This is a genomic window from Azospirillum sp. P4_B5 (assembly GCF_056402275.1).
Genome location: NZ_JBFUHT010000010.1, coordinates 57098 through 111452, shown reverse-complemented (window position 1 = coordinate 111452; position 54355 = coordinate 57098). Strand labels below are relative to the sequence as shown.

Annotated in this window: 54 protein-coding genes, 1 pseudogene and 1 riboswitch (1 of these 56 only partly in view); of the genes and pseudogenes, 30 read left to right on the top strand and 25 right to left on the bottom strand. The window is 68.6% G+C overall.

Features of this window, described 5'->3' with window-relative positions; genetic code table 11:
• The first annotated feature begins 99 nt into the window (after positions 1 to 99).
• Complete coding sequence (locus tag AC1DVI_RS10585) at positions 100 to 936, top strand: putative bifunctional diguanylate cyclase/phosphodiesterase (RefSeq protein ID WP_476957927.1); 837 nt, start codon at positions 100 to 102, stop codon at positions 934 to 936.
• On the opposite strand, the gene AC1DVI_RS10580 is transcribed toward AC1DVI_RS10585, so the two are convergent.
• Entirely contained in the window at positions 899 to 1375 is a 477-nt protein-coding gene (locus tag AC1DVI_RS10580) for an NUDIX hydrolase (protein ID WP_476957926.1), read from the bottom strand. The two genes, AC1DVI_RS10585 and AC1DVI_RS10580, sit on opposite strands and share 38 nt — an antisense overlap.
• 98 nt (positions 1376 to 1473) lie before the next feature.
• Between AC1DVI_RS10580 and AC1DVI_RS10575 the strand changes: the two genes are divergently transcribed.
• From AC1DVI_RS10575 to AC1DVI_RS10565, 3 genes are all read left to right on the top strand, one after another.
• Entirely contained in the window at positions 1474 to 2409 is a 936-nt protein-coding gene (locus tag AC1DVI_RS10575; RefSeq protein ID WP_454020586.1) for a LysR family transcriptional regulator, read from the top strand.
• Positions 2410 to 2524: 115 nt separating this feature from the next.
• Positions 2525 to 3778, top strand: coding sequence for an MFS transporter (locus AC1DVI_RS10570; protein WP_476957925.1), 1254 nt, complete (start codon positions 2525 to 2527; stop codon positions 3776 to 3778).
• 4 nt (positions 3779 to 3782) lie between these two features.
• Entirely contained in the window at positions 3783 to 4184 is a 402-nt protein-coding gene (locus AC1DVI_RS10565; RefSeq protein ID WP_476957924.1) for a hypothetical protein, read from the top strand.
• Positions 4185 to 4650: 466 nt separating this feature from the next.
• On the opposite strand, the gene phbB is transcribed toward AC1DVI_RS10565, so the two are convergent.
• The 3 genes from phbB to AC1DVI_RS10550 all read right to left on the bottom strand — a co-directional run bounded on the left by phbB (position 4651) and on the right by AC1DVI_RS10550 (position 8025).
• Positions 4651 to 5373, bottom strand: a complete 723-nt coding sequence (gene phbB / locus AC1DVI_RS10560) for an acetoacetyl-CoA reductase (protein ID WP_119510469.1) — start codon at positions 5371 to 5373, stop codon at positions 4651 to 4653.
• 98 nt (positions 5374 to 5471) lie between these two features.
• Positions 5472 to 6647, bottom strand: a complete 1176-nt coding sequence (locus tag AC1DVI_RS10555) for an acetyl-CoA C-acetyltransferase (protein ID WP_454020589.1) — start codon at positions 6645 to 6647, stop codon at positions 5472 to 5474.
• A 112-nt stretch (positions 6648 to 6759) separates the two neighbouring features.
• Positions 6760 to 8025: an alpha/beta fold hydrolase gene (locus AC1DVI_RS10550; protein WP_476957923.1), complete on the bottom strand. Its 1266-nt coding sequence runs from the start codon at positions 8023 to 8025 to the stop codon at positions 6760 to 6762.
• 485 nt (positions 8026 to 8510) lie between these two features.
• Here AC1DVI_RS10550 and phaR point away from each other — a divergent pair, with 485 nt between their 5' ends.
• Together phaR and AC1DVI_RS10540 are read left to right on the top strand one after the other, a co-directional pair.
• Positions 8511 to 9173 (top strand): polyhydroxyalkanoate synthesis repressor PhaR, encoded by a 663-nt coding sequence (gene phaR / locus AC1DVI_RS10545; protein ID WP_476957922.1) that lies wholly within the window; start codon positions 8511 to 8513, stop codon positions 9171 to 9173.
• 147 nt (positions 9174 to 9320) lie between these two features.
• Complete coding sequence (locus AC1DVI_RS10540; RefSeq protein WP_149166283.1) at positions 9321 to 9545, top strand: hypothetical protein; 225 nt, start codon at positions 9321 to 9323, stop codon at positions 9543 to 9545.
• An 82-nt stretch (positions 9546 to 9627) separates the two neighbouring features.
• On the opposite strand, the gene AC1DVI_RS10535 is transcribed toward AC1DVI_RS10540, so the two are convergent.
• Both AC1DVI_RS10535 and AC1DVI_RS10530 read right to left on the bottom strand, forming a co-directional pair.
• The gene (locus AC1DVI_RS10535) at positions 9628 to 10779 is read right to left on the bottom strand and encodes a glutathionylspermidine synthase family protein (RefSeq protein WP_476957921.1); all 1152 of its coding nucleotides are present in this window, start codon (positions 10777 to 10779) and stop codon (positions 9628 to 9630) included.
• 207 nt (positions 10780 to 10986) lie between these two features.
• Entirely contained in the window at positions 10987 to 12915 is a 1929-nt protein-coding gene (locus AC1DVI_RS10530) for a hypothetical protein (RefSeq protein WP_476957920.1), read from the bottom strand.
• A gap of 144 nt (positions 12916 to 13059) precedes the next feature.
• A riboswitch (cobalamin riboswitch) is annotated at positions 13060 to 13298 on the top strand.
• Positions 13299 to 13472: 174 nt separating this feature from the next.
• Here AC1DVI_RS10530 and AC1DVI_RS10525 point away from each other — a divergent pair.
• Positions 13473 to 14075: pseudogene (locus AC1DVI_RS10525) on the top strand (energy-coupling factor ABC transporter permease); the annotation flags it as partial.
• Positions 14076 to 14132: 57 nt separating this feature from the next.
• Here AC1DVI_RS10525 and AC1DVI_RS10520 read toward each other — a convergent pair.
• From AC1DVI_RS10520 to AC1DVI_RS10495, 6 genes are all read right to left on the bottom strand, one after another.
• Positions 14133 to 14870 (bottom strand): superoxide dismutase, encoded by a 738-nt coding sequence (locus AC1DVI_RS10520; RefSeq protein WP_476957919.1) that lies wholly within the window; start codon positions 14868 to 14870, stop codon positions 14133 to 14135.
• Between the two features lie 127 nt (positions 14871 to 14997).
• Positions 14998 to 15372: a hypothetical protein gene (locus AC1DVI_RS10515; protein ID WP_476957918.1), complete on the bottom strand. Its 375-nt coding sequence runs from the start codon at positions 15370 to 15372 to the stop codon at positions 14998 to 15000.
• A gap of 161 nt (positions 15373 to 15533) precedes the next feature.
• Positions 15534 to 16562 carry a histidine kinase dimerization/phosphoacceptor domain -containing protein gene (locus AC1DVI_RS10510; protein WP_476957917.1) on the bottom strand — a complete coding sequence of 343 codons (1029 nt, stop codon included), beginning with the start codon at positions 16560 to 16562 and terminating at the stop codon, positions 15534 to 15536.
• Entirely contained in the window at positions 16562 to 16978 is a 417-nt protein-coding gene (locus tag AC1DVI_RS10505; protein ID WP_476957916.1) for a response regulator, read from the bottom strand. Before AC1DVI_RS10505 ends, AC1DVI_RS10510 begins: the two co-directional genes overlap by 1 nt.
• Before the next feature lie 22 nt (positions 16979 to 17000).
• Positions 17001 to 17252, bottom strand: a complete 252-nt coding sequence (locus tag AC1DVI_RS10500; RefSeq protein WP_476958009.1) for an ATP-binding protein — start codon at positions 17250 to 17252, stop codon at positions 17001 to 17003.
• A 162-nt stretch (positions 17253 to 17414) separates the two neighbouring features.
• Positions 17415 to 18518 carry a CHASE3 domain-containing protein gene (locus tag AC1DVI_RS10495; RefSeq protein ID WP_476957915.1) on the bottom strand — a complete coding sequence of 368 codons (1104 nt, stop codon included), beginning with the start codon at positions 18516 to 18518 and terminating at the stop codon, positions 17415 to 17417.
• Between the two features lie 442 nt (positions 18519 to 18960).
• On the opposite strand from AC1DVI_RS10495, the gene AC1DVI_RS10490 reads away from it, so the two are divergent.
• On the top strand, positions 18961 to 19884 hold the full coding sequence (locus tag AC1DVI_RS10490) for a hypothetical protein (RefSeq protein ID WP_476957914.1): 924 nt from the start codon (positions 18961 to 18963) through the stop codon (positions 19882 to 19884).
• A 193-nt stretch (positions 19885 to 20077) separates the two neighbouring features.
• Positions 20078 to 20962 carry a serine O-acetyltransferase gene (gene cysE / locus AC1DVI_RS10485; RefSeq protein ID WP_476957913.1) on the top strand — a complete coding sequence of 295 codons (885 nt, stop codon included), beginning with the start codon at positions 20078 to 20080 and terminating at the stop codon, positions 20960 to 20962.
• Between the two features lie 30 nt (positions 20963 to 20992).
• On the opposite strand, the gene AC1DVI_RS10480 is transcribed toward cysE, so the two are convergent.
• The 3 genes from AC1DVI_RS10480 to AC1DVI_RS10470 all read right to left on the bottom strand — a co-directional run bounded on the left by AC1DVI_RS10480 (position 20993) and on the right by AC1DVI_RS10470 (position 22595).
• Positions 20993 to 21181, bottom strand: a complete 189-nt coding sequence (locus tag AC1DVI_RS10480) for a helix-turn-helix transcriptional regulator (protein WP_476957912.1) — start codon at positions 21179 to 21181, stop codon at positions 20993 to 20995.
• On the bottom strand, positions 21178 to 21558 hold the full coding sequence (locus AC1DVI_RS10475) for a hypothetical protein (protein ID WP_476957911.1): 381 nt from the start codon (positions 21556 to 21558) through the stop codon (positions 21178 to 21180). The genes AC1DVI_RS10480 and AC1DVI_RS10475 overlap by 4 nt, the downstream gene beginning before the upstream one ends.
• A gap of 104 nt (positions 21559 to 21662) precedes the next feature.
• On the bottom strand, positions 21663 to 22595 hold the full coding sequence (locus AC1DVI_RS10470; RefSeq protein WP_476958008.1) for a LysR family transcriptional regulator: 933 nt from the start codon (positions 22593 to 22595) through the stop codon (positions 21663 to 21665).
• A gap of 185 nt (positions 22596 to 22780) precedes the next feature.
• On the opposite strand from AC1DVI_RS10470, the gene AC1DVI_RS10465 reads away from it, so the two are divergent.
• From AC1DVI_RS10465 to AC1DVI_RS10430, 8 genes are all read left to right on the top strand, one after another.
• On the top strand, positions 22781 to 23902 hold the full coding sequence (locus AC1DVI_RS10465) for an ABC transporter substrate-binding protein (RefSeq protein ID WP_476957910.1): 1122 nt from the start codon (positions 22781 to 22783) through the stop codon (positions 23900 to 23902).
• A 171-nt stretch (positions 23903 to 24073) separates the two neighbouring features.
• Positions 24074 to 25135, top strand: coding sequence for an ABC transporter ATP-binding protein (locus tag AC1DVI_RS10460; RefSeq protein ID WP_476957909.1), 1062 nt, complete (start codon positions 24074 to 24076; stop codon positions 25133 to 25135).
• Complete coding sequence (locus AC1DVI_RS10455; RefSeq protein ID WP_035682465.1) at positions 25132 to 25986, top strand: ABC transporter permease; 855 nt, start codon at positions 25132 to 25134, stop codon at positions 25984 to 25986. The genes AC1DVI_RS10460 and AC1DVI_RS10455 overlap by 4 nt, the downstream gene beginning before the upstream one ends.
• Positions 25986 to 26786: an ABC transporter permease gene (locus AC1DVI_RS10450; protein WP_456530689.1), complete on the top strand. Its 801-nt coding sequence runs from the start codon at positions 25986 to 25988 to the stop codon at positions 26784 to 26786. The genes AC1DVI_RS10455 and AC1DVI_RS10450 overlap by 1 nt, the downstream gene beginning before the upstream one ends.
• A gap of 33 nt (positions 26787 to 26819) precedes the next feature.
• Complete coding sequence (gene speB, locus AC1DVI_RS10445) at positions 26820 to 27875, top strand: agmatinase (protein ID WP_476957908.1); 1056 nt, start codon at positions 26820 to 26822, stop codon at positions 27873 to 27875.
• A 4-nt stretch (positions 27876 to 27879) separates the two neighbouring features.
• On the top strand, positions 27880 to 28686 hold the full coding sequence (locus AC1DVI_RS10440; RefSeq protein WP_476957907.1) for a carbon-nitrogen hydrolase family protein: 807 nt from the start codon (positions 27880 to 27882) through the stop codon (positions 28684 to 28686).
• A 16-nt stretch (positions 28687 to 28702) separates the two neighbouring features.
• On the top strand, positions 28703 to 29947 hold the full coding sequence (locus tag AC1DVI_RS10435; RefSeq protein ID WP_476957906.1) for a threonine ammonia-lyase: 1245 nt from the start codon (positions 28703 to 28705) through the stop codon (positions 29945 to 29947).
• Between the two features lie 298 nt (positions 29948 to 30245).
• Positions 30246 to 31607 (top strand): nucleobase:cation symporter-2 family protein, encoded by a 1362-nt coding sequence (locus tag AC1DVI_RS10430; RefSeq protein ID WP_476957905.1) that lies wholly within the window; start codon positions 30246 to 30248, stop codon positions 31605 to 31607.
• A gap of 159 nt (positions 31608 to 31766) precedes the next feature.
• On the opposite strand, the gene AC1DVI_RS10425 is transcribed toward AC1DVI_RS10430, so the two are convergent.
• Positions 31767 to 33206 carry an aldehyde dehydrogenase family protein gene (locus tag AC1DVI_RS10425; RefSeq protein WP_476957904.1) on the bottom strand — a complete coding sequence of 480 codons (1440 nt, stop codon included), beginning with the start codon at positions 33204 to 33206 and terminating at the stop codon, positions 31767 to 31769.
• A 327-nt stretch (positions 33207 to 33533) separates the two neighbouring features.
• Between AC1DVI_RS10425 and AC1DVI_RS10420 the strand changes: the two genes are divergently transcribed.
• From AC1DVI_RS10420 to argE, 6 genes are all read left to right on the top strand, one after another.
• Positions 33534 to 35150, top strand: a complete 1617-nt coding sequence (locus AC1DVI_RS10420) for an ABC transporter substrate-binding protein (RefSeq protein WP_476957903.1) — start codon at positions 33534 to 33536, stop codon at positions 35148 to 35150.
• Between the two features lie 68 nt (positions 35151 to 35218).
• The gene (locus AC1DVI_RS10415) at positions 35219 to 36196 is read left to right on the top strand and encodes an ABC transporter permease (RefSeq protein ID WP_476957902.1); all 978 of its coding nucleotides are present in this window, start codon (positions 35219 to 35221) and stop codon (positions 36194 to 36196) included.
• Positions 36193 to 37095, top strand: a complete 903-nt coding sequence (locus tag AC1DVI_RS10410) for an ABC transporter permease (RefSeq protein WP_476957901.1) — start codon at positions 36193 to 36195, stop codon at positions 37093 to 37095. The genes AC1DVI_RS10415 and AC1DVI_RS10410 overlap by 4 nt, the downstream gene beginning before the upstream one ends.
• 14 nt (positions 37096 to 37109) lie before the next feature.
• Positions 37110 to 38099, top strand: a complete 990-nt coding sequence (locus AC1DVI_RS10405; protein WP_476957900.1) for an ABC transporter ATP-binding protein — start codon at positions 37110 to 37112, stop codon at positions 38097 to 38099.
• A complete protein-coding gene (locus AC1DVI_RS10400) occupies positions 38096 to 39103 on the top strand; it encodes an ABC transporter ATP-binding protein (RefSeq protein WP_476957899.1) in 1008 nt (335 codons plus the stop codon). Before AC1DVI_RS10405 ends, AC1DVI_RS10400 begins: the two co-directional genes overlap by 4 nt.
• Positions 39100 to 40296, top strand: coding sequence for an acetylornithine deacetylase (gene argE, locus AC1DVI_RS10395; RefSeq protein WP_476957898.1), 1197 nt, complete (start codon positions 39100 to 39102; stop codon positions 40294 to 40296). Before AC1DVI_RS10400 ends, argE begins: the two co-directional genes overlap by 4 nt.
• A 170-nt stretch (positions 40297 to 40466) precedes the next feature.
• On the opposite strand, the gene AC1DVI_RS10390 is transcribed toward argE, so the two are convergent.
• Together AC1DVI_RS10390 and AC1DVI_RS10385 are read right to left on the bottom strand one after the other, a co-directional pair.
• Positions 40467 to 40724: a hypothetical protein gene (locus AC1DVI_RS10390; protein ID WP_149166257.1), complete on the bottom strand. Its 258-nt coding sequence runs from the start codon at positions 40722 to 40724 to the stop codon at positions 40467 to 40469.
• A gap of 333 nt (positions 40725 to 41057) precedes the next feature.
• Positions 41058 to 41885, bottom strand: a complete 828-nt coding sequence (locus tag AC1DVI_RS10385) for an SDR family oxidoreductase (protein ID WP_476957897.1) — start codon at positions 41883 to 41885, stop codon at positions 41058 to 41060.
• Between the two features lie 183 nt (positions 41886 to 42068).
• Here AC1DVI_RS10385 and AC1DVI_RS10380 point away from each other — a divergent pair, with 183 nt between their 5' ends.
• Positions 42069 to 43061: a BMP family lipoprotein gene (locus AC1DVI_RS10380; RefSeq protein WP_476957896.1), complete on the top strand. Its 993-nt coding sequence runs from the start codon at positions 42069 to 42071 to the stop codon at positions 43059 to 43061.
• Between the two features lie 7 nt (positions 43062 to 43068).
• Here AC1DVI_RS10380 and AC1DVI_RS10375 read toward each other — a convergent pair whose 3' ends face one another.
• Positions 43069 to 44253 carry a pentapeptide repeat-containing protein gene (locus AC1DVI_RS10375; RefSeq protein WP_149166254.1) on the bottom strand — a complete coding sequence of 395 codons (1185 nt, stop codon included), beginning with the start codon at positions 44251 to 44253 and terminating at the stop codon, positions 43069 to 43071.
• Between the two features lie 129 nt (positions 44254 to 44382).
• Entirely contained in the window at positions 44383 to 45135 is a 753-nt protein-coding gene (locus AC1DVI_RS10370) for an isochorismatase family protein (RefSeq protein WP_476957895.1), read from the bottom strand.
• A gap of 280 nt (positions 45136 to 45415) precedes the next feature.
• Here AC1DVI_RS10370 and AC1DVI_RS10365 point away from each other — a divergent pair, with 280 nt between their 5' ends.
• Together AC1DVI_RS10365 and AC1DVI_RS10360 are read left to right on the top strand one after the other, a co-directional pair.
• A complete protein-coding gene (locus AC1DVI_RS10365; protein ID WP_476957894.1) occupies positions 45416 to 45976 on the top strand; it encodes a hypothetical protein in 561 nt (186 codons plus the stop codon).
• Positions 45973 to 46581, top strand: a complete 609-nt coding sequence (locus AC1DVI_RS10360; protein ID WP_149166251.1) for a hypothetical protein — start codon at positions 45973 to 45975, stop codon at positions 46579 to 46581. The genes AC1DVI_RS10365 and AC1DVI_RS10360 overlap by 4 nt, the downstream gene beginning before the upstream one ends.
• Before the next feature lie 75 nt (positions 46582 to 46656).
• Here AC1DVI_RS10360 and galU read toward each other — a convergent pair whose 3' ends face one another.
• The 3 genes from galU to AC1DVI_RS10345 all read right to left on the bottom strand — a co-directional run bounded on the left by galU (position 46657) and on the right by AC1DVI_RS10345 (position 49180).
• Positions 46657 to 47526, bottom strand: coding sequence for a UTP--glucose-1-phosphate uridylyltransferase GalU (gene galU, locus AC1DVI_RS10355; RefSeq protein ID WP_149166250.1), 870 nt, complete (start codon positions 47524 to 47526; stop codon positions 46657 to 46659).
• A gap of 133 nt (positions 47527 to 47659) precedes the next feature.
• Positions 47660 to 48400 (bottom strand): DnaJ domain-containing protein, encoded by a 741-nt coding sequence (locus AC1DVI_RS10350; protein ID WP_170295909.1) that lies wholly within the window; start codon positions 48398 to 48400, stop codon positions 47660 to 47662.
• Positions 48401 to 48433: 33 nt separating this feature from the next.
• Complete coding sequence (locus tag AC1DVI_RS10345; RefSeq protein WP_149166248.1) at positions 48434 to 49180, bottom strand: VWA domain-containing protein; 747 nt, start codon at positions 49178 to 49180, stop codon at positions 48434 to 48436.
• 180 nt (positions 49181 to 49360) lie between these two features.
• Between AC1DVI_RS10345 and AC1DVI_RS10340 the strand changes: the two genes are divergently transcribed.
• Positions 49361 to 50083 carry an RluA family pseudouridine synthase gene (locus AC1DVI_RS10340; RefSeq protein ID WP_476957893.1) on the top strand — a complete coding sequence of 241 codons (723 nt, stop codon included), beginning with the start codon at positions 49361 to 49363 and terminating at the stop codon, positions 50081 to 50083.
• A gap of 3 nt (positions 50084 to 50086) precedes the next feature.
• Here the strand turns inward: AC1DVI_RS10340 and AC1DVI_RS10335 are convergent, their stop codons facing one another.
• Together AC1DVI_RS10335 and AC1DVI_RS10330 are read right to left on the bottom strand one after the other, a co-directional pair.
• Complete coding sequence (locus AC1DVI_RS10335; protein WP_476957892.1) at positions 50087 to 51151, bottom strand: BMP family ABC transporter substrate-binding protein; 1065 nt, start codon at positions 51149 to 51151, stop codon at positions 50087 to 50089.
• A 64-nt stretch (positions 51152 to 51215) separates the two neighbouring features.
• On the bottom strand, positions 51216 to 51761 hold the full coding sequence (locus tag AC1DVI_RS10330; protein WP_476957891.1) for a GIY-YIG nuclease family protein: 546 nt from the start codon (positions 51759 to 51761) through the stop codon (positions 51216 to 51218).
• Positions 51762 to 51854: 93 nt separating this feature from the next.
• Between AC1DVI_RS10330 and bioF the strand changes: the two genes are divergently transcribed.
• The 3 genes in view from bioF to bioD are tightly spaced (each overlapping or abutting the next) and all read left to right on the top strand, a layout consistent with a single transcriptional unit that may run on beyond the window.
• Positions 51855 to 53036 (top strand): 8-amino-7-oxononanoate synthase, encoded by a 1182-nt coding sequence (bioF, locus tag AC1DVI_RS10325; RefSeq protein ID WP_476957890.1) that lies wholly within the window; start codon positions 51855 to 51857, stop codon positions 53034 to 53036.
• Positions 53033 to 53821 carry an alpha/beta fold hydrolase gene (locus AC1DVI_RS10320; protein WP_476957889.1) on the top strand — a complete coding sequence of 263 codons (789 nt, stop codon included), beginning with the start codon at positions 53033 to 53035 and terminating at the stop codon, positions 53819 to 53821. The genes bioF and AC1DVI_RS10320 overlap by 4 nt, the downstream gene beginning before the upstream one ends.
• Positions 53818 to 54355, top strand: partial view of a dethiobiotin synthase gene (gene bioD, locus AC1DVI_RS10315; RefSeq protein ID WP_476957888.1) — the 5' portion only. It continues 887 nt past the right edge of the window; only the first 538 of its 1425 coding nucleotides appear in the window; it begins with the start codon at positions 53818 to 53820; its stop codon lies beyond the right edge, outside the window. The genes AC1DVI_RS10320 and bioD overlap by 4 nt, the downstream gene beginning before the upstream one ends.

Below are 54355 nucleotides of genomic sequence, written 5' to 3'. Positions count from 1 at the left end.
AAAACCGCTTAAATACCCCTGAGATATGGTTAACAAGCCTCGCTTCGGCTGTTAAGTCCCCTTGGATGGGCGACAACCGAGGGCTGGACCGGAGGGGATATGGCGGTGAACCAGAACGCGACCATCGCGCCGGGTGCCATCGCGCCGGGTGCCGGCACCTTCTCCGACCGCGTGCGCGACGCCATCCGGCACGGCGAACTGCGCCTCGCCTTCCAGCCGCAGGCCGACACCCACACCGGGCGGCTGACCGGGTTCGAAGCGCTGTCGCGCTGGCGGCTCGACGACGGCACGGTGATCCCCCCCGACGTCTTCATTCCCATGGCGGAGACCAGCGACGCCATCCACATCCTCGGCGAATGGACGGTGCGCCGCGCCTGCGAAACCGCCGCGGGCTGGATGCAGGAAGGCATCGCCGACGTGCCGGTGGCGGTGAACCTGTCGGCGCGGCAGTTGCAGGACCCCGGCTTCGCCCGCACTGTGCTGGGCATCCTCGCCGAAACCGGCCTGCCCGCCGCCAATCTGAAACTGGAGCTGACCGAAACCGCCCTGTTCGAGCACAGCGAGTCCTCGCGCGAGGTGCTGACGCAGTTGCGCGGCGCCGGGGTGCGGTTGGTGCTGGATGATTTCGGGACGGGCTATTCCTCGCTGTCCCTGCTGCGCCGCGTGCCGGTCGAGGCGCTTAAGATCGACAAGCACTTCACCCAGGCGATGGTGCAGGACCGCGACGCCGCCGCCATCGTGCGCGCGATCATCGACCTCGCCCACGCGCTGGGGATGCAGGCGATCGCCGAGGGGGTGGAGACCAACGACGAGCTTCTCTACCTGCGCGCCTACCGCTGCGACCGCATCCAGGGCTATCTGCTGGCCAAGCCCCTGGACACGGAGCAGGTCCCCGACTTCATCCGGCGGCTCGCCGCGACGCCGACAGGCGGATGACCCGCTCCGTCTCGTCCCATTCGGTCAGCTCCGCGGCCTCGTCGATGGTGACCCAGCGCGCTTCCAGGGCATCGTCGGCGCAGACCGCCTCGCCCTCCGGGCTCTCCGCCGCCACCTCGACGATGGTGTAGTGGTACTGGACGGCCCCGGCGTCGTCGAGCGTCATGGCGTCCACCACGGTGACCACCTCCGTCGGCACGACGTGCAGGCCGGTCTCCTCCAGCACCTCGCGCACCGCCGTCTCGAACACCGTCTCGCCCACCGACTGGGCGCCGCCGGGCAGGCTCCACTGCCCCATCCGCGGCGAGCGGCCCCGGCGGATCAGCAGGACCCGGTCGCCGCGCCACACCACGGCGCCCACCCCCACCCAGGGACGGTCGGGGTATTCGCGGCCGGAACGGTCTGCGGGGGGTGTGGTGGACTCGGGCGGGGTGGACATGGAAACTCCCTCGTTGCGCTTGACCCGACGCTAACCCAGGCGGACAGTCGGATACCAGTGGCCAAGAGGCCGAACGAACCGCCGCTCCGGACGCCGCCATGAAGCTCAACGAGATCCGCACCTTCGTCGCCGTGGCCGAGGCCCAGTCGGTGCAGGAGGCCGCCCACCGGCTGGGACTGACCCAATCCGCCGTCTCCCGCCTGATCCAGCGGCTGGAGGCGGAACTTGGCGTGTCCCTGTTCGACCGCCAGACCAAGCCGCTGGCCCTGACCCGCGACGGCGAGATGGCGTTGGCCCACGCGCACCGGGTCCTGAAAGCGACCGACGAGCTGTCGGACGCCTTCGCCGGGGCCGCCCAGCCCCAGGGGCTGCTGCGGCTGGGCGTGGCCCATGTGCTGACCGCCATCGCCGCGCACCATCCGCTGGACCGGCTGCGCGCCGCCTTCCCCGGCCTGACCGTCCGCCTGCATTCGGACTGGAGCACGCCGCTGGTCGAGCAAGTCCGCAACGGCACGCTGGACGGCGCGCTGGTGCTGACCCACGACGCCCAGACGCCGCCGGACGACCTGGACGCCGTCTGCATCTCGCGCGAGCCCGTGCGGGTCGTCGCGTCGGCCGAGTTGGCCGGGCAGCGCGACTGGACGCTGCCGGCGATGAACGCCGTGGGCTGGGTGCTTCAGCCCGACGGCTGCCAGTACCGGACCGCCATGGGCCGGGCGATGGCGCAGCACGGGCCGGCGCTGAACGTCACGGTGGAGGGGTTCGACCAGTCGCTTCTGCTGTCGCTGGTCGCCCGCGGCGTCGGATTCGGCTTGGCCCCGTTGCGGCTGATCGCCCCGACCCTGCACGCCGCCCAGGTGCGGCCGCTGGAAACCCCGGACTTCGCGTTGACCGTCGCGGTGTGGCTGCTGCGCGGCCGCTTCACCGGGCGCATCGGTCCCGTCTTCGACGTGCTGGAGGACAGTTTGCTGGACCTGCTGCCACCGGCGGAAGAGGCGCCTTTGCCCCTGCCCTGCCATTCCGCAGCCGAATAACCTTCTTTCCCATTGTGAATTTGCTGCACGTCCGGCGCACGCTTATCGTGTGACCCTGATGAGACGCGGGCCAGCGTTGCCGCACCGGCCACAGCCCGCGCTGAGGGAGGATAACTTGGACACCAGCAACCGGGTGGGCGGGGCGCCTTCGCCCCGCTCCTGGCGGACGCCGGGATTCGTCATCGCCTGCGGCTGCCTGATCGCCATGCTGGCGTTCGGCCCGCGGTCCAGCATGGGCCTGTTCACCGCACCGCTGTCGGAGGCGCACGGCTGGGGCCGCGACGTCTTCGCCCTGTCGATCGCCATCCAGAATCTGGTCTGGGGCATCGGCACCCCGTTCGCCGGCGCGCTGTGCGACCGCTACGGCCCGGCGCTGGTGCTGGGGCTCAGCGGGATTCTCTACGCGCTGGGGCTGGCGCTGATGCCCTACGCCGACACGCCGCTGATGCTGCATCTCAGCTCCGGCCTTCTGATCGGGCTGGGGCTGGCCGGAGCGTCCTTCGGCATCGTCATCGCCGGTTTCAGCCGCATCGTCCCGCCGGAGAAGCGGAGCTGGTCGATGGGCGTGGCCACCGCCGCCGGTTCGATGGGCCAGTTCCTGTTCGCCCCCACCGGTCAGGCCTTCATCGCCGCCTACGGCTGGCAGACGGCGCTGATCCTGTTCGGCGCCTCGATGCTGATGATCCCGGTGCTCGCCTCCTCCTTCGCCGGGGCGGGCGGGTCGAAGAGCGCGCAGGCCGTCACCGGGGCCGACATCGGTTTCGCCGCGACGATCCGGCAGGCCTTCAAGCACCGCAGCTACGTCCTGCTGGTCACCGGCTTCTTCGTCTGCGGTTTCCAGCTCGCCTTCATCACCACGCACCTGCCGCCCTACCTGACCGCCGCCGGGATCAGCCCCGGCCTCGCCTCCTGGGCGATGGCGCTGATCGGGCTGTTCAACGTGGTCGGCTCCTACATGTCCGGCGTGCTGGGCGGCAAGATGAGCAAGCGCCTGCTGCTCTGCGCCAACTACACGCTGCGCGGCCTGTGCACGGCGCTCTTCATCCTGCTGCCGGTCACCCCGGTTTCGGTGATCCTCTACGCTGCGGCGATGGGCCTGCTGTGGCTGTCCACGGTGCCGCCGACCTCCGGCCTCGTCGTTCTGATGTTCGGCACGCGCTATCTTGGCATGCTCTACGGCTTCGCCTTCCTCAGCCATCAGGTGGGCGGTTTCCTCGGCGTGTGGCTGGGTGGAGTGCTGTACGAGCGCGTCGGCTCCTACGACGTGGTGTGGTGGGCCAGCGTGGCCCTGGCCTTTGCCGCCGCGGTGGTGAACTGGCCAATCGCCGAGAAGCCCGCCCCCTCCCTGGCGGCGGAAGCGAAGGCCTGAGGCCATGACCGAACCGGCGCCCGCCTCCTCTCCCGGTTTCGGCCACGGCTTCGCGCTGGCGCTCGGCGCGCTGGCGCTGGGCGTCTGGGCGGTGGTGACGGCGGTGGCGCTGAACCAGGCGGCGCTCAACGAGGAGGACGGCGGCACGGTGCTCGCCGTCTTCCCGCCGGGCACCCCGACTGCCGAGGCCTTCACCGCGGTGGTCCGCGCCGGGGGCCAGCCGGTGCGCCAGACCTGGATACCCTTCGCCTGGGTCGCCCGCGGCGACGGCAGCGGCTTCGTCGGGCGGCTGAAGGAGGAAGGGGCGGTCACCGCCTACGGCGAACTGTCGGTCGGCCCGGCGTTGGGCGGCTGCGCGGTGGTCTCGCTGGACGACAAACGCCCGGTCGGCTTCCAATTCAAGTGACGAGAAAAACCCGTCATCAAGCGGTGACGGAGCAACAATTCGGCTATTGACAACCCCCGCAAGGAGGAGCAGCCTAGTCCTCAGAGCAACACTGGTTGAGGTGAAGACGCAGCGGAAGCCGCATCAAGTTGGTCAAAAACCAGCTTCTCATCACAGCAAATGTTCCCGTAGTCAGGAGGGTGTGATTGTCATGAGTCCACCTGCGCTTACTTGAGGAAGCCGACCTGTTCGGCCACACATTTCTGAACATTGCCGTTGAGACGGCTCAACCATTGCGGATGTCCTGGTACAACCGCTGAAACCCCCGCCCCCCGCGCGGGGGTTTCGCTTTTTCGGCTTCCCACGCCGCACCTCATTTCCTCGGCGACCCAAAGAAAAACCCCTCCCCCGCGGGTGCGGGAGAGGGGCGAAGGCTTCGTGTCGCTTCAAACGGGTCCGCAGACCCGGGAGTCAAGGCACCGGCCGATCAGTACATGTGCTGGCCGCCGTTGATCGACAGGGTCGAGCCGGTGATGAAGCCGGCGTCGTCGCCGACCAGGAACAGCACGCCGCGGGCGATCTCCTCGGCCTTGCCGAGACGGCCGACCGGGATGCGGGCGACGATCTTCTCCAGCACGTTGGGCGGCACCGCGCGCACCATGTCGGTGTCGATGTAGCCCGGCGCGATGGCGTTGACGGTGACGCCCTTGGCTGCACCCTCCTGGGCCAGCGCCTTGGTGAAGCCATGGATGCCCGACTTGGCGGCGGCGTAGTTCACCTGACCGTACTGGCCGGCCTGGCCGTTCACCGAGCCGATGTTGACGATGCGGCCGAAGCCGCGCTCGCGCATGCCGTCGATGACGTTGCGGCAGAGGTTGAAGCAGGAGGTGAGGTTCGTCGCGATGACGTCGTTCCACTGCTGCGGAGTCATGCGGTGGATCACGCCATCGCGGGTGATGCCCGCGTTGTTGACCACCACGTCCACCGGCCCGAGTTCGGCGGTGATCTTCGCGATGCCATCCTTCACGGCGTCGAAGTCCGACACGTCGAACTTGTAGACCGCGATGCCCGTGCGGGCCGAGAATTCCTTCGCCTTTTCATCATTGCCGGCGTAGTTGGCGGCGACGACATAGCCGGCGTTCTTCAACGCGACGGAGATGGCTTCGCCGATACCGCGCGTTCCGCCCGTGACGACTGCAACTCGAGCCATTGGCTCCTCCCCCAAAGCTTGGTGTTGGATTCTTTATCGGTTTCTGTAGGCACACATACGAAACGGGCCGCACCCCGGAGGGAACGGCCCGCTTTTCATCAGCCCCGCTCGACGGTGAGGGCGATGCCCATGCCGCCGCCGATGCACAAGGTGGCGAGGCCCTTCTTGGCGTCGCGCTTCTGCATCTCATAGAGCAGGGTGGTCAGGACGCGGGCGCCGGACGCGCCGACCGGGTGGCCGAGCGCGATGGCGCCGCCGTTGACGTTGACCTTGGAGGTGTCCCAGCCAAGGTCCTTGTTCACGGCCAGGGCCTGCGCGGCGAAGGCCTCGTTCGCCTCGATCAGGTCCAGGTCCTCGTGCTTCCAGCCGGCCTTTTCCAGCGCGAGGCGGGAAGCCGGAATCGGCCCGGTGCCCATGATTGCCGGATCGACGCCGGCGGTCGCCCAGGAGACGATGCGGGCCAGCGGGGTCAGGCCGCGCTTGGCCGCGTTCTCGGCGGTCATCAGGACCAGCGCGGCGGCGCCGTCGTTGATGCCCGACGCGTTGCCGGCGGTCACCGTGCCCTCCTTGGAGAAGGCCGGGCGCAGCTTGGCCAGCGATTCCGCGGTGGTGCCGTGCTTCGGATATTCGTCGTCGGCGACGATGATGTCGCCCTTGCGGCCCTTGATGGTGACCGGAATGATCTCGTCCTTGAAGCGGCCGGACTTCTGGGCGGCCTCGGCCTTCTGCTGCGAGGCGGCGGCGAAGGCGTCCTGCTCGTCGCGGGTCAGCTGCCACTTCTGGGCGACGTTCTCGGCCGTCGTGCCCATGTGGTAGCCCTTGAAGGCGTCCATCAGGCCGTCCTTCAGCATGGTGTCGAGCATCTCGGCGGCGCCCATCTTCACGCCGTTGCGCAGATGCATGACGTGCGGGGCCTGGCTCATGCTCTCCTGGCCGCCGACGACCATGACCTCGGCGTCGCCGTTGCGGATCGCCTGATAGCCGAGCGCGACCGAGCGCAGGCCCGAGCCGCAGAGCTGGTTGATGCCGAAGGCGGTGGCGGAGGCCGGGATGCCGGCGTTGACGGCGGCCTGGCGGGCCGGGTTCTGGCCCTGGCCAGCGGTCAGGATCTGGCCCAGGATGACCTCGGTCACCTCCGCGGCGTCGGTCTTGGCGCGGCTCAGCGCTTCGCGGATGGCAATCTCACCCAGGTAATGGGCCGGTACGGCGCTGAGCGCCCCGTTGAAGCTGCCGATGGGAGTACGCGCTGCGCTGGCGATCACAACCTCGGTCATGTTGACGCTCCTCAGATTTTGTCAGTTTTATTATCGTGACAGGGTGCCGCACGGAGTGAGAAAAACCTTATGCGCGGATTTCTCGCAATGCAAGACACCTGACAGGCTGCGGTTATCCTGCCGCACTAAGCCATTCGGCCAGGGGACGCCAGACGCCTGTTTCGGCACCGGCGCTGACCACCATGCCAATATGACCAAGCGGCGGTCTGATCATTTGCGCGCTGCCGATTGATCTTGCCAAGGCCACCGCGGACGCGGGCGGAACGATGCGGTCGCGCTCCGGGATCAGCGCCAAAACGGGCATGCGCAACCGCTCCGGCTCCACCGGCTGGCCGGCGACCAGCCATTCGCCGCGCGCCGTGTCGTTGCGCCCGTACCAGCCGGCCAGCGTGTCGCGCGCCACCCCGGCGACCAGCGGCACCCCGTCGTTCAGCCAGTCCTCCAGCGACACGAAGGCGAGCGCGGCGCGGCTGTCCGGCTCCATGCGGGCGAACTGCGAGAATTTCTTGAGCGCCAGCAGCGGGTCGAGCTGGGCGAACAGCCCCTGCAGCGCGTCCACCGGCAGTTCCCCCCAGGCGTCGAGCAGCGGGCCGAAGGGCTGGAAGACGGCGGCGGCGCGGCGGGCCATGCCCGCGTCCTCCGCGTGGAAGTCCCAGGGGGTGGCGAGCAGGCCGAGTGCGGCGACCTCCTTCGGGCGGCGCTGTGCCAACGCGGTGGCGAGCAGCCCGCCCATGCAATAGCCGACCACCGGAACCGGGCGGCCCACCGCCTCCACCACCGCGGCGAGCGCCCGCTCCAGCCGGCCGGCGATGTAGTCGGTCAGGCTGTAGCGCCGCTCCAGCGGGCCCGGCGTGCCCCAGTCGATCAGGAAGGGACGCAGCCCCTGCGCGGCCAGCCAGCGCATCAGGCTTTTGCGCGCCGACAGGTCGAGGATGTAATGGCGATTGACCAGCGACGGCACGAACAGGACCGGCGCGCCCGTCGCCGGGCCGAGGGCGCCGTAGTCGAGCAGGCGGGACGTCCCTTCCGTCCACAACACGGGCGGGTCAGGCAAATCGCGGCGGTAAGGGTGGTGGCGGTAGCGCTCGATGCCCGTCAGGGCGAGGTCGAGTTGGCGGCGGACCGCCCGGTCAACCGTCTGGGCGAACGCGTCCGCGTCGGTTGCGGCGATCCGCTGGCGCAGGTCCTCCGCCCGCTCCCGCAGATGCGGCTTCCATGGCAGCGAGCCGTTCCTCAAGTGCGGCAATGCGGCGGAGGAGCTGAGCAGCGTCGCCGCCACCGTCGCCAGATGCAGCGCCAGGGGCCGCGGCCCCAGCCGTGGGGTGGGCCGTGGGGTGGAATTGGGCGGCGGGGGCATCGTGGCGTTGTCCCCGGTCACGCGGCTCTCCCTTGGAGGACGGCCGGGGTGAGGTCGGCTGGGACGGGGCCGGCGTCGGATTCCAGCCAGTGCCCGGCGGGCTGGTGTAGGCGAAGCCGCCCGGCCCCAGGACGAAGGGCGCCATCGCCGCGGCGCCCTGCGCCATCATCTGGAACAGGCGGGCGGCGGCATCGGCCATCTCGGGATCGGCGGCGCAGGCCGCCCATTGTTCCTGCCACAGGTCGAGGTACCGTTGCGCGAGCGTTTCCAGGGACGGGATGTCGGATTCGGACGATTCGGCCATGGCCGGGAGTATATGGGGGAGGCGGTGCCCTTGACCAGAGCCGCGAAGGACCGATCGAAAATGCCGCAAATCCCGAATTATCGGGGGGACGCCCACCTGGGGTCGCAGCGCTGCGGCACAGCACTGGACAGGGTGCATTCCTTCGAGTAGTCCTTATATCTGAAACATTCCCGCCGTACGACCCTTCTTGAAAGAAACAGCGATGGCCGACAAGGAAGATCAGAAGTCCGCGACGATCACGATCAAGAAGTACGCCAACCGGCGGCTCTACAACACGGCGACCAGCAGCTACGTGACGCTCGACCATCTCTGTCAGATGGTCAAGGACGGGCTCGACTTTGTGGTCTATGACGCGAAGACCGGAGAGGACATTACCCGTTCGGTCCTGACGCAGATCATCGTGGAGGAGGAGAGCAAGGGCCAGAACCTGCTGCCGATCAGCTTCCTGCGCCAGCTCATCGGTTTCTACGGCGACAACATGCAGTGGATGGTGCCGCGCTACCTCGAATATTCGATGCAGTCCTTCTCGCGCAACCAGGAGCAGATGCGCGACTATTTCCAGAACACGCTGGGCGGCATGTTCCCCTTCGGCCGGCTGGAGGAGGTCGGCAAGCAGAACATGGCGATGTTCGAGCGGGCTATGCGCATGTTCTCGCCCTTCGGCGGCACCGAGGATGGGCAGCCGGGCGAATTCCCCGCCCCCCCGCCCCGCCCCCAGGCCCCCGGCCCTTCCGCGGCTCCGCCGACCGGCTCGGCAGCGGCCATCCACACCTATGAAGAGCTTCAGAAGCAGATCGACGACCTGCAAAAACAGATCGCCAGCATCGCCAAGCCGGCCCGCCCGGCGAAGCCCGAAGGGAAATGAGCCGCAGCGTCCATCGCATCGTATGGCCGTCACGGTGATGTCTCTGCGGCGCAGGGCGGGGAAAGTTCCCCGCCCTTTTCTGTTTTTTTCGGCACCAGTGGCACGCCCGGCTGTTTGTTCAACGGAACGGTCCAGAGGAGGAACGCCATGAAGACCGAGTTGCAGATGACGATGGAACTGGAGGTTGCGGACGCTCAGGACGCCCAGCGGTTCGAAGAAAAGCTGCGCGGCTGGCTGCGCCACCAGAGTCAGGTGGTGTCGGTGTCCAGCACCCACAGCGGCGTCGGCAACGACGTTGCGTGGCGAGACGCCCGCCGGGCGGCGTTCGGCTCACCACTGCCCAATCCCTTCGCGCCGGGCCGCAGCCGCTGAGTCCTGTCGGTTGATCGCCGCCGAAGCGCCCGCCCTGCCCTCCTTCGGACAGGGCGGGCTCCTCCCGCCCTAGGAAAGCGTGTCAGCCGCGAAAGATGTGCGGCACCATCGCCGCATCGGAGCCGACCCGAGGGTCCGCCGATTCGCGGATCGACATGCCCAGGCACTTGTCCCCGATGATCCAACAGTGCAGGAGCGCGTGGACGCCCTCCTCCTCGAAGATCGGCGGGGTTTCCAGCCAGACCCGCCCCCCCGGATACTCGGCGCTGCCGGTGTCCGAGATGGTGCGGCCATGAGCCGTCATGCGCTGGGCCGCGTCGTCCAGCCCGAACAGGCTGCGCTCCGTCACGGCGTCGCAGCCCTCCAGTTCCTGGAGGTCGAGCGCGGCGCGGCACAGGTTCGGGTGGCGCGGGTAGAGCGACCACAGCGTCGCCAGCAGCCCGTGGTTCGACATCGGCCAGCACCACAGCGGCGACAGCATGCTCATGCCGCCCATCCGCAGCTTCTGCAGGAAGGCGTCGTCGGCCAGCCCCTGCCAGGGGTAGATCTTCGCCAGCCAGGAGGCCGCCCGCCCCTCGTCGTCGATGAAGCGCTGGCCGTCCCAGCCCAGACTTTGCAGCGGCAGCAGATGCGTGGCGATGCCGGCCTCCGCCGCGGTGGCGGCCAGATAGACCAGTTCGCTCTCGCGCATCGGGTCGGGGGTGGCGCAGGCGAGATGGACGAGCCCGCGGCCCGGCATGCCCGCCGCCAGTTCCTCCCAGCGCTCCACAATCCCTTCGTGCAGGCCGTTGAACTGGTTGGCGTCGCCCATCAGGGCCTCGCGCCAGTTGCGCTGGATGATCGAGGCGGCGAACAGCCCCTCCGGCGTGTCGTAGTTGCAGGCCAGCAGCTTGACCGAATCGCGCCCGTCATAGGCCAGCGTCAGCCGCCCGATCAGCGCGCCGGCCCGCTCGTTCAGCCGGCCCGCGGCCCAATAATCGTTCCAGGAGGCTTCCAGCAGCCGCGCCACCCCGCCGCGGACCCCCAGCCGGGCCAGCGCCCGCCCGTCCATCGTCGCGCGCAACGCCTCGCGCAGCATGGTGTGCAGCTCGTCGGCGACGCTTTCGATCAGGTCGATCTGATGGGCGGAGAACTCATACCGCACATCTTCGCGCCAGAAGGCACCGGCGCTCATCGCGCGGACGCCATAGGGGTATTTGCGGAGCCCCGGACGCCAATCCGCACGGGGTTTCATGACTGCTCTGCGCATCGTGTGCTTACCGGGCCGCCGGATTCAATCCATGGTTTTGCCCCGCTGCGGCGCGCCGCTTGCGGCCGTCCGGGATTCGGTGGGGGCGGATCATTGCGGCGCAAACGCGCCAACACAAGCGCCTTGCGCGCCCGTCCCTCCGTTTTTCCACGCTTCCCCTCTCGGATCTCACAGGCCGGGTGGGAACGCTTGTCAGTACGTGCGGCCGGCCAGCCAAGCCGTAATGGCGCTCTCCATCGCCCCGGCGCTCGGATCGCCGTGCTCCGGGCCGGTTCCCACCATGGGAAGCCCGGCCGCGACGGCGATGTCCTCCGCCGGGGCGCCCGTCCCGACGAACAGGTCGCAGCGCCGCAGCAGGGCGCACAACCCGTCGAAACCCAGCCGCCCGACCGCGTTCATGCAGGCGCCCCCCGCCTCCCCGGCGATGCGCGCCGCGGCTCCCCTGGCGGCCTCTTCGCCGACCAGGATCATGGCGGTGTCGCCGCGCGCGGCAAGGCGGCGGCACAGCTCCGACAGGCTGCCGGTGCCGACGGACGCGGACAGGCCGACCGCGCAGCGCCAGCGCGCCGGAACGCCCTCGGCCAGAAGCGCGACGGCGACCCGCTCGCCCGCAGGGGAGGTCCAGACCTCCGTGGCGGGGTCAGGCTCACTGGCGGTCAGTGCCCCCAGCAGGCCGGCGGGAGCCGGCGCGACGTGGGTCAGGAAGGCGTCGGCGTAATAGCCGCGCACCGGCCGGCCGACCCTGCAACCGAGGCGGAGCGGCGCCCCCGTATCCTGCATCAGGCGGTTGGCGAAGCTGGTATCCTCACCCCGGCCGGGATTGATCGTCAGGTCGAAGGCGCCGCTGAACTGCTGGCCGATCTCCTGGCGCACGGCGGTCACCAGCGCGTCGTCGGGCGCCCGTCCCTTCAGCGGCGGCAGGGTGACCCGCTGGTTGACGTAGGGGCAGAGGGCGAGCGCCGCCTCCGCGTCCGGGGTCGCGAAGGCGGTGATCCGGGCGAGCGGCAAGGCCCGCCGCAGTTCCCGCAGGAAGCCGGACGCCCGCAGCACGGCACCCATGCCGTCCAGCAGGAACACGCCGACGTTTCGGACCAGGTCGGTCGGGAAGGGCGACGGTTCGCCGGGGACGAGCGTGCGGCGGCGGACGGCCGGACCGGAGCCCCGCAGCAGCGCCACCGCCGGCGCCGTCGAGGCGCCCCGCGCCGGCGGCACGAAACCCCAGGCTCCGTCGGCGTCCGGGCGCGCCAGCGGCTCCACCATGGCGTACTCGGCGCGGGCGACGGTCGCCGCGTCGGTCACCCAGGGGAAGAAATCGCGCAGCGGAAGGGTGCCGCTGCCGACCGCTCGACCCGCGACCTGCAACGCGTCCCACCGACGGACCGCGCCGTCGTAGCCGTAATAAACCTCCTTGAACGCGACCTGCTCCCGCGTGGCGTAGGCGAAATGCTGGAAAACCAGCCCGCCCGCCGCCGTTTCCTCGTGAAGGAAGGGGTTGGCCGCGCCGAGTTCGAGGTCCGGCCCATCGGGCTGCGGGCGCATCAGCCGGGGCGGAACGTGCGAGTGCCAAAAATCCCCCGGCCGATACCGCCAGGTCCGCAGCCATTCGTAGGCGCGGTAATTGCCGTAATGGTCCACCTTGTCGAGGACCAGGGATGGGCCGACAAAGAACTGACAGAGGTACAGCGCCGCCGTGCGCGATGGCGAATCAAGGAACATTTGGCGCGCACGGGCGATCTGCTCCGCCGTCCAAAGTTCGTCCGCATCGACCTGCCAGAGCAGGCATTCCTCCGTCATGGCAGCCAGCGGCGCCGTCACCATCTCCACCTTGCCCTGCCAGAAGGCACCGGACGGCTTGCGGTAGACCGACACGCGCCCGGGCTCCTCCGCGGCGATGCGGTCCAGATATTCCGAGGTTCCGTCGCTGCTGCGGCCGTCGCGGTGAAGGTCCTGCGGGACGCGCCCGCCCCGTTGCGCGCACCAGGAGGAGTCGCGGACCTGCTCCGCCACCCCCTCCACGATGTGCCAGCGCCAGGGAAAGGGCAGTTGGCGAAACACCTCCAGGTGATAGCGGATGAAGGGATCGCCGTTCAGCACGATGGTCAGGAAATGAACCGGTAGCATGCCCGCAACCCCGTCCTTCGCCCGTTGATCCGGCCTCGCGCAGTCCGCCGGACCTTGTCGGTTCCGCGGGAGCGGTGTCAAGGAAGCCGTGCGACTCCCCCGATGGGTCGCCATCCCCCTCTTGACGACGGGGGACCCCGCCCCTACCCTGGCGCCGGTTATGGTTCCCCGCGCCATCCGGTCGCGGGGCTAAGAGGGAAGCCGGTGAACCGCCCCGATCGGGGAGAAACGGCAAATCCGGCGCTGCCCCCGCAACTGTGAGCGGTGAGCGGCATCGTCCTTTCCGTGTCACTGGCGCCGCCTGCGGGAACGGGCGCCGGGAAGGCCGGACGATGCCGCCTTGACCCGCAAGCCAGGAGACCTGCCGTAACCGAACGTACGTCCTCGGGCGGGGTGCCCCGGTGGTCGCTTGCCGATGTCCGGCCCGACGGCCGCCCGTCTTCCGCAAGCCGTCCCTCCGGTGCGCCCATCCAGGGGACCAAGGGGGTTGCGATGCCGGTGCCTGCCAGCAACGACGCCCCTCCAAACGCATGGCAGACTCGGAAAGGGCATAGAGCATGCACATCGAACCCGGCGTCGTCGACGGCGCCAAGATCGCTCTCAGCTACGCGACGGCCGCCGGCGGCTTCGCGATGGCCGGAAAGCTGGCGCACAACGACGTCCGCAACAACGGCGGGGTCGCGCCGCTGGTGCTGCGCAGCCTGATCGCCACCGCGCTGGTCTTCAGCTTCTTCGAGGTGTTCCCGCACCACCCCGTGGGCGTGTCGGAGGTTCACCTGATCCTCGGATCGACGCTGCTCCTGCTGTTCGGTGCCGGTGCGGCCTCCATCGGCCTCGCCGCCGGCCTGCTGATCCAGGGCCTGTTCTTTGCGCCGTTCGACCTGCCGCAGTACGGCATGAACGTCACCACTCTGCTGGTCCCGCTGTGGGGCATCAGCCTGCTGGCGAAGCGGATCGTTCCCGACGCCACCCCCTATGTCGACCTGAAGTATTCGCAGGCGCTGGCGCTCTCCACCGCCTACCAGGGCGGCATCGTCGCCTGGGTGGCCTTCTGGGCCTTCTATGGCCACGGCTTCACCGCCGAGACCATGACGGAAGTCGCCTCCTTCGGCGCCGCCTACATGACCGTCATCATTGTCGAGCCGCTGGCCGACCTCGCCGTGCTGGCCGTCGCCAAGGCGCTGGGGGGCGGGTACACCCCCCCCCCCCTTTTCCGTTCAGATCACCAGCTCGCCCTTGCGGATCGCCGCGTAGCGGCGGTTCACCGCGCCCCAATCGACGACGTTCCACCAGGCCGCCAGATAGTCGGCGCGCCGGTTCTGATACTTCAGGTAATAGGCGTGCTCCCACACGTCGTTGCCCATCAGCACGGGCACCCCTTCCATGGCCGGCGAATCCTGGTTCGGGCGGGCGGCGATGGCGAGCTTGCCCGACGACGGGTCGGCGGTGACGAAGACCCAGCCGCTGCCGAACTGCCCGGCCCCCGCCGTGTTGAAGCGGCTCTTGAAATCGTCGAAGCTGCCGAAGTCGCGCGTGATGGCAGCACCCACCTCGCCGTCCGGGGCGCCGCCGGCGTTCGGCCCCATGATGCTCCAGAACATGCTGTGGTTCGCGTGCCCGCCGCCGTTGTTGCGCACCGCGGTGCGGATGCTTTCCGGCAGTTCCGGCACGCGCTTCAGCAGGTCGGCCAGCGGCATCGCCTGAAGGTCGCCGTGGTTGGCGAGCGCTTTGTTGAGGTTGTCCACATAGGCCTGATGGTGCTTGCCGTGATGCACGCCCATGGTCGTCGCGTCGATGTGCGGTTCCAGCGCGGCGGGCGCGTAGGGCAGCGGCGGCAGCGTGAAGCCCTTACCGCCCGGAGTTTGAGCCAGGACGAAGCGCGGCGCCACGGCCAGCACCAGCGCGGCGGCTCCGGCGGACAGCAGCAATTGTCGGCGATCCAGGCGAACGGACATGAGACCTCCCAATGTGTGTTTCGTGCCGAACAGCGGGGAAGCGACAGCCTCAGTGCGCCCCGCAACTCACTCAACAGGGCAATGGGCGTACTCACTCGGTACCGGCGGACAGCAGATCGTCCGATTCTTACAACCGGACCTTTCCCGTCAGGCCGGCGGATGCCGAGCGGGCCATGCCGATCGCCACCGCCCGCCAACGCCCCAGACGGAATCGGGATGGCGCCGCCGCCGGCTTCTTGACCGGAGCGACCGGAGCCGCTCCCACCACCTCATGGACCTTGCGGCCGCGGCGCTCCCGAAGCAGCAGGCGCATCACCTCCTCCTCCGTGACGAGGCGTCCGGCTTTGGCCGAGGCGAGGCTCGCGGTGTCCTGGAGGGCGGCGACCTGTGCCAGAGTGCCGGTCAGCCCCTTGGCCGCGGCGGTTTCCAGCGCTTCGCGATGAATGGCGAGGATGAACGGCTTCAGCCCGCGGTCGGGCGATCCGTGCGGCGATGTCGGCATGGCGGAAAGACTCCGGGGATTCGTTCGATCGGGTGAGTCATCATCCGACCGATACCGCCGCCACGGCAAAGGCCCCTAAGGATTAACCCGCCCCCCCCCCCCGCTCGGAGAGGCAAGGGCCACAAGCCCGGACATCGCGACTCGGCATGGTGGCGCAGCGATCACAACGGCATCGTCAGCGTCATCCGTGTGCCGGTGTGCTGGCGGTCATGGTGCAGTGTCGCTCCCAGGTTGGACGCCATGGCATGAACGATGCGGGTGCCGAGGCCGGTCCCCTGCGGAGCGCCGCCACCGGGAAAGCCGACCCCGTCATCCTCCACGCTCACCGACAATTGGCCTTCGACAGCCACCGCGCGGACACGGATGCTGCCGCTCCGGCCTTGGGGATAGGCGTATTTGCAGGCATTGGTGACCAGCTCGGTGACGATCACCGCCAAGGACACCGCCTTGTCAGTCGGCACCAGGACCGGATCGGCGGTGACAAGGAACGCATCCGGACGGTGCGAAGCCATGGCGGAGTGCATGTCGGCCAGCAACGCTTTCAGATAGACGTCGATTTGGACGGAGCGCGCGTCGCCGGACGTGTAAAGACTTCGGTGAATGCCGGCGATCGCCGTTATGCGCGCCTGGGTTCCCTCCAGGGCGGTACGGGCCTGGGGATCGGAGAGGCCGGACTTTTGCAACTGCACAAACGCCGCCACCAGCGCCAGGCTGTTGGCGACCCGATGATTGACCTCCTGCAGCAACAGCTCCGCCCGGTCTCGCGCGGCGCGCACCTGCCGTTCCGCCAGTTCTCGCTCCCGGCGGAGCTGGGCTTTCTGGATCGCCTGCTCGATCGCGGCGACCAGCAGATCGAAAAACCCGTCGCCGTTCTCTTTGGGGACGTAGTCGGAGGCGCCCGCCTTCAGCGCCGCAACCGCGACCCGGGTATCGCCGGCCCCGGTGACATAAACGACCGGCGGCGCATCCGCACCAGCCAGCAGCGCAGGAAGGATGTCCAACCCGATCGCGTCCGGCATCTCGTGATCCAGACCGACCACCGAGATGCCGCCCTGCGCCACTCGGGCCAAGCCCTCCTGGCCGCTCGTCGCACACTCCACCACATAACCGCGCCGTCCGAGCTTCCGTTGCACCAGTCGGGCCAGGGCGATGTCGTCGTCGATGTAGAGGAGGCGGACAGCCCGATCCATCACGCTTCCGCCTCGGGAATCTGGATGGCCGTGAAGAACCGGCCCAGTTGCCGGATCGCATCGCCGAAGCTATCGTAGTTCACCGGCTTGGTGATGTAGCCGCTGGCCCCGAGATCATAGCAACGCTGGACTTCCTGCCGGTCGTCCGTGGTCGTCAGAACCACCACGGGAAAGCGCTTCGTGTACGGGTTGGCTTTGACCTTGGCCAGAACGTCGCCCCCCGTCATGTCCGGCAGGTTCAAATCGAGCAGAATAAGAAGAGCCCGCCCCGCGCTCGCCCGGCCGGTTCCGTCTTGTCCGAACAGATAGGTGAGCGCGGTCGTGCCGCTGGTGAAGGGAATGATCTCATTGGTCATCCCTCCCCGGCGGATGTTCTTCTCGATCAGCCGGGCATGACCTTCATCGTCCTCGATCATGACAATGCACGCCGCCAGTGGGTCACGCTTCATCAGCCAGCCTTTGCAAGGACAGGGTCGGATTTTCAGGAAGGCTTATGCGAAAGACGCTGCCCTGTCCAAGAATCGAGTCGACGGTGACCTCGCCCTCAAGACGCCGCACCATGGTCCGGACGTAGGCCAGCCCGATTCCCTCTCCGGGTCGGTCCTGCACGCCGGAGCGGCGGAACAGTTCGAAGATGCGCTCGTGATCCCCCGGCGCGATCCCCCGCCCGTTGTCGATGACTTCGAAGATCAGACGTTTCGCCTCGGCGTATCCTCAGATCTCGATCCGGCCGGGCCGGGCCGGGCCGGGCCGGGCCGGGCCGGATCGAGATACTTGATCGCGTTGTCGATAGGTTTCCGAAAATCTGCTCCAGGGCGAGCCGGTCGGACACGACGGGGGGCAGGGAACCGGCTATGTCGATGACGCACCGCAACTCGCTGGCTTGGTGATGAACGCTGGCCACGGTGTTCTCAAGGAGGGTCGCGTGCAAATGGGCTCCAAGGTCAGCGTCCGGCTGCCTTGGCGCGACAGGACGAGAATGGTGTTGATCAGGCGGTCCATCTTGGTCGTCGACGCACGGATGAAGCCGATGGCTTCCGGGAGGTCCTCGTTCGCCGCCCGGCGCGCCTCTGCCGCCGTGGCGTCGTCCTGGCCCGCCGGCTGGCGGTACATATGGGCGCGCAGGCTTGCCAGCCCCTCCTGAAACTCGCTGGTGAAGCCCATCACGTTCACCAGCGGCGCCCGCAGGTCATGACTGACGATGTATGCGAACCTTTGAATTTCATCGTTGGCTCTCTGCAGGGCGACGGTGCGTTCCGACACGCGCTGTTCCAGAGAATCGTTGAGGGCCTGGATCGCCTGCTGCGCCTGCACGAGATTGCGGGTGTGATGCAGCACGATCCACACGGCCCCGCCCACCACCAGGAGAATGAACAGGCCGCCCAGAGTCGCCACCCAGCGCGACATCCCGGCCTGGCCGTTCAGCGCGGCGAGTTGGGCGGCGAGCTGAGCGTCGGCCGGCATGATCAGATCGGCGAGTGAACGCCGGGCATCGTCCATCACCCTCATTCCGTGGCCGGTACGCACGATGGCCAAGGCATCGTCCCTGCGTCCCGCCTGCATCAATGCGATGGTCTCCGCCAGTTCCTCGCGCTTGGCCGTCGCAAGAACGGCGAGGCGCTCGACAATGGCCGACGCACCGGCATCCCCTTCGGCAAAGCCGCGCATCCGCGCAATGGTGTCGTTGACCGCCTCGTTGGCCGCCTCATAGGGCTTGAGGTACCGGCGATCCCCGGTGAGGAGGTAGCCGCGCTGCCCGATCTCGGCATCCTGAAGCTGGCTGAGAAGCGTCCCCGCGGCAACCCGCGTTGCGGTCATCCGCCCGACGGCCTGGGAATAGTGCCCCGTGCTTTCCGCCAGCCACCCCGACATCGTGACGATTCCCAACAGCGCCACCGCGCCGGCGAACAGCATCAGCAGGGATCGGCGGGTGACGGTGGCGCTGGATGTGGACATCGCGGGCGGTTGATCCGAACCAGGTCGGGAGGAGGCCCGAATGCTAACGCGCCGCCAAGGGCAAGCAACCAAAAAGCGATGAGGTGGCCCTTGCCGCCGCCCTGCGACAGGCTGACGCCAATCCCTGGCCGCCACCCAGCCCCTCCCCCCCCGCGCCATTCCGTCACCGCTTGCCCGACCCGCAAGCGGTTGATGTCGGCCTCGTCCACCTTGGCCGTCACCGTCAGTCGCTCCAGATCGGCGATGTCCAGAGAGGACTGGCCGCCCCTGTCAAAAACGGTCTTCGATTTCTATTCCGCCGCTTCAATCTCCGCCGCTGCATTGAAAATTATTTGATTACGAAGTAATTTTTGAGCGATTCGATGAATCACTTCTTGCTGTTTGATTGTTTTCCAGTAGTTTGTTAAGTAATCCACAACCCAACGGAAAGGGTTTAGGAATCATGAGTGCCATCAGAGCCACCGGTTCACAGATGGGCAACTTTCCGCCTTCTCGTGCAATCCCTCACACGACGACCGACGTGTTCGTGAAGAAGGCCGACACCGCCGCCACGAGCGGTTCCAGCCCGTCTTCCAAGGTCGAATTGTCCGATCGCGCCAAGGCGCTGATGGCGAAGGCAGAGCAGGAGCGCGCGGTTGCGAGCCAACTTGCGGCGCATCTGGCGGGGGGCGGCCGCAATTCCGCGGCCATGATCCCGGCTTCCATGAGCCCTCTGGCCATGACGCAATGGGCCGACAGCGGCGCGCCGTCCAAGCCGAGCGCATCGGGACAGGCGTCGGACGGCATCGCCGCCGTCAAGGAATGGGCGAAGTCGGATGTGTTCCGGAATGCCGCCAAAGCCGTTGCGGACGATCAGGTCCGGTCCCTGGTTCGCGACGGCCAGCTTTCCCAATTGCCTGCGCTCGATGACGATCAGCTGAACCAGTTGAGCGAGGCGGAAAGGAACATCTATGGCACGGTCAGGTCTCTCCAGGGGCTTTACGACGGCATGCCGAAAACGATGGACCAGGCTCTGGCCGACCGGAAGAAGCTGGTTCTCGAAGCATACCCGGATGAAATCAGCCGCATGAGAAGCGGACTTGCCTCCGGCTCCCTGAAAAAGGAGGACGGATGGGAAGACATCATCGCCAGCCGCGAAGCCGAACTTGCCGCCGCGCAACAAGGAACCATGAAAATACACGCTGTGAATGACTCGAACCTCGTGCAGTCGAAGAGCGAGTTCACAGTCAGCCACGATTCCAATGGTTGGAGCGCCAGTGGGATCACGGTGAACGGCAACGCCTCCGCCTTGCAGGAAGCGTTCGACACCAAGAACATGCAGGTGGGATCCAGCCCCTACACCGGCGACTATGTGATCACGTGGTAAGCTCGCGCACTGCACGGATGAAGCGGATTGTTTTCACAGAGCAGAAATGTGTAAAATTTCGTAGTGATCCTTCATTTCCCACGACATGGCTCCCCTTCCGGAAAGCGGCGTGCTAGGGTTCGGTCCGGCCTGTTGAAGGACCCATGACCGGACCGACGACCGGGCCGGTCGGGAACATCAGGACATCTGTGCCATGAACCACATCGTCGCCCCTTGCCTCGAGGAACAGGGCCTCAAGGACCAGAGCCTCAGGGAACTGGACCGTCCGGAGACCCCTCTTCTGGAAGGCGTGGACGGCATGTGGGCGATGCTGCGCGCCGAGGCGGAAAGCGTGGTCGTCAAGGAACCTTGGCTGCGCCCCTTCATCGACACCGCCATCCTGCTGCACCACGATTTCCCGTCGGCGCTGGGCAGCCTGCTGGCTCGCAAGCTCGGCGATTCCTACATCTCCGCCGACCAGCTCGCGATGCTCGTGCGCTCGGCGGTCGCCGACGCGCCCTGCATCGTGGAGGAAGCCTGCTCCGACCTCCAGGCCATCTGCACGCGCGACCCGGCGGCCGACAACTGCCTGACGCCCTTCCTCTACTACAAGGGCTTCCACGCGCTGGAATGGCACCGCATCGGCCATTGGCTGTGGCGGCGCGAGCGGCGCGATCTCGCCCATTTCCTGCAGAGCCGGGTGTCGGAGGTGTTCGCGGTGGACATCCACCCGGCGGTGCCTGTCGGGCGCGGCGTCTTCATCGACCATGGCACCGGCGTGGTGATCGGCGAAACCGCGGTGGTCGGCAACGACGTGTCGATTCTTCAGGAGGTCACGCTCGGCGGCACCGGCAAGGAGCATGGCGACCGCCATCCGAAGGTGCGCGACGGCGTCCTGCTGTCGGCCGGCGCCAAGATCCTCGGCAACATCGAGATCGGCAGCCGCGCCAAGGTCGGGGCCGGCAGCGTCGTGTTGAAGGACGTGCCGCCCTGCGCCACCGTGGTCGGCGTCCCGGCGCGGATCGTCGGCTGGTGCCGCGACACCGTGCCGGCGCTCGCCATGGACCAGACCGTGCCGGAGCCGGAATATCACATCTGACGGGCCGGGCGGATTTCGCACCGGGAAGCCTCAAGGAAAGAAGATGTCTTCGATCGTCCGATCGAACGTTCGCGCAATCGCGAAAGCCAAGGGGAGGCTGGGGTCGTAGCGCCCGTTCTCGATGGAATTGACGGTCTGGCGGGACACCTGGAGGCGTTCCGCCAAGTCACCCTGGCTCCAACCGCGGGCGGTTCGGATGTCCTTGAGGATGTTTTTCATCGATAGCGCCATTGGGCGACCAGCACTCCGGCAACCCACAGCACCGCCATGAGCGGCCAGACATGGAACGCCCGCAGTTCCGGCGCGCCGGCACTTTCCGCAAAACCCCAGGCGAAGGTCACCAGCGCCGTTCCCGTGAACGACAGGGCGATCGCGTCGAGCTGGATGCGGCGCTGGAGCTCGTCCATGCGCCACAGCCCCCGCAAAACGGCCCAGGCGACGGCGGCCGTGCCCAGGATCGGCAGGAGCGCGAGCACCATCTTCGCCCCGCCCTCGGGCTGGAAGACGCGCTCCGCCAGGTTGGCTCCGAGCAGAAGCGCCGCGTAGAGAGCCAAGGCCCCGAACAGTTCAATGCCATAGCGTCTGATGCTGAACATCCCTGTCCCTTTCCCATCCGCCGCCCGATGCTGACAAGGAAGCTTTACATATCGCGCCCGTATGCTGTCAAGGTCGCTTTACACAGCGCGGCGTCGGCACTCCGTCAGGAGGGCCGGACCGTGGTGCTCTGGAACTCCGGCGCGGTCATCTCCTCGCGCGTCAGGGCGATGAACAGATCCACCACCGGGCTCTTGGAGCGGTTGGCGTCGAAGGCCACCTGGAACGGCGCCTGATAGGACAGGACCTTGGGCAGCAGGATCCGCAGCCGCCCGGCCTTGATGTAGGGGGCCGCGTAATGGTCCGGCAGATAGCCGGCGTAGGCGCCGGACAGGATCAGCCGCGCCGCCCCCTCCATGTCGCTGACCGTCGCCTTGGGCGTCGAGATGGCGAAGATCTTCAGGTCGCGTGATCCCCAATAGCTGCGCGCGACCAGCCGGTAACGGCGGATCTCGTCGAGGTCGATGGCCTCGTCCGGCAGGGTGAACAGCGGGTGCCCGTCGGCCACGCAGAAGTGGATCGTCTCGTTGTAGAGGTCCTGGTAGGACAGGCTGGGCACGATGCGCGGAAAGCTGGCGATGGCGAGCTGGAGCTGCCCACCGATGACGTCGCGCAGCAGCTCGTTCGGTGGGCGCACGTTGATGATCAGCGAGACTTCCGGCGCCGCCTCGGTGAAGCGGGCGAAGACGCGCTCCAGCGGGGCGCGCGGGTCGGTCAGCGTGTTGTCGACCAGCCCGACCGCCAGCGTGCCGGTCAACCGCTCGCGCAGGCCGCGCACCCGCCCGCGGAACCGCTCCAGCGTGTCGAACACGCGCCGCGCCTCGTCATAGACTGCCTGCCCCTCCGGGGTGAGCTGGAATCCCGAGCGCCCACGACGGCACAGCCGCAGGCCCAGCCGCGTCTCCAGATCGGCGAAATGGGTGGAGATGGTGGACAGCGACAGGTTCAGTTCGCTCTGCGCCGCACTGAATCCGCCGGCCTCGACGATGGTCATGAACAACCGCAACAGGCGCAGATCCACGGTTTCCAGCTGAATCATCGCCACGACGCCCACCCTCCCCTGCCCCGCCCGATGGGTCCGGCACGCCCGATACTTCGACCCGGATCGAAGTAAAATACAAAACTTTCTGATTTTCGGGCAACGGCGCCGGGGGTCTAATGATCGCAGGCTGCAATGCTGGCCTCACGAACAGATAAGCTCGTCCGCAAGGAAAGGTCGCATCCATGAACGAGACGACGGGTAAGCAGGGACTTCACGCCGCTCTGGCCGGCGGCATCGGCCGGCGCGCCGTTCTGGCCGGAGCGGGCACGCTGGCCACGGTGGCCGCCATCGGTTTTCCGAGCATCGTCCGCGCCCAGTCGAAGACGCTGAAGGTCGGCGTCTACGGCGGCTACTTCAAGGAATCCTTCGAAAAGCACATCTTCCCGGAATTCTCCAAGGCCACCGGCATCACGGTGGAGGCGATCGCCGAGCCGACCGGCGAGGCCTGGCTGGTCCAGCTCGAACAGGCGGCCCGCGCCCGCCAGGCGCCCGCCGACGTCTCGATGATGTCGCAGGTGGCGATGCTGAAGGGGGCCTCGGCGGAGCTGTGGGCGCCCTTCGACCTGTCGAAGATCCCCAACGCCGCCAAGATTCTTCCGCACCTCGTCAACAAGTACCCGGACGGCAAGGTCAGCGGCATCGGCGCGGTGTCCTGGTACATCACGCTGGTCACCAACACCAAGAGCTACCCGCAGGCTCCGGACAGCTGGGCGGCCCTGTGGGACCCGGCGAACAAGGACAAGCTCGGCCTGCTGGCGCTGGTCAGCAACAGCTTCCTGCTGGAGGTCACGGCGGCGACCTTCTTCGGCGGCACCAAGCATCTCGACAGCGAGCAGGGGCAGCTCGACTGCTTCAAGAAACTGGCGGAGCTGAAGTCCAACGTGAAGCTCTGGTACCGCGACGAGGCGCAGTTCGAGGCCTCGCTGAAGTCCGGCGAGATTCCGATGGGCCAGTATTACCACGACGTGACCGGCCTCGCCGCCGCGGACGGGCAGCCGGTGCGCTCGACCTTCCCGAAGGAGGGCGGCATCCTCGACTCCGGCAGCTGGGCGGTCACCCGCGCCTCCAAGGCCGGCGACCTCGCCCATGTCTTCGTGGACTACATGTGCCAGCCGTCGATCCAGGCCCTGCTGTCGCGCAAAGTCGGCACCGCCCCGACCATCGACCGCAAGCTGACCGACCTGGCGGATCAGGAGTTCGCCGCCGTGTCCTCCGACATCGCGCCGATCATCCCCCGCTACGACCTCTACACGAGCAAGTCCGACTGGCTGAACCAGAAGTGGACGGAAATGATCGTCGGGTGAGTGTGTGAGCCCTTCTCCCCTCTGGGGAGAAGGGTATGGGATGAGGGGGCGGCCGCAGGCCGGACACGCACTGCAATGAGGCTGCGTTGACGCCCTATGGGCGCCCCCTCACCCTAACCCTCTCCCCAGAGGGGCGAGGGAACAAAGGTTCAATCAGAACAAAGCCATCCCATGTCAGCCCTTGTCCTCGACGGTCTCACCAAACGATACGGTCCCGTGACCGCGGTGCACGGCGCGTCGCTGCGCATCCCGCACGGGCAATTCGTCTGCCTGCTCGGCCCGTCCGGCTGCGGGAAGACGACGCTGCTGCGCATGATCGCCGGGCTGGAGGACCCCTCCGGCGGACGGCTGGTCATCGACGGGCGCGACATCACCACGGCCCCCGCCCACACGCGGGAATTCGGCATGGTGTTCCAGTCGCTGGCCCTCTTCCCGCATCTGACGGCGGGCGAGAACATCGCCTACCCCCTGCGCATCCGCGGCGCCACGAAGGCCGAGCAGCGCAAGCGCGCCGACGAGCTGCTGGAGCTGGTCCGCCTGCCCGGCGTCGCCGACCGGCCCGTCTCCAAGTTGTCGGGCGGGCAGCGGCAGCGCGTCGCCATCGCCCGCGCGCTGGCCCTGTCGCCCAAGCTGTTCCTGCTGGACGAGCCGCTGTCGGCGCTCGACGCCAAACTGCGCGAGGCCATGCAGATCGAGTTGAAGCAGCTTCAGCAGCGGCTGGGCATCACCACCATCGTCGTCACCCACGACCAGCGGGAGGCGATGACCATGGCCGACCTCGTGGTGGTGATGTCGCAAGGCCGCATCCATCAGGCCGCCCCGCCGATGGAGGTCTACCGCCAACCCGCCGACGCCTTCGTCGCCGACTTCATCGGCATGACCAACCTGCTGGAGGGCGAGGTCACCGCCCCCGGCACCGCCGCCATACCCGGCGGCACCCTGCATCTGCCCGACCTGCCGCCGACGGGCCGCGTCCTGCTGTCGGTCCGCCCGGAGGACGTGATCGTCCACCCCGCGGGGACGGACGGGCCGAACCGGCTGACCGGCACGCTGTCCTTCATGCGCGACCTCGGCGCCAGCGTGGAGTTCCGCATCGACGTGGCCGGGCGGGAGATCGTCGCGCTGTCGCGTCCGCAGGACCGCCCGCCGGTCGCCCCCGGCGGCGCCCTGTCGGTGGAGTTTCCCCCGGCAGCCTGCGTCGTACTGCCGCCCGCCACGGAGCACGCCCGATGATCCGCCGCGCGCCCCGTGGTCTGGCCGAGCACGCGCCGATCCTCTTCCCGGCGCTGATGCTGGTCGTCTTCTTCGTCATCCCCTTCAGCCTGATGATCGCGGTCAGCGTCTTCCGGCGCGTGCCCGGCGGCTTCTACGAGCCGGACCTCGTCTTCGCCAATTACGAGCGGTTCCTGACGGCCTTCTTCGGCGGTGTGATGTCCTTCTCGCTGGGGCTGGCGGCGCTGGTCGCGGCGCTGTCGGTGGGCATCGCCTTCCCTTTCACCTACCGGCTGGTCAAGCTGTCGCGCGGGGCGCAGATCCGCTGGCTGGTCTTCCTGCTGTCGATCCTGTCGCTGTCGGAAGTCATCATCGGCTTCGCCTGGTCAACCCTGCTGTCGCGCACCGCGGGCATTACCAACCTGTTCGTGGCGCTGGGCCTGATGGCCGAGCCGCAGTCGCTCAGCCCGAGCTTCGGCGCGCTGCTGGCCGGGCTGGTCTATCAGGCCTTCCCCTACACGGTGCTGGTGCTCTACCCCGCGCTCGCCCGCCTCGACCCCTATCTGGAGGAGGCGGCGCGCACGCTCGGCTCCTCGCCGCTGCGCGCCTTCTTCACGGTGGTGGTGCCGGCGCTGCGCAACACCATCGTGGCGACGACGATCATGGTGTTCGTCTTCGCGCTCGGCTCCTACCTGCTGCCGCAGCTTCTCGGGCGACCCCAGCACTGGACGCTGTCGGTGCTGATCACCGATCAGGCGATCTACCAGTCCAACATGCCCTTCGCGGCGGCGATGGCCGTCTTCCTGGTGCTGGTCAGCCTTGCCCTCGTCGGGCTGGCGCTGCTCGCCGGGCGGCGGGAGGAGACGGCCTGATGCTGATGCGCACGCTCAACTCTGTGGCCGCTGGCCTGATCGCCCTGGTCCTCGCCGCCCCCATCCTGGTGGTGGCCGGCGTCTCGGTGAACGAGAAGAAGGCGTTGACCTTCCCGCCGCAGGGCTTCTCGCTCGCCTGGTATGCGGAGGTCTTCACCGATCCCGGCTGGCGCGGCGCCCTCATCACCAGCCTCGTCGTCGCCACCCTGTCGGCGGCGCTGGCGGTGCTGATCGCCTTCCCGCTGGCCTGGTTCCTGTGGCGCTGGCGCGCCCCCTGGGCGCGGGCGTTCGAGGTGCTGGGGATGACGCCCTTCATCCTGCCGCCGGTCATCACCGCGCTGGGATTCCTCAGCTTCTGGGCGGCGGTCGGCGAATACGGGTCGCCCTGGACGGTGGTGGTCAGCCACGCGGTGTTCTTCGTGACGCTGCCGCTGGTCACGCTGTCGCTGGGCTTCGGGGCGGTGGACCGCTCCTACGTGGAGGCGGCGGCGACCATGGGGGCGGACGACCGGACGGTGTTGCGCACGGTGGTGATGCCGCTGGTGCGGCCCTACGTGATCTCCGGTTTCGCCTTCGCCTTCGTGCTGTCGCTGAACGAGTACATCGTGGCCTACATGGTGGTCGGCTTCACGCTGGAAACGCTGCCCATCAAGATCTTCAACGCGCTCCGCTACGGCTACACCCCGACCATGGCCGCCGTGACGGTGCTCTTCGTCTCGCTGACCGCGGTGGTCTTCGGGCTGATCGCGTGGTTCGGCGACCTGCCCCGCCTTCTCGGCGCCTGGGCCAAGAACGACTGATAACCCTTTTCCTTTTTCAAAGAGATCCGGACGATGATCGACCCTCAGAAGCTTGATCGTTTGCGTACGAAGTACAGCGGCTCCGGCGGCGACGACTTCCACGATCCGGAGTTCCAGCGGGTGGCCGCCCTCCAGTTCTCCGGCGGCAAGCGGGTGCAGCCCTTCGCCGGGGTGTCCACCCTGCTCGACGCCCCCTACCGCCCCGACGCGGCCGACGCGGCGGACTTCGGCGGGCTGGACATCGCGCTGATCGGCGTGCCGATGGACCTGGGAGTCACCAACCGGGCCGGCGCCCGCCTCGGGCCGCGCGCGGTGCGCGGGATGGAGCGCATCGGCCCCTACGAGCACGCCCTGCGCATGGTCCCGGCGGCCTCCTGCAAACTGGCCGATGTCGGCGACGTGCCGCTGTCCAGCCGCTTCAGCCTGGAGGCCTGCCACGGCGACATCCTGGCCTTCTACAACCGCGTGATGGACGCCGGTGTCATCCCGCTGTCGGTCGGCGGCGACCATTCGATCACCTATTCGATCCTCAAGGCGCTGGGCCGCAAGCGCCCGGTGGGCATGATCCATTTCGACGCCCATTGCGACACCGGCGGCCCCTACGAGGGCGCCAAGTTCCACCATGGCGGCCCCTTCCGGCAGGCGGTGCTCGACGGCGTGCTGGACCCGGAGCGTACGGTGCAGATCGGCATCCGCGGCAGCACCGAGTATCTGTGGGAGTTCTCCTACGACAGCGGCATGACCGTCATCCACGCGGAGGACATCCCGGAGCGCGGCATCGCCAGCGTCATCGAGACGGCGCGCAAGGTGGTGGGCGACGGGCCGGTCTACGTCTCCTTCGACGTGGATTGCCTGGACCCGGTCTTCGCCCCCGGTACTGGCACGCCTGAGGTCGGCGGCCTGACCACGCGGGAGGCGCTGGCGATCCTGCGCGGGCTCGACGGGCTGGACATCATCGGCGGCGACGTGGTGGAGGTGGCGCCCCAGTACGACGCGACGACCAACACCGCCCATGCCGGCGCGCAGATGCTGTTCGAAATCCTCTGCCTGTCGGTGCGCGCCCTCGCCAACCGCCAGAAGCAAGGCTGACGACATGCGGCTGAGCCTGTTCCAGGCGGACGCGGAGCCCGGTGCGCCGCACCGCAACCTCGACCGTCTGGAACGGGCGGCGGTGGAAGCGGCGGAGCGCGGCTCCGCCCTGCTGGTCGGGCCGGAAATGGGCCTGACCGGCTACGACATCGGCGCGGCGGCGGTGCGCGCCCTGGCCGAGCCGGCGGACGGGCCGATGGCCGCGCGGGTCGCCGCCATCGCCCGGCGGCACGGTGTCGCCATCCTCTACGGCTATCCGGAGCGGGGAGCGGACGGCGCCGTTTACAACGCCGCGCAGCTGATCGGGGCGGACGGTAGGTCCCTGCTGAACCAACGCAAGACCCATCTCTACGGCGACCTCGACCGCGGCTCCTTCGCGCCGGGCGGCGACGCCTTCCCGACCGCGGCGGTCGGCGGGCTGCGGGTCGGCGTGGTCATCTGCTACGACGTGGAGTTCCCGGAACTGGTGCGCCGCCACGCGCTGGCCGGGGTGGACGCCCTGCTGGTGCCGACCGCGCTGATGACGCCCTACGAGATCGTCGCCACCACCATCGTCCCCGCCCGCGCCTTCGAGAACGGCATCTTCGTCGCCTACGCCAACCGCTGCGGGACGGAGGGGGCGTTGCGTTATTGCGGGCTCAGCAGCGTGGCGGCGCCAGACGGATCGGTGCTGGCGCGGGCCGGCGACGGCGAGGCTTTGCTGACCGTCGAGCTGGATCCCGCCCTGCGCCGGGTCGGCACGCATCTGGCGGACCGCCGCCCGGACCTGTACGGTGCGATCTCCAGCGCCCCCGGAAACGGCGGTTTGTAGAGGAAGCACAGGACACATGCCGGTCACCATCGACGACATTCACGCCGCCGCCGAACGGCTGGCCGGACGCATCAGCCGCACGCCCTTCCTGCGCTCGGAAACCCTGTCGCAGATCACCGGCGCCGAGGTCTGGGTCAAGCTGGAGAATCTTCAGTTCACCGCCTCCTTCAAGGAGCGCGGGGCGGCCAACCGGCTGCTCCACCTGACGCCGGAGGAGCGGCAGGCCGGGGTGATCGCCATGTCGGCCGGCAACCACGCCCAGGCCGTGGCCTACCACGCGAAGCGGCTGGGCATCGCGGCGACCATCGTCATGCCGCGCTTCACCCCCTTCGTGAAGGTCAAGCGCACGCGCTACCACGGCGCCACCGTCATCCTGGAGGGCGATTCCCTGGCCGAGGCCGCGGCCTTCGCCCACGACCTCGCCAAGCGGGACGGGCTGGTCTTCGTCCATCCCTACGACGACGACGCGGTGATCGCCGGCCAGGGCACCGTCGTGCTGGAGATGCTGGCGGAGGTGCCGGACCTCGACGCGCTGGCCATCCCGGTGGGCGGCGGCGGGCTGGCCGCCGGCGCCGCGGTCGCCGCCCGCGCGCTGCGGCCCAGCCTGGAGGTCGTCGGCGTGGAGGTGGAGACCTACCCCGCCGCGGCGCAGCGCCTCGCCGGGCAGCCGGTCAAGGTCGGCGGCCCGACCGTGGCCGAGGGCATCGCCGTGCGCGACGTCGGCGACCGGCCCATGGACATCCTGAAGCAGAACGGCTGCGACGTGGTGCTGGTGCCGGAAGCGGTGATCGAGCGCGCCATCGCCATGCTGATCGAGGTGGAGAAGACCGTGGCGGAGGGCGCCGGGGCCGCCGGTCTGGCCGCCCTGCTCTTCCACCCCGAGCGCTTCCGCGGCAAGCGGGTCGGCTTGATCGTGTCGGGCGGCAACATCGACACGCGCACGCTCGCCAACGTGCTGATGCGCGGCTTCGCCCGCGACGGGCGCCTGATCAACCTGGACATCGACGTGGCCGACCAGCCCGGCGCGCTCGCCCAGGTGGCCCGCATCGTGGCCGAGTGCGGCGGCAACATCATCGACGTGCAGCACCAGCGCCTGTTCGGCGCCTTCTCCGTCAAGTCCGCCGAGGTCGCCCTGCTGATCGAGGTCGAGGACGAGGGCCACGGCGACCGCATCACCGAAGCCCTGCGCGGCGCCGGCCTGCCCGTCCGCAAGGCGGTGGTGGCGGAAGCGGCGCAGCCTCTGTCCAGCGCGCGACCCTGAGCGAACGCCCGAAAAATACCGGTGAAATAGCCCTCTCCCCTCCGGGGAGAGGGTGGCCCGTAAGGGCCGGTGAGGGGGTTGCGCTTTTGCCGGACGATCCGCCAAGCGCAACCCCCTCACCCTAACCCTCTCCCCAGAGGGGAGAGGGGATATGGGGCTGCCCATGGATTGAGCATCCCTCCCCGGCACCGCCATTTTTCTCGGCACATCGGGGCGGGCCGCTCAGCGTTTCCCCGCCCCGCCGGTTGTGGCACGGGCCGTGCACTTCGCGCCTGTTCATTCGCGGAGGTCATGGATCATGTCGTCGCTGGAATCACCAACCCGACCCCACCCGGTTGACGAGAAGCTTCCGCTGCTGCGCCTGCTGGCTCTGGGGATGCAGCATGTGATGGTGATGTACGCGGGGGCCATCGCCGTGCCGCTCATCATCGGCGGCGCGCTGAAGCTGCCCAAGGACCAGATCGCGCTGCTCATCAACGCCGACCTGTTCGCCTGCGGCATCGTCACGCTGATCCAGACGCTGGGCTTCTGGAAATTCGGCATCCGCCTGCCGGTGATGATGGGCGTCACCTTCGCCGCGGTCGGACCGATGGTCGCCATGGCGGGCAACCCTTCGCTGGGGCTGCTGGGCATCTACGGCGCGGTGATCGGGGCCGGCGTCTTCGCCACGCTGGCCGCCCCGGTGGTCGGGCGCCTGCTGCCGCTGTTCCCGCCGGTGGTGACGGGGACCGTCATCGCCATCATCGGCATCTCGCTGATGCGGGTGGGCATCACCTGGGCGGGCGGCGGGGCCGGAAACCCGAATTTCGGCGATCCGCTCTATCTCGGCATCGCGCTGTTCGTGCTGGCGGTGATCCTGCTGGTGACCAAATACGCCAAGGGCTTCTGGGCCAACATCTCGGTCCTGCTGGGCATCATCGCGGGCTTCGCCCTGACCATGGTGCTGGGGCTGGTCAGCTTCGACGGGGTGGGACAGGCGAAGTGGGTGGACGTCATCCGCCCGTTCCAGTTCGGCATGCCGGTGTTCGAGTTCTGGTCGATCCTGACCATGTCGCTGGTGATGATCGTCGTGATGATCGAATCCACCGGCATGTTCCTGGCGGTCGGCGAGATGGTCGGCCGCACGGTGACGCCGGAGCAGTTGACCCGCGGCCTGCGCACCGACGGTCTGGGCACGCTGATCGGCGGCGTCTTCAACACCTTCCCCTACACCTCCTTCTCGCAGAATGTCGGGCTGGTCGGGATCACCGGGGTGCGCAGCCGCTGGGTCTGCGTGGCGGGCGGCGTCATCCTCGTCGCCTTCGGCCTGTTCCCGAAACTGGCCCACGTCGTCGCCTCCGTCCCCACCTATGTGCTGGGCGGGGCCGGTCTGGTGATGTTCGGCATGGTCGCGGCGACCGGCATCAAGATCCTGGCGAAGGTCGATTACACGTCCAACCGCGGCAACATCTACATCGTCGCCATCAGCATCAGCCTGGGCATGGTGCCGCTGGTCGCCGACAAGATCTTCCAGAAGATGCCGCCCTTCCTGTCGCCGCTGCTGCACAGCGGCATCCTGCTGGGCACCATCGCGGCGGTCCTGCTGAACCTGTTCTTCAACGGTCTGGGCAAGACCGACGCAAAGGCGTTCGTCGCCGCCGCCAAGACCGCGGAGGCGTGAAGGGACGGACCGTTCAGCCCTCTCCCCCCTGGGGAGAGGGTGCCCGCGAAGCGGGCGGTGAGGGGGGTGTGCATTTGCCGGACGTACCGCGATGCGCACCCCCTCACCCTAACCCTCTCCCCGGAGGGGAGAGGGGATATTCAACGTCACTTCGGCCGCTTACGCCGCCGGCTCGCTGCCATAGACGGACTTGGTCTCCAGGAACTCCTCGAAACCGACCTCGCCCCATTCGCGGCCGATGCCCGACTGCTTGTAGCCGCCGAAGGGAGCGGCGAGGTCGATGGAGGCGCCGTTCAAATGCACCATGCCGGTGCGCAGCCGCTTCGCCACCGCGCGCGCCTCGTCCAGCGTGCCGGCGTAGACGTAACCGGACAGGCCGTAGAGCGAGTCGTTGGCGCTGCGGATCGCCTCCTCGATGTCCTCGTAGGGGCGGATGGTCAGGACCGGGCCGAAGATCTCCTCGCGCATGATGGTCATGGTGTCGGTGGCGCGGCTGAAGACAGTGGGCTTGGCGAAGAAGCCACGCTCCAGCCCGTCCGGACGGCCCGGACCGCCGCACAGCAGGGAGGCGCCCTCCGCAATGCCGGCCTGGATCAGCCGCTGCACCCGCTCGTACTGGCGCTGGTTGGCGATCGGGCCGACGCCGGTGCGGTCGCCACGCGGGTCGCCAACCACCAGACGGGCGCAGACCTGGGCCGCGATCGTCTCCGCCTCGTCCAGGCGGGAGGCCGGGACATACATGCGCGACGGCGCGTTGCAGCTCTGCCCGGTGTTGGACATCATCGACCGCACGCCGTGGGTCACAGCCTTGGTCAGGTCGGCGCTCTCGCAGATGATGTTGGCGGACTTGCCGCCCAACTCCAGCGACACGCGCTTGATGCTGTCGGCCGCGTTGTGGGACACCGACGCCCCGGCGCGGGTGGAGCCGGTCAGCGACACCATGTCGACCAGCGGGTGCGAGGCCAGGACCGGACCAACCACCGCGCCGTCGCCGTAGAACATGTTGAAGACGCCCGCCGGAACCCCGGCCTCGTGCAGGATCTCGGCGAAGATCCAGGCCGAATAGGGGGCGAACTCGCTGGGCTTCAGCACCATCGTGCAGCCGGTGGCGAGCGCCGGGGCGACCTTGCAGGCGATCTGGTTGATCGGCCAGTTCCACGGCGTGATCATCGCGCAGACGCCGACCGGCTCGCGCAGGATGCGGGTGGTGCCGCGGGTCCGCTCGAACGGGTATTCGCGGGCGGCCTCAAGCGCCGTCTTGAAATGGGCCAGCCCCATGAAGGCCTGCGCCGGCTTGGACAACGCCGCCAGGGGGGCGCCCATCTCCTCGGTGATGGCGTCGGCGACATCGTCCATGCGCTTCTCGAAGAGCGCGCAGACGGCGGCCAGCAGTTCCAGCCGCTCGTTCAGCGGGGTGCGGGAATAGCCGTCGAAGGCGGCGTGGGCCGCGGCCACGGCGCGCTCAGCGTCCTCCGGCCCGCCGAGCGCCACGGTGCCCGACACCTGCTCCGTCGCCGGGTTCAACACCTCCATCACGGTGGCGCCCGCCGCAGGTTCGGTCCAGGCGCCGCCGATGTAGAAGGATTGGCAGGTCTTCATCTCTAATCCCCTCGCTCTCTGCGTTGGCGTTTTCGGGTGAAGCGATCCTGCCCCGTCCGGCGCCGTTTGCCAAAGCTTTCCATCGGGAAAAACCGGATAGGTCAGAAGACCGGACCCTGTTGACAGATCAATGGTTTCAAGCTCTGATCGTTGAACACATATGCGCCGCCGCCCCGCTTGCGGCGAGCCGAACGACAAGAATCGGGCCGCAAGAACCGTGGTCCAAGGGCTGGGAGCCTGCTTCACGGGTACACTTCAAACGTACAATCAGGGGGACGAGGGATGGCCTTACGTGATCGGCATCGGCGTGATCGGCGCCTTGCGGATGTGCTGCGTTCCGGAATCGTCAAACCACTCCTGCCGGCGGTGGCCGCCCTAGCCCTGCTGGCCGCCGTTCCAGCGCCGGCGCGGGCGGCGACCCTGACGGTCGGCACCTCGGCGGAGCCGAGCGCGCTCGACCCGCACTACCACAACCTCGGCCCCAACACGCGCGCCCGCAAGCATGTGTTCGAATCGCTGGTCAGCATGGACGCCAAGATGCGGCTCCAGCCCGAACTGGCGGAAAGCTGGCGCGCCGTCGACGAAACCACCTGGGAATTCAAGCTGCGCAAGGGCGTGAAATTCCACGACGGCACCGAGTTCACCGCGCAGGACTTCGTCTATACGGTCTGCCGCATCCCGAACGTCGCCAACAGCCCCTCCTCCTTCACCGTCTACACCAAGGGCATCGCGGCCATCGAGGCACCGGACCCGCACACCCTCGTCATCAAGACCGGTAAACCCTACCCGCTGCTGCCGGTGGAGCTGTCGACCTTCGGCATCATCTCCGCCAAGGCGGCGGGCGGCGAGGCCGTCACCTTCGACAAGGCGGGGTGCAAGGCCGACTCCTGGCCGACGACGCAGGCCTTCAACGACGGTTCGCTGATGATCGGCACCGGGCCGTTCAAGCACAAGTCCTACACCAAGGGCGACCGGCAGGTGCTGGAGCGCAACCCCGACTATTGGGGGCCGTCGGCCGCCTGGGACACCGTGGTCTTCCGCCCGATCACCAGCGACGGGCCGCGCGTCGCCGCCCTGCTGGCCGGTGACGTGGACCTGATCGAATCGCCCCCGGTGCAGGACATCGAGCGGCTGAAGTCCGCCCCCAACGTCTCCCTGGCCCAGGCCCAATCGAACCGCGTGATCTATCTGGCGCTGGGTGTCCAGGACACCCCGCCGACCATCACCGGCACCGACGGCAAGAATCCGCTGAAGGACCCGAAGGTGCGCAAGGCGCTGTCGCTGGCGGTGGACCGCGACGCCATCGTGAAACGCATCATGATGGGGGTGGCGGAACCGGCGAACCAGTACCTCCCCGCCGGCTTCTACGGCAACAACCCGGAGGTCACCGTCGCCACCGACGCCAACAAGGCCAAGCAGCTCCTGGCCGAGGCCGGCTACCCGAAGGGCTTCCAACTCACCCTCGGCACGCCGAACGACCGCTACATCAACGACGACAAGGTGGCCCAGGCGGTCGCCCAGATGTTCACCCGCATTGGCGTGCAGACCCAGGTCGACGCGACCACCGCCAATGTCTTCTTCTCCAAGCGCAACAAGCAGGAATACAGCGTCTTCCTGGCCGGCTGGGGTGCGGATTCGGGCGAGATGTCCTCGCCGCTGAAGGCGCTGATCGCCACGCCGATCAAGGAGAAGGGCTACGGCACCACCAACTACACCAGCTACTCCGACCCGGAGCTGGACGGGATGCTGGACACCGCGCTGGCGACCGTGGACGACGCGAAGCGGGAAAAGCTGCTCCAGGCCGCGGTGAAGCGGGCGATGGACGCCGACATCATCATCCCCCTGCATTACGAGGTGACGGTCTGGGCGATGAAGAAGGGGCTGAGCTACGAACCGCGCGCCGACCAGTACACGCTGGCGCAGAAGGTGAGCCCCGCGAAGTAGCGAAGGGGGAGCGGTCCTCCATTTCCCCTCTCCCCGGAGGGGAGAGGGTTAGACATTAGCGGAGCGCCATGCTTGTCTTCATCCTCCGGCGGCTGGCGCAGAGCGCGGTCGTCGTGGTGGCGATGTCGGTGCTGGTCTTCGCCGGCATCTTCGCCATCGGCAACCCCATCGACGTGCTCATCAGCCCCGAGGCCGACGAGTTCGAGCGCGCCGCCGCCATCGCCCGTCTGGGCCTCGACAAGCCCATGCACGAGCAGTTCATCCGCTTCGTGGACAGCGCGCTCGGCGGCGACCTCGGCACCAGTTTCGTCCATGGAGTGCCGGCCCTCGGCCTCGTGCTGCAGCGCTTCCCGGCGACGCTGGAGCTGGCGCTCTGCGCCATGCTGGTGGCGGTGGTGCTGGGCATCCCGCTGGGGCTGTGGGCCGGGCTGAAGCCGGACTCCCTTGCCGGGAGGGTCATCATGACCGGCTCGATCCTCGGCTTCTCGTTGCCCACCTTCTGGGTGGGCATGATGCTCATCATGGCCTTCGCGGTGACTCTCGGCTGGCTGCCGGCAGGGGGGCGCGGCGAGACGGCGAGCCTGTTTGGCGTTCAATGGAGTTTCCTGACCGCCGACGGGCTGGCCCATCTGATCCTGCCCGCCGTCAATCTGGCCCTGTTCAAGCTGTCGCTGGTCATCCGGCTGGCCCGCGCCGGCACGCGGGAGGTCGCCTTGCAGGACTATGTGAAGTTCGCCCGCGCCAAGGGACTGTCGCCCACGCGCATTGTCGGGGTGCACATCCTGAAGAACATCATGATCCCGGTGGTCACCGTCCTGGGGCTGGAGCTGGGCAGCGTCATCGCCTTCTCGGTGGTCACGGAATCGGTCTTCGCCTGGCCGGGCATGGGCAAGCTGCTGATCGACAGCATCCTCCAGCTCGACCGGCCCGTGGTGATCGCCTACCTGCTCGTGACGGTGCTGCTGTTCGTCGTCATCAACCTGATCGTCGATCTGGTCTATTCGCTGCTCGACCCGCGAATCCGGCTGGGCGGGGGGCGGGCATGAGCGACGTCGCCGCCAAGGCCCCGGCGGTCGAGACGCCCTTCCTGCGGCTGGCGCGGGAGTACGCGCGGTCGCGCACGGCGCTGGCCGGGCTGGCGGTGCTGGTCCTGATCGTGCTCGCCGCCCTGCTCGCCCGCTGGGTGGTGCCACAGGACCCCTACGACCTCGCGCAACTGGACATCCTCGACGGCATGATGGCGCCGGGGGCGCTGGGCGGCGGCGGCTGGACCTATTGGCTGGGCACCGACGACCAGGGGCGCGACATGCTGTCGGCCATCGTCTTCGGCCTGCGCACCAGCCTGCTGGTCGGGGTGGTCGCCACGCTGATCGCGCTCGCCGTCGGGGTGGCGGTCGGGCTGCTCGCCGCCTATGCGGGGGACCGGGTGGACGGGCTGGTCATGCGGCTGGTCGACATCCAGCTGTCCTTCCCGGCGATCCTGATCGCGCTGATCCTGCTGGCCCTGCTGGGCAAGGGGGTTGACAAGGTGATCGTCGCGCTGGCCGCCGTGCAGTGGGCCTACTACGCGCGGACCATCCGCGGCTCCGCCCTGGTCGAGCGGCGCAAGGAGTACATCGAGGCCGCGCAGTGCCTGGCATTGCCACACCGGCGGATCATGATGCGCCACCTGCTGCCCAATTGCCTACCGCCGCTGATCGTGGTGGCGACGGTGCAGGTCGCCCACGCCATCGCGCTGGAGGCGACGCTGAGCTTCCTCGGCGTCGGCGTGCCGGTGACCCAGCCGTCGCTGGGGATGCTGATCGCGTCGGGCTACCAGTACATGCTCTCCGGCGATTACTGGGTCAGCTTGTTCCCCGGTCTGGCGCTTCTGGTCACCATCGTGGCGATCAATCTGGTCGGGGACCGGCTGCGCGACGTCCTCAACCCGCGCCTAAATCACTGAGAGGGGGCGATGCGATGACCGAACCCCTGCTGCGTGTGGACGGGCTGAAGACCCATTTCTTCACCCGCGCCGGCACCGTGAAGGCGGTGGACGGGGTCAGCCTGCACCTCGCTCGTGGCGAGATCCTCGGGCTGGTCGGCGAGTCCGGCTCCGGCAAGTCGGTGACCGGGCAATCTATCCTCGGCCTAGTCGATCCGCCGGGCCGGGTGGTCGGCGGCCGGGTGCTGTTCCAGGGCGAGGATCTGGTGGGCGCCGGGGAGAAGCGGCTGCGCGCCATCCGCGGGCGGCGCATCGCCATGATCTTCCAGGACCCGATGATGACCCTGAACCCGGTGCTGAGCATCGGCACCCAGATGGTCGAGGCCGTGCGCGCGCACGAAAAGGTCAGCCGGGCCGAGGCGTGGGAGCGCTCCCGCCGGGCGCTGGCCCGCGTCGGCATCGCGTCGCCCGACGAGCGGCTGGCCGCCTACCCGCACCAGTTCTCCGGCGGGATGCGCCAGCGCGTGGCCATCGCTATCGCGCTGCTGCACTCCCCGGACCTGATCGTCGCCGACGAGCCGACGACCGCGCTCGACGTCACCATCCAGGCGCAGATCCTGTTCGAGGTGCAGAAGCTCTGCCGCGAGACGGGGACGGCGCTGATCTGGGTCACCCACGACCTTGCCGTCGTGTCGGCGCTGGCCGACCGGGTGGCGGTGATGTATGCGGGCCGGGTGGTGGAGACCGGGACGGTGGCGGAGATCATCGGCAGCCCGCGCCACCCCTACACCCGCGGCCTGCTGGAGTCGGTGCCCAGCCGCAACCGGCGCGGCGTGCCGCTGCGCTCCATCCCCGGCATGACGCCCTCCGTCCTCGACCTGCCGGAAGGCTGCGCCTTCCGCCCCCGCTGCGAGCGGGCCACCGGGGCCTGCACAGCCATGCCCGAACTGGTGGGGGACCGGGAGGACCGCGCCTGGCGCTGCTGGAACCCCGTCGCGGCCGAAGCGCGGGGAGACGCCGCATGACCGCTGCTCCCATTGTCGAGTTGGATGGGCTGACCAAGCACTTCTCGCGCAAGCTGGACGTGGTGGAGCGCTTCGCCCGTCGGCTGGGGGCGGCCATCGACGACCGGGCCGTGCAGGCGGTCAGCGGCGTGGACCTGTCCATCGCGGAGGGCGAGGTGGTCGGGCTGGTCGGCGAATCCGGCTGCGGCAAGAGCACGCTGGGCCGCATGGTCGCCGGCATCCTGCCGCCCAGCGCCGGCACCCTGCGCTGGCGCGGCCGCGACCTGCGGGAGCTGTCCCCGGCCGACCGCCACCACGCCAACCTGAAGATCCAGATGGTCTTCCAGGACCCCATGGCCTCGCTCAACCCGCGCCTGCGCGTGGCCGACATCGTCGGGGAGGCTCCGGTGGTCCATGGGCTGGTCCCGCCGCGGGAGGCCGAGGCGTATGTGGCAGCACTCCTGCGGCAGGTCGGGCTGGACCCCGCCTATCTGCGGCGCTACCCGCACCAGTTCTCCGGTGGGCAGAGGCAGCGCATCGGCATCGCCCGTGCGCTGGCGGTGAAGCCGGACGTGCTGGTCTGCGACGAGTCCGTCGCGGCGCTCGACGTGTCGATCCAGGCGCAGATCATCAATCTGTTCATGCGCCTGCGCGCGGAACTGTCGCTCACCTATCTCTTCATCAGCCACGACCTGGGCGTCGTGGAACACATTTCCGACCGCACCGCGATCATGTATCTTGGACGGATCGTGGAGTTGGCCCCGACACCGGAGCTGTTCGACAAACCCAATCATCCCTATGCCAAGGCGCTGTTGGACGAGGCGCCGCGCGTGTCCGTGGAGAAGCGGCGGTTCGCGCCGATCCGCGGAGAGATTCCATCGCCCCTCGACCCGCCGTCGGGCTGCGCCTTTCACCCGCGCTGCCCGCACGCGACGCCACGCTGTTCGGCGGAACGCCCAGCCCTGCGCGAGATCGCGCCCCGGCGCTGGTCCGCCTGCCATTTGAACGAAACCACAGGTCCATGATGCCCGCACCCGATCCCGCCGGCCCTTCCGCGTGCAGCCCGCGCACGCTGGAGCTGCTGCGCGACCTGATCGCCTTCGACACGACCAGCCGCAACTCCAACCTCGACCTGATCCACTACATCCGCGACCATCTCGCGGCGCTGGGCGTGTCCAGCACCCTGGTGTTCAACGAGGAGCGGACCAAGGCCAACCTCTACGCGACCATCGGCCCGGCGGACCGCGGCGGCGTCTGCCTGTCCGGCCACACCGACGTGGTGCCGGTGGACGATCAGGACTGGTCCAGCGATCCCTTCACCCTGACCGAGCGCGACGGCAAGCTGTTCGGGCGCGGCACGGCGGACATGAAGGGCTTCATCGCGGCGGCGCTGGCCATGGCGCCGGACTTCCTGGCCGCCAACCTGACGACGCCGGTCCATTACGCCTTCTCCTACGACGAGGAGCTGGGCTGCCTGGGCGTGCCCGGCCTGCTGACCCAGCTCGCCGGGATGGCGGTGAAGCCGCGCCTGTGCATCGTCGGGGAGCCGACGCGGATGCGGGTGATCGTCGGCCACAAGGGAAAGGTGGCGCTGCGCTGCCGCGTCCACGGCCACGCCTGTCATTCCTCGCTCGCCCCGCAGGGGGTGAACGCCGTGGAGTACGCGGCGGAGCTGGTGTCCTTCCTGCGCGGCATGGGCCGCCGCTTCGCCGAGCAGGGGCCGTTCGACTATGATTACGACGTGCCCTTCACCACCGTGCACACCGGGGTGATGGAAGGCGGCACGGCCCGCAACATCGTCCCCTCCGACGCCTCCTTCGAGTTCGAGATCCGGCATCTCGCCGACCATCCCGTGGCCCCGATGCTGAAGGAGCTGCGGGACTTCGCCAAGACGCTGGAACCGGAGATGCGCGCCGTCCGCCCCGACGCCGGCTTCTCCTGGGAAACCCTGTCGGACAGCCCGGCGCTCGACACCCCGCCGGACTCGGAGGAGGTGACGCTGGTCAAGAACCTCGCCGAGCAGAACGGCCACGGCAAGGTGGCCTTCGGCACGGAGGGCGCGCTGTTCACCAGCATCGCCAACATCCCCGCCGTGGTCTGCGGCCCCGGCGACATCGAACAGGCCCACAAGCCGGACGAGTATGTGGAGCTGAGCGAACTTGCCCGCGCCGAGCGCTTCCTGCACCGGCTGAAGGACGCCGCGAAGAAAGGCCTATGATGACGTCCCTTCTCCCCCCTGGGGAGAAGGTTAGGATGAGGGGGGCGCCGAAGGCGCTCCGCTTGCGCATAAGGAGTTTTAATCCGCCCTACCGGGCGTAACGCCCCCTCACCCAGCCCTCTCCCCAGAGGGGAGAGGGTTCTTCCAGGAGGGTGCTTCAGAGGTTTCCGTCAGTGGACCTCCACGCTGACGATGGCCGGCAGGGTGCGCAGGAAGTCAGCCCCCGTGTCGGTCGCCTCGACGACGAGGTGACCGCAGCGGTCGTGCCCGCGCAGGCGGGCCTCCGCGCCCATGCCGGCGGTGCGCAGCACCTCCGACAGGTCGGACACCGCGGTGCGGACCCAGGCCCGATGCTCGGCCAAGCTTTTGTACGCTGTTGCTTCCGACTGATTCAGGGTGACGGTAAAGGTGTGCAGCTCGATGGTCATAAGAGCTCCGGAATGAACCGATTGTTCTGGGACAAGCTCAGTGTTTGACGCTGTTCGAGCATCCGCTCCGCCCCAACCGGACGGTGTATGAAAACAAGCTGGAAAGGGACGTGCGGACACTTGCCGGATGGCGGATAAGCCGGGGATCAGCCGATCGGCGAAAAGGGTCCCTTTCGATTTGGGGAGCAAACAAACCGTAGTGTAACGGAATTTGGCGGCCGATGCTTGTGATATCGTGGGAACGCTGCCCTGCACCAAGCGCGTTCACAGGCAATAAAAGGGTTAGCCCCGGCATGGCCACCCCCGGCGCGGCGCGGGTCCTTCAGACCGCGCTCAATCCAGGAAGATGTCCGGCGCCAGCGGGGCGCCCGGCTTGACCGCGTAGGGCTCCAGGTCGGTGACGCCCTCCTCCGCCAGCACCTCGTCGTCGATGAAGAAATGGCCGGTGCAAGTCCGAGCATCGCGGGTCAGGACGGCGTGGGCGGCGTCGGCCAGGATCTCCGGCTTGCGGCAGTTGTCGAACTCGGCGGCGCCCTTCAGCATGGCGATGGCCGCCGTGCCGATGATCGTGCGCGGCCACAGGGAGTTCACGGCGACCCTGCCGCGGAACTCGGCGCTCATGCCCAGCGTGCACAGGCTCATCGCGTATTTGGCGATGGTGTAGGCGGTGTGGTGCTGGAACCAGCGCGGATTGAGGTTCAGCGGCGGCGACAGGGTCAGGATGTGCGGGTTCGAAGCCTTCAGCAGATGCGGCAGGCAGGCCTGGGAGCAGGCGAAGGTGCCCCGCCCGTTGACCCCCATCATCAGGTCCCAGCGCTTCAGCGGGGTGTCCAGCGTGCCGGTCAGGCTGATCGCGCTGGCGTTGTTGACCAGAATGTCGATGCCGCCGAACGCCTCCACCGTGCGGGCCACCGCCTCGGCCACCTGGGCATCGTCGCGGATGTCGCAGAGGACCGGCAGAGCCTTGCCACCGGCGGCCTCGACCTCCTCCGCAGCGGAGAAGATGGTGCCGGGCAGCTTGGGGTGCGGCTCCGACGTCTTGGCGGCGATGACGACGTTGGCGCCGTCGCGGGCGGCGCGCAGCGCGATCGCCTTGCCGATGCCCCGGCTGGCACCGGTGATGAACAGGGTCTTGCCCGTCAGTGTGCGCGCGTCCGTCATGTCGCTCCCCTCCCCATGGTTCTTCCACCGGAACCGGCCGCCGGAGCCGGTCCGTTGTCGGCGATGCTACCACACATCCCCGGGACGCCGTCCATACGCATTGGTCATTCAATTGACCTATGCGTTAACGCACCCTTCCCGTCTAGACTGCGCTTGCCCTTCCTTTTTGGAAAAGCCCGCCCGATGCCCCAGCCGCTGTCCCGCCGTTCCGTCCTGGCGCTGGGCGCCGCCGGCCTCGCCACGCTCGCCGCTCCGGCGCGGGCGCAGGACTTCGCGCCCGGGCTGCTCTACGCGGTCGGGCAGAAGTTCGACAAGAGCTTCAACGAGGGCGCCTTTACCGGGGCGGAGCGGTTCAAGGAGGCCACCGGGATCGCCTACCGCGATTATCTGCCGGCCAGCACGGCGCAGTTCGATCAGGCGGTGGCCGCCCTGCTGCGCCGCGGCGTAACCGACCTCGCGCTGATCGGCTTCTACTACGCCGCCCCTCTGGCCAGCCTCGCGCCGAAGCATCCCGCCGTCCGCTTCACCCTCATCGACGCGGTGGTGGAGGCGCCGAACGTCCAGTCCGTGACCTTCAAGGAGCAGGAGGGGTCCTTCCTCGTCGGCATGCTGGCGGCCATGGCCTCGCGAACGGGAACCGTCGGCTTCATCGGGGCGCTGGACATCCCGCTGATCCGCAAATTCATCGCCGGCTTCCAGCAGGGCGCCCGCCACGCCCGCCCGGACATCGGCCTGCTGGTCAATTTCGTCGGCACCACCCCCGCCGCCTTCAACGACCCCACCACCGGGGCGGAGGTGGCGAAGGCCCAGTTCGAGCGCGGCGCCGACGTGGTGTTCGCCGGGGCGGGCGTGTCCAACTTCGGCATCTTCGCCGCCGCCAAGGACGCAGGACGCTTCGCCATCGGGGTGGACAGCAACCAGAACCACCTCTACCCCGGCACCATCCTGACCTCGATGCTGAAACGCGTCGATCTTGCGGTGGAGCGCGCCTTCGGGGAGGGACGCAGCGGCGCCTGGACTCCCGGTTCGCGCGCCCTGGGGCTGGCCGAGCGCGGCGTCGATTACGCGCTGGACGACAACAACCGCGCGCTGGTCACACCCGCCATGCGCGACCGGCTGGAGGAGGCGCGCGCGGCGATCATTCAGGGACACATCCGCGTGCGGGACGCCGCGTAAGGCTGTCTCAAGCGTATTGCGGTTCGACCCCGACGGCGAAGCTCACATCGGCGCCGCGCAGGGTCTCGGCCGTGGCGCGGATACGCGTCAGGTCGGTGCCGTGCAGGATGGCGCGAGCGAGGCTGGTGTCGCGCAGGTCGGCGCCGGTCAGGCTGGCCTCGGCAAGGTTGGTCGGCCACAGGCGGCTGCCGTCCCCGGCCAGATCCACCGGGCGCAGCCGCGCCCGCCACAGCTTCGCCCCCGCCAGATTGGCGCCGCGCAGGTTGCAACCGGACAGGTCGGCGCTGGTGAAGTCCGCCTCGCGCAGGTCGCAGTAGGACAGGTCCGCCATGACCAGCTTCGCTCCGGAGAAATCCGCCCCGCGCAGCCCGCAGAAACGCATCACGCTGCCGGCCAGGAGCTGGTTGGCGAAGTTGTAGCCGCGCAGGTCGACGCGCTGCATCTCCAGCCGCAAGCCGGCGGCGGCGTTGCGCTCGACCCAGAGCTGGTGGGCGGAAATGCTGTCGGCCATCCGCCCGGCGAGGCTGACCAGCCCGGTGCCGTCGACGTCGATGCCGCGCCGCTCCAGCGTCTGGCGCAATTCGTCGTCCAGCCGGGCGCCGCACAGCAAGGCGCCCTGCATCTCCACCCGCTCCATCACCGCACCGATCAGATTGGCGCCGATCAGGATCGTTCCGGTCATGTCGCTGCCGGAAAAGGTCGCGCCGCAGAGATCGCAGCCGGAAAAGTCGCACTGCGCCAAGCGCGCGTCGGACAGGATGGCGCGGGCCATCTTGGACCCGATGAAGGTGGTGCTGCCGTCGGCGTTGCCCGCCGGCTTGCGTTCGTCCGCCCCCAGCATCATGCCCTTGCGCAGGTCGGCGCCGCGCAGGTTGGCCTCCTCCATCATGGCGCCCTCCACCCGCGCGCCGCGCAGATCGGCGCCTTCCAGCGACGCACCGGTGAGGTCGGCCTTGGACAGATCGGCGCCGAACAGGTCGGTGCGCGACAGAACGGCACCGTTCAGACGGGCGCTGTTCAGGCTCGCCCCGCTGAGCTTGGCGCTGCTGAGGTTGATGCGGCGCAGCCCCAGGCCCGACAAGTTGTGGAAGCTGAGGTCGGCGCAGCGTCCCTTCATGCTGGGGTCGCGCGTCAGCCATTGCTGATGCTTGACCAGCGCGTTGCGGATCGCCCTCAGATACCGCTCTTCCACGTGCGACGTCTCCGCGCCGTCCAGCCGTTGCTGCCGGCATCGCACGCCGGTTGAACGATCGGGACCCTTGCCACGCAGGGATGCTACCAGAACCGCCGGAAAAAAGCGAAAGCCCTGATCCGGCGTGTCTCAGCGCAGCGTGTCGGCCAGCAGCGCGCCCCGCGACGCCATCATGTAGAGACCCAGGTGGTGCGCCGGCTCCTGCGGGTGGGCGGCCGTCTCCGGCAGGCCAAGCTCCTCCGCGATCTCCGCCGGCAGGTCGTAGGTGGCGCAGCCCGGCTCATAAACGACCACGTCCCTCAGCGTCGGCATCATACCGTGGTTGCGCGCGGACAGCAGCGTCAGGACGAAATCCATCACGCACACGTCGGTGCAGATGCCCACCGTGACGACCGACACCAGCCGGTTGCCGTTCACCCAGTCCACCAGCCGGTTGCGCCCCGCCTTTCCCGCGCCGTCCGTCTCCGTCGCGCCGATGAAGAAATTGATGCAGTCCTTGGCGATCAGGGTCGCCGACGGCTCCGACTCGAGCCAGGCCAGTTCGGAGACCAGCTCGTCATGGCCGGTGCCGGCCAGACAGTGCGGGGGATAGGGCGGCTCCGGCCTGTCCGGGGCGTGGCGATCCAGCGAGACGCAGATCGGCCAGCCGGCACCGGCGAAGCGGCGGGCCAAGCGGTCCGTCTCGGCGATCATGCGGTCGACCTGGGCGTTCGGCGCCGCCGGGGCGAGCGGACCGCAGCCGACGGCGGCGAATCCCTTTACCTCGTCGATGATCACCAGCCCGGTGCCCCCGGCGGGCATCGCGTAGTCGCCGAGCGCCACCGGAAACGTGCGGCGGATGATGTCCAGCGCCTCGTCGCTGCGAGTCAACAGGTCCAGCATGGGTCCTCCCTTTCGAATGGCGGAAATGACCGTCCTGTTACCGGACGGGGGCAACATTTCAGGACTGTGTCCAAGCGCTGCGACATTGTGGCCGAACGCTTGCGCATGGGTCAGAAAAGATCAATGGAATCCAGGCCGGTCGACCGGTTGTTGCAACCGCAGGACATATTCCCGTCTGCATCCGGCGTGCCATGCGACGGAATACCGCAATGCCAAGCCGTGAAACCCGGTCCTCAATAAAGGAGACGCGAAGCTTCTGCCGCAACCAGAAGGTACACCAATGGTTCTATCGGCCGAGTTCCTGGGCATGCTTCTGCTGGTCACCAGCGCCGCGGCGCTCGGCCTGTCCATCGTCATCGACGTCGGGCAGATCACGTCGGAGAAAGCGCGCCAGACCATGATGATGCGCCAGCACGACCGGAAGAAGACGGCGCTGAGCGAATGGACTCGCAAGCTGGAGCAGCGGCGGGAGGAAATGACCGCCTTCCAGGCCCGCACCACCGAATGCAACGGGCGACGGCAGAAGGCGCTGTCGGAAATCCGGGCGCTGGAACTCACCAAGGTGGAGTTCGTCCATGAGCTGGGCGACGGCGAGGAGGCCGGTTGTTTCTGGGCCCGGCTGACCGTGCAGGACGAATTCCCCGCCATCGAACGGCGTGACGTGATTTTCGCCCGCCAGATCTGGAGCTACCCCAACGTCGCCCATGTCTGGACCTATTCCGTCGATCAGGCGGCGGCGATGGCGCGCGTCTCCTTCACCGTGAAGAACGGCGTCCTGCCGACCCTGGTCGTTCCGCTCGCCCAGGCGCCCGACCCCGACGCGGAAGGAGCGGCAGCATGACCGGGATGATGCTCTATCTCAGCCTTGGGCTGATGGTGCTGACGGTGCTGTCCAACCGCTATTGGCGGCGGCAACTGGAAGGTCTGCGGCAGGCCCAGTTGCGCATCCGCGAGAAGATGGAGGAGGTTGGGAAGGACGTGGAGGACATCGCCACCGCCTATTCCCAGGTCACCCAAAAGCACGCCGAGGCCGAGAAACGCGCCCTGAAGGCCGAACAGGACATGCAGGCCGCCCTGAACGAGCTGGAGGCGAGGCAGGCGGCGCCGATCGTGCGCTATCACGTGTTTGACCGCTCCGAGCCTCGTCCGGGCCGGTTCTGGGAAGCCGCGGTGCGTCACTTGCCGAGCGAAGCCACCGTGATGACCGGGCAACGCGGCTGGGTGGGCATCCGCCGATGTCTGCTGACCGCCGAAACGGAACGGGAGGTGCGCGAACGCGTCAGCGCCCGCTACCCGCGCAAGGCCGGATTCCAGGTGTTGGAGGTGGTGCCCTGCCGGGTTGCCGGCCTGTCGGTGAACCGCATCCCCGAACTCAGCACCTTCCGCCGCTCCGCCCCGCCGGAGGAAGCCGCGCGGCCTCCCCGCCGAGCCGCCGGCGGCCGTTGACACAGACACCGACGGCCCGGCGGAAGACGACTGGCCCGCGGGAAAAGGCACCGCCCTCCCCGCGGACCATCCGCGTCAGCAGTATTTGCGCAGCATCTCGCGGACCTTGTCCGCCATGTCCGGACGCTTCAGCGCGTGGGCCAGCGTGGCTTCGATGAAGCCGACCTTGTCGCCGCAGTCGTAGCGGGTGCCTTCGAAGCGCAGACCGTGGAAGGGCTGGGCGCCGATCAGCTTGGCCATCGCGTCGGTGAGCTGGATCTCGTTGCCGGCACCACGCTGCTGCTTCTCCAGATGGTCGAACACCTCCGGCTGCAGGATGTAGCGGCCGATGATCGACAGGGTGGAGGGCGCCTCTTCCGGCTTCGGCTTCTCGACGAGGCCGCGTACGGTGGCCAGACGGCCGTCGTCCTTCTCCACGTCCAGGATGCCGTAGCTGCTGGTCCGCTCGCGCGGGACGTCCACGACGGCGACAATGTTGCCGCCCACCTCGTTGTAGGCGTCGACCATCTGCTTCAGGCAGGGGGTGTCGCCCTGGACGAAGTCGTCGGGCAGGACGATGGCGAAGGGGTCGTTGCCGATCACCGCCCGCGCACACCACACCGCGTGGCCGAGGCCCAGCGGGACCTGCTGGCGCGTGTAGAAGCAGCGGCCCGGCGCGATCTCGCTGTGGCGCACCACATCGAGGGCATCCTGCTTGCCGCGCTCCTCAAGGGTGCGGTTCAGTTCCGTGTCGGTGTCGAAATGGTCTTCGATGGCGCGCTTGCTGCGGCCCGTGACGAACACGAAATCCTCGATGCCGGCGGCCCGCGCCTCTTCCACGGCATGCTGAAGCAGAGGCCGGTCGACCAAAGGCAGCATTTCCTTCGGAATCGCCTTGGTGGCCGGCAGAAAGCGCGTACCGAGACCGGCGACGGGGAACACCACCTTGCGCACAGGCTTTCGCATTGGGGTTCTCTTGTGGTTGCTTGCGGAAATACTTCGAATATGGAGACGATTCGCAGGTTTGCAAAACGCTCGTCCAGCTTTCTGCCACAGAGAATTCGGTGGCGCAACTCCCCTTCCGTAACCCGGCAAAAGGTTAGTTGCGCAGCAGCAAATCCTTCGCTTGGTTGATCTTGGCTGCCAAATAGGTGGACCCCCCATGATCTGGGTGCACTTTCATCATCAGCCGTCGGTGAGCGTCCTTTACCTGTTCGGGTGTGGCTCCGGGCGACAACCCCAAAATATCATAGGCTTCGTCGCGGGTCATAGAACCGCCGGCGCGGCGGCCACCACTGTCCTTTGACCCGGAATTGTTCGCGCCGCCAACGGATTGTTCTTCGGTGGTCTGCCAGCTGGGATGGGCACGGTCCAGCCACGCTTCCAGGACGGAGGCCGATTGCGGATCGTCGCGTCGGCAATCCTCAAGCAGAGCCAGCAGTTGCCCCAGCGTCAGCGACTCCAGCGTCCGCCCGCGCCACGGCCCGTGAAGCACCTCCCCCGCCATCGCGCCGGTGTCGTGCTGCAACGTCATCCGCAGATAGAGGGTCTCGATCTGCGAGGTCTGCCCGCCGCCCGCAGAAGCCCCGTAGGACGACGGGCGGAAGACGTCGCGCAGCGTCCGCCAGCGCGTCAGCAGCGGAAAGGCCAAGGCGCCCAGCATCATGGCGGTGCCCAGCCGCCCGGTCAGGGTCAGGACGACGACCGTCACGGCCGCCAGCGCGATGCCGCCATAGCGCACCGCCGTGGCCAGCGTCCGCGGGTCCGCGGACACGAAGACGCGAGCCAGCATGGCGAGGCCGGCCACCAGCGCGATGCCCAGGAGAAAAAACCCAAACATCCCGCTCTGCCCCATCTCTAGCCGAATCCTGCCCTATGATGCATGGCTTTGCCCCCCGCGTCCCCCCTGGCCGCTCCCGAGTTGGCTGGTGAGAAGCCGCACCGCGTCGCCCCGCCCGCGGCTGTAATGCTCCAAAGCCGCCCGGCCGCCCGCCGCGTAGACGGCGACCGCGCTCAACAGGTCCCGCAATTGCTGGGCGGACGAGCCGTCGAACGGGCAATAGGCGCCGCCGCTCAGCCGCGCGATGGTCTGGAAGGCACGTTTGGCGATCAGATCCCCGCGCTCGTGGAAGATGAAGACCGGGACGCCCAGCAGCCCCAATTGGCCCGCCTGATGGGCGAGTTGATCGACGTCCTCCTCCATGCAGTCGCCGACGAAGACCAGCGCGTTGACCTTGCGGTCCCGCGTCTGCTTGATGCAGTGCCCCAGCACCCGCGCGATCTGGGTCTGGCCGGCCATGCAGGACACCGCGGTCATTCGCCGCAACAGGTCCTGCGCGTTGCCGACCCAGGGGCTGGCTTGGCATTCGCGGAATCCACGGTAATAGACGAGCTGGATGTCCAGCCCGCCCAGCGCGGAGGTCGCCTGGAACATCTCCCCCTGGATCTGGCAGGCGCGGTCCCAGGTCGGCTCGCGGCTGGCCGTGGCGTCCATGGCGAACATCAGACGCCCGCGCGGCCCCCCCGTTGCCCGAGGCAGGGCCGCCACACGGCTCAGGAAGTCGTCCACCTCGGTCTGGGTGGACCGCTGCTGCGCCGGCAGATTGTCGCGTTCACCCATCGCCCGTATCCCTTCGCGCGGTGACTCGTCATTCCGTAAAGATGGGCGGCGCGGCGGCGTAGGTCCAGACGTGTCCACGGCGCCGCTTGTTGGGCAACAGACCGTGCGCCGCTGTGGTTCCGCGGCACGAAACCGCCGGCGGGCTTGCCCCTCCCCCCGCGCCGTGCTTGGGTGGCGCCCATGAGCGACGCCGGTACCACCTTCACCCCCGCCACGCTGCGCGCCCGAATCCTGCACGAGGACGCGGACGTCTTCATCATCGACAAGCCCGCCGGGCTGGCCGTGCACAAGGCCGGGCGGATCACCGACCATCTCGACCTCTATCTGCCCTTCCTGGCGGAAGGGGGGGCGGAGGGGGACGGCACGCCGCCGCGGCTGGCCCACCGGCTGGACCGCGACACGGCGGGCTGCCTCGTGCTCGGGCGGTCGCTCTGGGCGTTGAAGCGGTTGGGCGACATGTTCGCCGCCGGCCATGTCGAGAAATCCTACTGGGCGGTCAGCGAGGGCATCCCGGAGGAGGCGGAGGGGGTCATCGACTTCCCGCTGCTGAAGCTGCTGATCCCCGGCGCCTGGAACATCGTGACGCACCCCACCGGCCAGCCCGCCGTCACCCATTATAGGGTGCTGGGAACCGGCAACGGGCGGGCGTGGCTGGAACTGCGGCCACGGACCGGGCGCACGCATCAGCTGCGCGTCCACAGTGCGGCCATCGGCTGCCCGCTGGTGGGAGAGCCCTATTACGGCCCGGTGCGCGTGCCTCCGGGGAACCTGCATCTGCTGGCGCGGTCGGTCACCTTCACCATGGCCTTCGACCGCGAGCCGGTCACCGCCGTGGCGCCGCCCCCGCCGCACATGCGGGACGCGCTGACCGCCTGCGGCTGGACGGAACAAAGCGGGACGTAACAGTCAGCGCCCGACCTCGGTGACGCCGTCGGCCAGCCAGACCATGCGGCCAAGCTCCGCGTCGCCGCCGCGCAAGGCCTTGCCCTTGGCGACCACCGTCCGTCCGGTGTTGTCCTGGATCGGCCCGCGGAAGACGGCGGCGTTGCCGTTGGCAAGCTGCATCCGCGCCGCGTCGGCGTGGGCCCGCGCCTCCACCCCCACCGCCGGGCCGTAGGCGGTGTTGCGCACGAAACCCTGGTCGAAGCCGCCCTGGCGCAGATGCTTCCACGGCTTTCCCGCGGCGATCAGCGCGACGGTCTCGGCATAGGCCTTCTCCCAGGCCCATTCGGCCCCGGTCAGGAAGCCCTGCGGCGCGAAGGCCGACAGGTCGGTGTGCAGGCCGCAGCACAGGATGCCGTGCGCCTCCGCCACCTCGCAGACCGGGCGCGCTCCGTCGAGCTGGGCGGCCAGCACGTCGGCCCCGCCATCGGCCAGCGCGCGGGCAGCCTCCGCGACCTGCCGCGGCGTCGGCGTCTCGCCGACGAAGGCGACGCGCAGCGCGGCGGCGGAATCGGCGCGCCGGGTGCCCAGCGCGAAGGCGTTCACGCAGCGCAGCACGTCCGGCGCCGGGTGGGAGGCGACGAGGCCGATTGTTTTGGCACGGCTGGCGTAGCCGGCGACAAGACCGGAGATGTGCTGCGCCTCGTCGAGATAGCCTTCGAAGAAGCCGGTGTTGATGGGGAGGCGGTCGCGGTCCAGCGGCGCGCCGGAGAACAGGAACACCGTGTCGCGGTGGGCGTCGGCCTGGGCCAGCAGCCCCGGCAGCGCGTCGCCCGCGGCGGTGACGATGACGACCCGGCAGCCCTGGAGACCAACCAGTTCCTCCGCCGTGGCGGCCAGCGTGCCGGCGGCGTGCTCACGCTCCTCCAGCCGCAGGCCGGGCAGGCCGGTCAAGGCGCGGGCGGCCTCCGCATGGGCTTGGTTGAAGCCGAAATCCGCGCGGTCGCCGCAATAGAGGACGCCGATACCAAGGGCGGACGGTGCCGAGGATGCCGATTGCCCAAACGCCTGGGACGCCGTCGGAAGCATGGCCGCGGCCCCGAAGGCGCCTCCGAAAGCCCTGAGGACGTCCCGGCGGTTAGGGACCCGGCGGTTAGGGATCAATGTCTTCATGCCCGCCTCCCGATGACGGGAGACTATAACCTCCGGAAGGCGGTCGAACCAAGCAATTCGCCTCAATTCCCATTCCGGAGCCCGCCTGTAGCCTTAAAAAGGGCGGCCTTGGAAACGGAATCGGCGTTCCATCCGGCCAATGCAGCAGATGGCTGGCGCAGCGGCGGCAATCGCTGCTGCCGAAACCGGGGACCGGCACCGGCAGGCCGGACAGCGTCGCCACCAGGGCGCATTCGTCGCCTCCGGGCACGATCCAGGCGCCGAGCATCCGGCCCGCCGCGGTCAGCCGGTCGATGTGCCAGCGCTCCGTCTTGTCCCGGCGGAAATGGCGCCCGACCCGCGCCCGCAGCCCCCCCGGCCCGCGCGCGCTGCCGCAATAGAGATAGCGGCCCGGCGCGAGCACGCGCTCCGGCTTGCCGGGCAGGCGAAGGGGCAGATCCCGCTCCAGGGCGATCAGCAGCGCATAGGCGCCGGGCTCGGGTGGCAGGGTGTCGGGGCGGTCGTGGAAATGCGGATCGGACAGCATGGCCGCGCCAGTCTACCGCTGCCGAAGCGTCGGGGCACCTGTGCTAATCGGGCCTTTCACCCCAGTGGCGCGCTCTGCTATCACGCCCGGATCATGTCCCTGCTCGACCCGCTGTTCCACCAGCATCTCGACCGCCTCGACCAGCGCCACACGCGCCGCTCCCTGCTGCCCGTGCGCCCGGAGGGGGCGGGGCGCATCCGGCGCGGCGGGCGGACGCTGCTGAACTTCTCCAGCAACGACTATCTCGGCCTCGCCTCCCATCCCCTGCTGGTGGAGCGCGCCTGTGACTGGACGCGGCGCTGGGGCGCGGGGGCGACGGCGTCGCGTCTCATCTGCGGCACGCTGGAACTTCACGCGGAGGTCGAGGCGAAGCTCGCCCGGCTGAAGGGGACGGAGGCGGCGCTCCTGTTCAATTCCGGCTGGCAGGCCAACGCCGCCGTCCTGCCCGCCCTGTTCGACCGCGAGCTTCTGGGCGGCGACGCGCTGGTCTTCACCGACCGGCTGAACCACGCCAGCCTGCACCATGGCTGCGCCGCCGCCGGGGTGCGGCAGATCCGCTTCCGCCACAACGACCTCGATCATCTGGAAACCTTGCTGGCCCAGCGCGTGGGGGAGCCGGGCACGCGCTTCATCGTGACGGAGAGCGTCTTCAGCATGGACGGCGACCGCGCCGACGTGTCGGCACTGGCCGCGCTGGCGGAGCGGCACGGCGCCTTCCTGTTCCTCGACGAGGCGCACGCGACCGGCGTGCTCGGCCCACGCGGGATGGGGCTGGCGGCGCTGGGCAGCGGGCGCGTGGACCTCGCCATGGGCACCTTCAGCAAGGCGCTGGGCGGCTTCGGCGCCTATGTGGCGGGGTCGAAGGCGCTCTGCGACTATCTGGTGAACCGCTGCGGCGGGCTGATCTACGCCACCGCCCTGCCGCCCGCCGTGCTGGGGGCGATGGACGCGGCGCTCGACCTCGTGCCGGCGCTGGACGCCGAGCGCGCCCGGCTCCAGGCCATGGCCGAGCGGCTGCGCGCCGCCTTCCATGGGCTGGGCATCGCCACCGCGGGGTCGAGCACGCAGATCGTCCCGGCCATCGCCGGAGCGGAGGAGGATGCGCTGGCGCTCAGCCGGCGGCTGGAGGAGCGCGGCATCCTGGGCATCGCCATCCGCCCGCCGACCGTGCCGCCGGGCACCAGCCGCCTGCGCTTCGCCCTGTCCGCCGCCCACGCGGACGACGACCTGGAGGCGCTGATGGACGCGGTGGCCGACGCCTGGACGCCGGCATGACCGCGCCGCTGTTCGTCTTCGTCCATGGCTGGGGGTTCGGCCCCGGCGTCTGGGACGGTGTGCGGAACGCCCTTCCAAAGTGGGAGAGCGTGGCGATGGATCTGGGCTTCTACGGCCCGCCGTCGTATCCCGAGCTTCCCGCCGGACGCCCCGTCATCGCGGTCGGCCATTCCTTCGGGGGGCTGTGGCTGCTGCACGAGCGGCCCTTCGCCTGGGACGGGCTGGTGCTGGTCAACGGCTTCCCGCGCTTCACCGAGGGCGACGGCTTCGCTCCCGCCACGCCGCGCCGGCTGCTGGACCGCATGATCACGCGCTTCGACGCCGCGCCGGAGGCGGTGACCGGGGACTTCCTGCGCCGCTGCGGCTGCGAGGCCCCGCTGCCTAAGGGCCTTCATGCGGCCCGGCTGGGCGAGGCATTGCGGGCGCTGCGCGACTGGGACACCCGCGCTGCGCTCACCGGCCCGGCGCTGGCCCTGGCGGGGGCGCAGGACCCCATCGTCCCGCCGGCCATGACCGAACAGGCGTTTCGCGGCCATCTTACCCCTCTCCCCTCTGGGGAGAGGGTGGCGCCGAAGGCGCCGGGTGAGGGGGTTCTCGGGGGACCGGACGATCAGGCATTGCGCAACCCCCTCACCCTAACCCTCTCCCCAGGGGGGAGAGGGGATGATGGATGCGGTCAGATTTTGGTCGAGTGGCACCCCGAGGGCGGGCATCTGCTGCCGCTGACCGCGCCGGGCTGGTGCGCTGAGCGGATCGCCGCCTTCACCGCCGGACTGACGGCATGACCGCCGACCCGCGCAAGGCCGCCATCGCCGCCGCCTTCGGCAAGGCCGCCCCCCGCTACGAGGAGCACGCCGCCGTGCAGCGCATTGCGGCGGAACGTCTGGCGGAGCGCGTCGCCCACCTCCCCCTGCCGTCCCGCCCCCGCGTGCTGGAGATCGGCTGCGGCACCGGCTTCCTCAGCCGCGCCCTGCGCGAGCGGATCGGGTCGGCGGACTGGCTGCTCACCGACCTGTCGCCGGACATGCTGGTGCGCTGCCGCGCCGCGTTGGGCGACCCGACCGATTCCGAGTTCCGGATCGTGGACGGGGAACAGCCGGACCTCGACGGCCCCTTCGACCTCATCGTCTCCAGCCTCGCCCTGCAATGGTTCCGCGACCCCGCCGCCGCCCTGGCGCGCTGGGCGGAGTTGCTGGCGCCGGGCGGGCGCATCGCTGTCGCCACGCTCGCCGCCGACAGCTTCCTCGAATGGCGGGAGGCCCACCACGCGCTGGGGCTTGAGGCCGGAGTGCCCACCTACCCCACCCGCCAGACCCTCG

What these genes read in the sequence shown, in the direction of transcription:
- AC1DVI_RS10585 (WP_476957927.1), top strand. Translation starts at nt 100, where the DNA reads ATGGCGGTGAACCAGAACGCGACCATCGCGCCGGGTGCCATCGCGCCG.
- AC1DVI_RS10580 (WP_476957926.1), bottom strand. Translation starts at nt 1,375, where the DNA reads ATGTCCACCCCGCCCGAGTCCACCACACCCCCCGCAGACCGTTCCGGC.
- AC1DVI_RS10575 (WP_454020586.1), top strand. Translation starts at nt 1,474, where the DNA reads ATGAAGCTCAACGAGATCCGCACCTTCGTCGCCGTGGCCGAGGCCCAG.
- AC1DVI_RS10565 (WP_476957924.1), top strand. Translation starts at nt 3,783, where the DNA reads ATGACCGAACCGGCGCCCGCCTCCTCTCCCGGTTTCGGCCACGGCTTC.
- phbB (WP_119510469.1), bottom strand. Translation starts at nt 5,373, where the DNA reads ATGGCTCGAGTTGCAGTCGTCACGGGCGGAACGCGCGGTATCGGCGAA.
- AC1DVI_RS10555 (WP_454020589.1), bottom strand. Translation starts at nt 6,647, where the DNA reads ATGACCGAGGTTGTGATCGCCAGCGCAGCGCGTACTCCCATCGGCAGC.
- phaR (WP_476957922.1), top strand. Translation starts at nt 8,511, where the DNA reads ATGGCCGACAAGGAAGATCAGAAGTCCGCGACGATCACGATCAAGAAG.
- AC1DVI_RS10540 (WP_149166283.1), top strand. Translation starts at nt 9,321, where the DNA reads ATGAAGACCGAGTTGCAGATGACGATGGAACTGGAGGTTGCGGACGCT.
- AC1DVI_RS10535 (WP_476957921.1), bottom strand. Translation starts at nt 10,779, where the DNA reads ATGAAACCCCGTGCGGATTGGCGTCCGGGGCTCCGCAAATACCCCTAT.
- AC1DVI_RS10530 (WP_476957920.1), bottom strand. Translation starts at nt 12,915, where the DNA reads ATGCTACCGGTTCATTTCCTGACCATCGTGCTGAACGGCGATCCCTTC.
- AC1DVI_RS10520 (WP_476957919.1), bottom strand. Translation starts at nt 14,870, where the DNA reads ATGTCCGTTCGCCTGGATCGCCGACAATTGCTGCTGTCCGCCGGAGCC.
- AC1DVI_RS10515 (WP_476957918.1), bottom strand. Translation starts at nt 15,372, where the DNA reads ATGCCGACATCGCCGCACGGATCGCCCGACCGCGGGCTGAAGCCGTTC.
- AC1DVI_RS10510 (WP_476957917.1), bottom strand. Translation starts at nt 16,562, where the DNA reads ATGGATCGGGCTGTCCGCCTCCTCTACATCGACGACGACATCGCCCTG.
- AC1DVI_RS10505 (WP_476957916.1), bottom strand. Translation starts at nt 16,978, where the DNA reads ATGATCGAGGACGATGAAGGTCATGCCCGGCTGATCGAGAAGAACATC.
- AC1DVI_RS10495 (WP_476957915.1), bottom strand. Translation starts at nt 18,518, where the DNA reads ATGTCCACATCCAGCGCCACCGTCACCCGCCGATCCCTGCTGATGCTG.
- AC1DVI_RS10490 (WP_476957914.1), top strand. Translation starts at nt 18,961, where the DNA reads ATGAGTGCCATCAGAGCCACCGGTTCACAGATGGGCAACTTTCCGCCT.
- cysE (WP_476957913.1), top strand. Translation starts at nt 20,078, where the DNA reads ATGAACCACATCGTCGCCCCTTGCCTCGAGGAACAGGGCCTCAAGGAC.
- AC1DVI_RS10480 (WP_476957912.1), bottom strand. Translation starts at nt 21,181, where the DNA reads ATGAAAAACATCCTCAAGGACATCCGAACCGCCCGCGGTTGGAGCCAG.
- AC1DVI_RS10475 (WP_476957911.1), bottom strand. Translation starts at nt 21,558, where the DNA reads ATGTTCAGCATCAGACGCTATGGCATTGAACTGTTCGGGGCCTTGGCT.
- AC1DVI_RS10470 (WP_476958008.1), bottom strand. Translation starts at nt 22,595, where the DNA reads ATGATTCAGCTGGAAACCGTGGATCTGCGCCTGTTGCGGTTGTTCATG.
- AC1DVI_RS10465 (WP_476957910.1), top strand. Translation starts at nt 22,781, where the DNA reads ATGAACGAGACGACGGGTAAGCAGGGACTTCACGCCGCTCTGGCCGGC.
- AC1DVI_RS10460 (WP_476957909.1), top strand. Translation starts at nt 24,074, where the DNA reads ATGTCAGCCCTTGTCCTCGACGGTCTCACCAAACGATACGGTCCCGTG.
- AC1DVI_RS10455 (WP_035682465.1), top strand. Translation starts at nt 25,132, where the DNA reads ATGATCCGCCGCGCGCCCCGTGGTCTGGCCGAGCACGCGCCGATCCTC.
- AC1DVI_RS10450 (WP_456530689.1), top strand. Translation starts at nt 25,986, where the DNA reads ATGCTGATGCGCACGCTCAACTCTGTGGCCGCTGGCCTGATCGCCCTG.
- speB (WP_476957908.1), top strand. Translation starts at nt 26,820, where the DNA reads ATGATCGACCCTCAGAAGCTTGATCGTTTGCGTACGAAGTACAGCGGC.
- AC1DVI_RS10440 (WP_476957907.1), top strand. Translation starts at nt 27,880, where the DNA reads ATGCGGCTGAGCCTGTTCCAGGCGGACGCGGAGCCCGGTGCGCCGCAC.
- AC1DVI_RS10435 (WP_476957906.1), top strand. Translation starts at nt 28,703, where the DNA reads ATGCCGGTCACCATCGACGACATTCACGCCGCCGCCGAACGGCTGGCC.
- AC1DVI_RS10430 (WP_476957905.1), top strand. Translation starts at nt 30,246, where the DNA reads ATGTCGTCGCTGGAATCACCAACCCGACCCCACCCGGTTGACGAGAAG.
- AC1DVI_RS10425 (WP_476957904.1), bottom strand. Translation starts at nt 33,206, where the DNA reads ATGAAGACCTGCCAATCCTTCTACATCGGCGGCGCCTGGACCGAACCT.
- AC1DVI_RS10415 (WP_476957902.1), top strand. Translation starts at nt 35,219, where the DNA reads ATGCTTGTCTTCATCCTCCGGCGGCTGGCGCAGAGCGCGGTCGTCGTG.
- AC1DVI_RS10410 (WP_476957901.1), top strand. Translation starts at nt 36,193, where the DNA reads ATGAGCGACGTCGCCGCCAAGGCCCCGGCGGTCGAGACGCCCTTCCTG.
- AC1DVI_RS10405 (WP_476957900.1), top strand. Translation starts at nt 37,110, where the DNA reads ATGACCGAACCCCTGCTGCGTGTGGACGGGCTGAAGACCCATTTCTTC.
- AC1DVI_RS10400 (WP_476957899.1), top strand. Translation starts at nt 38,096, where the DNA reads ATGACCGCTGCTCCCATTGTCGAGTTGGATGGGCTGACCAAGCACTTC.
- argE (WP_476957898.1), top strand. Translation starts at nt 39,100, where the DNA reads ATGATGCCCGCACCCGATCCCGCCGGCCCTTCCGCGTGCAGCCCGCGC.
- AC1DVI_RS10390 (WP_149166257.1), bottom strand. Translation starts at nt 40,724, where the DNA reads ATGACCATCGAGCTGCACACCTTTACCGTCACCCTGAATCAGTCGGAA.
- AC1DVI_RS10385 (WP_476957897.1), bottom strand. Translation starts at nt 41,885, where the DNA reads ATGACGGACGCGCGCACACTGACGGGCAAGACCCTGTTCATCACCGGT.
- AC1DVI_RS10380 (WP_476957896.1), top strand. Translation starts at nt 42,069, where the DNA reads ATGCCCCAGCCGCTGTCCCGCCGTTCCGTCCTGGCGCTGGGCGCCGCC.
- AC1DVI_RS10370 (WP_476957895.1), bottom strand. Translation starts at nt 45,135, where the DNA reads ATGCTGGACCTGTTGACTCGCAGCGACGAGGCGCTGGACATCATCCGC.
- AC1DVI_RS10365 (WP_476957894.1), top strand. Translation starts at nt 45,416, where the DNA reads ATGGTTCTATCGGCCGAGTTCCTGGGCATGCTTCTGCTGGTCACCAGC.
- AC1DVI_RS10360 (WP_149166251.1), top strand. Translation starts at nt 45,973, where the DNA reads ATGACCGGGATGATGCTCTATCTCAGCCTTGGGCTGATGGTGCTGACG.
- galU (WP_149166250.1), bottom strand. Translation starts at nt 47,526, where the DNA reads ATGCGAAAGCCTGTGCGCAAGGTGGTGTTCCCCGTCGCCGGTCTCGGT.
- AC1DVI_RS10350 (WP_170295909.1), bottom strand. Translation starts at nt 48,400, where the DNA reads ATGTTTGGGTTTTTTCTCCTGGGCATCGCGCTGGTGGCCGGCCTCGCC.
- AC1DVI_RS10345 (WP_149166248.1), bottom strand. Translation starts at nt 49,180, where the DNA reads ATGGGTGAACGCGACAATCTGCCGGCGCAGCAGCGGTCCACCCAGACC.
- AC1DVI_RS10340 (WP_476957893.1), top strand. Translation starts at nt 49,361, where the DNA reads ATGAGCGACGCCGGTACCACCTTCACCCCCGCCACGCTGCGCGCCCGA.
- AC1DVI_RS10335 (WP_476957892.1), bottom strand. Translation starts at nt 51,151, where the DNA reads ATGCTTCCGACGGCGTCCCAGGCGTTTGGGCAATCGGCATCCTCGGCA.
- AC1DVI_RS10330 (WP_476957891.1), bottom strand. Translation starts at nt 51,761, where the DNA reads ATGCTGTCCGATCCGCATTTCCACGACCGCCCCGACACCCTGCCACCC.
- bioF (WP_476957890.1), top strand. Translation starts at nt 51,855, where the DNA reads ATGTCCCTGCTCGACCCGCTGTTCCACCAGCATCTCGACCGCCTCGAC.
- AC1DVI_RS10320 (WP_476957889.1), top strand. Translation starts at nt 53,033, where the DNA reads ATGACCGCGCCGCTGTTCGTCTTCGTCCATGGCTGGGGGTTCGGCCCC.